This window comes from Marinicrinis sediminis (assembly GCF_042685085.1).
Taxonomy (GTDB): Bacteria; Bacillota; Bacilli; order Paenibacillales; family KCTC-33676; genus Marinicrinis; species Marinicrinis sediminis.
The window spans coordinates 230,687-287,078 of sequence record NZ_JBHUMM010000043.1 but is presented as its reverse complement, the minus strand read 5'-3'; the positions used below and the strand labels follow the sequence as shown (position 1 = coordinate 287,078).

65 protein-coding genes, 1 riboswitch and 1 other annotated feature (2 of these 67 cut by a window edge) are annotated in these 56,392 nt (G+C 48.7%); of the genes, 3 read left to right on the top strand and 62 right to left on the bottom strand.

Annotated elements, in window-relative coordinates:
• The 42 genes from trpC to ACFSUC_RS14945 all read right to left on the bottom strand — a co-directional run.
• On the bottom strand, window positions 1-530 hold the 5' portion of the coding sequence (gene trpC / locus ACFSUC_RS15150; protein ID WP_379930466.1) for an indole-3-glycerol phosphate synthase TrpC. 280 nt of this gene lie to the left of the window's left edge; 530 of the gene's 810 nt are visible here — the first part of the coding sequence; its start codon is at window positions 528-530; its stop codon lies beyond the left edge, outside the window.
• On the bottom strand, window positions 520-1,518 hold the full coding sequence (gene trpD / locus ACFSUC_RS15145) for an anthranilate phosphoribosyltransferase (RefSeq protein WP_379930975.1): 999 nt from the start codon (window positions 1,516-1,518) through the stop codon (window positions 520-522). Before trpD ends, trpC begins: the two co-directional genes overlap by 11 nt.
• Window positions 1,519-1,574: 56 nt before the next feature.
• Window positions 1,575-3,119, bottom strand: coding sequence for an anthranilate synthase component I (gene trpE / locus ACFSUC_RS15140; RefSeq protein ID WP_379930465.1), 1,545 nt, complete (start codon window positions 3,117-3,119; stop codon window positions 1,575-1,577).
• Between the two features lie 1,183 nt (window positions 3,120-4,302).
• Complete coding sequence (gene aroH / locus ACFSUC_RS15135; protein ID WP_379930464.1) at window positions 4,303-4,671, bottom strand: chorismate mutase; 369 nt, start codon at window positions 4,669-4,671, stop codon at window positions 4,303-4,305.
• Between the two features lie 4 nt (window positions 4,672-4,675).
• Window positions 4,676-5,770 carry a 3-dehydroquinate synthase gene (gene aroB / locus ACFSUC_RS15130; RefSeq protein WP_379930463.1) on the bottom strand — a complete coding sequence of 365 codons (1,095 nt, stop codon included), beginning with the start codon at window positions 5,768-5,770 and terminating at the stop codon, window positions 4,676-4,678.
• Window position 5,771: 1 nt separating this feature from the next.
• Window positions 5,772-6,950 carry a chorismate synthase gene (gene aroC / locus ACFSUC_RS15125; RefSeq protein ID WP_379930462.1) on the bottom strand — a complete coding sequence of 393 codons (1,179 nt, stop codon included), beginning with the start codon at window positions 6,948-6,950 and terminating at the stop codon, window positions 5,772-5,774.
• 217 nt (window positions 6,951-7,167) lie between these two features.
• On the bottom strand, window positions 7,168-7,407 hold the full coding sequence (locus tag ACFSUC_RS15120; protein WP_379930461.1) for a hypothetical protein: 240 nt from the start codon (window positions 7,405-7,407) through the stop codon (window positions 7,168-7,170).
• 63 nt (window positions 7,408-7,470) lie between these two features.
• A complete protein-coding gene (locus tag ACFSUC_RS15115) occupies window positions 7,471-8,289 on the bottom strand; it encodes a CheR family methyltransferase (RefSeq protein WP_379930460.1) in 819 nt (272 codons plus the stop codon).
• Between the two features lie 478 nt (window positions 8,290-8,767).
• Window positions 8,768-9,211: a nucleoside-diphosphate kinase gene (ndk, locus tag ACFSUC_RS15110; RefSeq protein WP_379930459.1), complete on the bottom strand. Its 444-nt coding sequence runs from the start codon at window positions 9,209-9,211 to the stop codon at window positions 8,768-8,770.
• Window positions 9,212-9,270: 59 nt separating this feature from the next.
• Window positions 9,271-10,245, bottom strand: coding sequence for a heptaprenyl diphosphate synthase component II (gene hepT / locus ACFSUC_RS15105; protein ID WP_379930458.1), 975 nt, complete (start codon window positions 10,243-10,245; stop codon window positions 9,271-9,273).
• A gap of 7 nt (window positions 10,246-10,252) precedes the next feature.
• Entirely contained in the window at window positions 10,253-11,104 is an 852-nt protein-coding gene (locus tag ACFSUC_RS15100; RefSeq protein ID WP_379930457.1) for a menaquinone biosynthesis protein, read from the bottom strand.
• Window positions 11,091-11,711: a UbiX family flavin prenyltransferase gene (locus tag ACFSUC_RS15095; RefSeq protein WP_379930456.1), complete on the bottom strand. Its 621-nt coding sequence runs from the start codon at window positions 11,709-11,711 to the stop codon at window positions 11,091-11,093. Before ACFSUC_RS15095 ends, ACFSUC_RS15100 begins: the two co-directional genes overlap by 14 nt.
• Complete coding sequence (locus ACFSUC_RS15090; RefSeq protein ID WP_379930455.1) at window positions 11,708-12,580, bottom strand: UbiA-like polyprenyltransferase; 873 nt, start codon at window positions 12,578-12,580, stop codon at window positions 11,708-11,710. The genes ACFSUC_RS15095 and ACFSUC_RS15090 overlap by 4 nt, the downstream gene beginning before the upstream one ends.
• Window positions 12,574-13,311, bottom strand: coding sequence for a demethylmenaquinone methyltransferase (locus ACFSUC_RS15085; RefSeq protein WP_379930454.1), 738 nt, complete (start codon window positions 13,309-13,311; stop codon window positions 12,574-12,576). Before ACFSUC_RS15085 ends, ACFSUC_RS15090 begins: the two co-directional genes overlap by 7 nt.
• 38 nt (window positions 13,312-13,349) lie before the next feature.
• The gene (locus ACFSUC_RS15080) at window positions 13,350-14,198 is read right to left on the bottom strand and encodes a heptaprenyl diphosphate synthase component 1 (RefSeq protein WP_379930453.1); all 849 of its coding nucleotides are present in this window, start codon (window positions 14,196-14,198) and stop codon (window positions 13,350-13,352) included.
• Between the two features lie 119 nt (window positions 14,199-14,317).
• A complete protein-coding gene (locus ACFSUC_RS15075) occupies window positions 14,318-14,830 on the bottom strand; it encodes a hypothetical protein (RefSeq protein ID WP_379930452.1) in 513 nt (170 codons plus the stop codon).
• A gap of 135 nt (window positions 14,831-14,965) precedes the next feature.
• A complete protein-coding gene (gene mtrB, locus ACFSUC_RS15070) occupies window positions 14,966-15,202 on the bottom strand; it encodes a trp RNA-binding attenuation protein MtrB (RefSeq protein ID WP_379930451.1) in 237 nt (78 codons plus the stop codon).
• 221 nt (window positions 15,203-15,423) lie between these two features.
• The gene (locus tag ACFSUC_RS15065) at window positions 15,424-15,696 is read right to left on the bottom strand and encodes an HU family DNA-binding protein (protein WP_379930450.1); all 273 of its coding nucleotides are present in this window, start codon (window positions 15,694-15,696) and stop codon (window positions 15,424-15,426) included.
• A gap of 175 nt (window positions 15,697-15,871) precedes the next feature.
• Window positions 15,872-17,350, bottom strand: a complete 1,479-nt coding sequence (gene spoIVA, locus ACFSUC_RS15060; protein WP_379930449.1) for a stage IV sporulation protein A — start codon at window positions 17,348-17,350, stop codon at window positions 15,872-15,874.
• A 314-nt stretch (window positions 17,351-17,664) separates the two neighbouring features.
• Window positions 17,665-18,405, bottom strand: coding sequence for a hypothetical protein (locus tag ACFSUC_RS15055; protein WP_379930448.1), 741 nt, complete (start codon window positions 18,403-18,405; stop codon window positions 17,665-17,667).
• On the bottom strand, window positions 18,402-18,758 hold the full coding sequence (locus tag ACFSUC_RS15050) for a 2Fe-2S iron-sulfur cluster-binding protein (protein WP_379930447.1): 357 nt from the start codon (window positions 18,756-18,758) through the stop codon (window positions 18,402-18,404). Before ACFSUC_RS15050 ends, ACFSUC_RS15055 begins: the two co-directional genes overlap by 4 nt.
• Before the next feature lie 17 nt (window positions 18,759-18,775).
• Window positions 18,776-19,387, bottom strand: a complete 612-nt coding sequence (locus ACFSUC_RS15045) for a hypothetical protein (RefSeq protein WP_379930446.1) — start codon at window positions 19,385-19,387, stop codon at window positions 18,776-18,778.
• A 20-nt stretch (window positions 19,388-19,407) separates the two neighbouring features.
• Entirely contained in the window at window positions 19,408-19,713 is a 306-nt protein-coding gene (locus tag ACFSUC_RS15040; protein WP_379930445.1) for a 2Fe-2S iron-sulfur cluster-binding protein, read from the bottom strand.
• Between the two features lie 81 nt (window positions 19,714-19,794).
• Window positions 19,795-19,977: a DUF2768 family protein gene (locus ACFSUC_RS15035; protein WP_379930444.1), complete on the bottom strand. Its 183-nt coding sequence runs from the start codon at window positions 19,975-19,977 to the stop codon at window positions 19,795-19,797.
• Window positions 19,978-20,186: 209 nt separating this feature from the next.
• On the bottom strand, window positions 20,187-20,474 hold the full coding sequence (locus ACFSUC_RS15030) for a stage VI sporulation protein F (RefSeq protein ID WP_379930443.1): 288 nt from the start codon (window positions 20,472-20,474) through the stop codon (window positions 20,187-20,189).
• Window positions 20,475-20,536: 62 nt separating this feature from the next.
• Window positions 20,537-21,577 (bottom strand): NAD(P)H-dependent glycerol-3-phosphate dehydrogenase, encoded by a 1,041-nt coding sequence (locus ACFSUC_RS15025; RefSeq protein WP_379930442.1) that lies wholly within the window; start codon window positions 21,575-21,577, stop codon window positions 20,537-20,539.
• Between the two features lie 45 nt (window positions 21,578-21,622).
• On the bottom strand, window positions 21,623-22,252 hold the full coding sequence (gene plsY, locus ACFSUC_RS15020) for a glycerol-3-phosphate 1-O-acyltransferase PlsY (protein ID WP_379930441.1): 630 nt from the start codon (window positions 22,250-22,252) through the stop codon (window positions 21,623-21,625).
• Window positions 22,253-22,261: 9 nt separating this feature from the next.
• Complete coding sequence (gene der / locus ACFSUC_RS15015) at window positions 22,262-23,581, bottom strand: ribosome biogenesis GTPase Der (RefSeq protein WP_379930440.1); 1,320 nt, start codon at window positions 23,579-23,581, stop codon at window positions 22,262-22,264.
• 57 nt (window positions 23,582-23,638) lie between these two features.
• Window positions 23,639-23,818: a capping complex subunit for YIEGIA gene (locus ACFSUC_RS15010; protein ID WP_379930439.1), complete on the bottom strand. Its 180-nt coding sequence runs from the start codon at window positions 23,816-23,818 to the stop codon at window positions 23,639-23,641.
• Window positions 23,815-24,735, bottom strand: coding sequence for a YIEGIA family protein (locus ACFSUC_RS15005; protein ID WP_379930438.1), 921 nt, complete (start codon window positions 24,733-24,735; stop codon window positions 23,815-23,817). The genes ACFSUC_RS15010 and ACFSUC_RS15005 overlap by 4 nt, the downstream gene beginning before the upstream one ends.
• Window position 24,736: 1 nt before the next feature.
• A complete protein-coding gene (locus tag ACFSUC_RS15000) occupies window positions 24,737-25,354 on the bottom strand; it encodes a YphA family membrane protein (protein WP_379930437.1) in 618 nt (205 codons plus the stop codon).
• 124 nt (window positions 25,355-25,478) lie between these two features.
• A complete protein-coding gene (rpsA, locus tag ACFSUC_RS14995; protein WP_379930436.1) occupies window positions 25,479-26,690 on the bottom strand; it encodes a 30S ribosomal protein S1 in 1,212 nt (403 codons plus the stop codon).
• 216 nt (window positions 26,691-26,906) lie between these two features.
• Window positions 26,907-27,584: a (d)CMP kinase gene (cmk, locus tag ACFSUC_RS14990; RefSeq protein ID WP_379930435.1), complete on the bottom strand. Its 678-nt coding sequence runs from the start codon at window positions 27,582-27,584 to the stop codon at window positions 26,907-26,909.
• 74 nt (window positions 27,585-27,658) lie between these two features.
• Window positions 27,659-27,892, bottom strand: coding sequence for a hypothetical protein (locus ACFSUC_RS14985; protein WP_379930434.1), 234 nt, complete (start codon window positions 27,890-27,892; stop codon window positions 27,659-27,661).
• Between the two features lie 64 nt (window positions 27,893-27,956).
• Window positions 27,957-28,610, bottom strand: a complete 654-nt coding sequence (locus tag ACFSUC_RS14980) for a flagellar brake protein (protein WP_379930433.1) — start codon at window positions 28,608-28,610, stop codon at window positions 27,957-27,959.
• A gap of 154 nt (window positions 28,611-28,764) precedes the next feature.
• Window positions 28,765-29,160: a DUF3221 domain-containing protein gene (locus ACFSUC_RS14975; protein WP_379930432.1), complete on the bottom strand. Its 396-nt coding sequence runs from the start codon at window positions 29,158-29,160 to the stop codon at window positions 28,765-28,767.
• 86 nt (window positions 29,161-29,246) lie between these two features.
• Complete coding sequence (locus ACFSUC_RS14970) at window positions 29,247-30,596, bottom strand: hypothetical protein (protein WP_379930431.1); 1,350 nt, start codon at window positions 30,594-30,596, stop codon at window positions 29,247-29,249.
• A gap of 168 nt (window positions 30,597-30,764) precedes the next feature.
• A complete protein-coding gene (gene ypeB, locus ACFSUC_RS14965; protein ID WP_379930430.1) occupies window positions 30,765-32,099 on the bottom strand; it encodes a germination protein YpeB in 1,335 nt (444 codons plus the stop codon).
• A 91-nt stretch (window positions 32,100-32,190) separates the two neighbouring features.
• Window positions 32,191-32,346, bottom strand: coding sequence for a hypothetical protein (locus tag ACFSUC_RS14960; RefSeq protein WP_379930429.1), 156 nt, complete (start codon window positions 32,344-32,346; stop codon window positions 32,191-32,193).
• Between the two features lie 57 nt (window positions 32,347-32,403).
• Window positions 32,404-33,111 carry a glutamic-type intramembrane protease PrsW gene (gene prsW / locus ACFSUC_RS14955; protein WP_379930427.1) on the bottom strand — a complete coding sequence of 236 codons (708 nt, stop codon included), beginning with the start codon at window positions 33,109-33,111 and terminating at the stop codon, window positions 32,404-32,406.
• A gap of 74 nt (window positions 33,112-33,185) precedes the next feature.
• Window positions 33,186-33,782, bottom strand: a complete 597-nt coding sequence (locus tag ACFSUC_RS14950) for a genetic competence negative regulator (RefSeq protein WP_379930426.1) — start codon at window positions 33,780-33,782, stop codon at window positions 33,186-33,188.
• Window positions 33,783-34,005: 223 nt separating this feature from the next.
• Entirely contained in the window at window positions 34,006-34,326 is a 321-nt protein-coding gene (locus ACFSUC_RS14945) for a hypothetical protein (protein ID WP_379930425.1), read from the bottom strand.
• Between the two features lie 188 nt (window positions 34,327-34,514).
• On the opposite strand from ACFSUC_RS14945, the gene ACFSUC_RS14940 reads away from it, so the two are divergent.
• On the top strand, window positions 34,515-35,444 hold the full coding sequence (locus tag ACFSUC_RS14940; RefSeq protein ID WP_379930424.1) for a polysaccharide deacetylase family protein: 930 nt from the start codon (window positions 34,515-34,517) through the stop codon (window positions 35,442-35,444).
• Window positions 35,445-35,605: 161 nt separating this feature from the next.
• On the opposite strand, the gene ACFSUC_RS14935 is transcribed toward ACFSUC_RS14940, so the two are convergent.
• Complete coding sequence (locus ACFSUC_RS14935) at window positions 35,606-35,800, bottom strand: hypothetical protein (RefSeq protein ID WP_379930423.1); 195 nt, start codon at window positions 35,798-35,800, stop codon at window positions 35,606-35,608.
• A complete protein-coding gene (locus tag ACFSUC_RS14930; protein WP_379930422.1) occupies window positions 35,793-36,395 on the bottom strand; it encodes a CPBP family intramembrane glutamic endopeptidase in 603 nt (200 codons plus the stop codon). The genes ACFSUC_RS14935 and ACFSUC_RS14930 overlap by 8 nt, the downstream gene beginning before the upstream one ends.
• A gap of 69 nt (window positions 36,396-36,464) precedes the next feature.
• Here ACFSUC_RS14930 and ACFSUC_RS14925 point away from each other — a divergent pair, with 69 nt between their 5' ends.
• Together ACFSUC_RS14925 and serA are read left to right on the top strand one after the other, a co-directional pair.
• Window positions 36,465-37,388 (top strand): hypothetical protein, encoded by a 924-nt coding sequence (locus ACFSUC_RS14925; protein ID WP_379930421.1) that lies wholly within the window; start codon window positions 36,465-36,467, stop codon window positions 37,386-37,388.
• Between the two features lie 244 nt (window positions 37,389-37,632).
• Window positions 37,633-37,881: a binding site (T-box leader), on the top strand.
• Between the two features lie 62 nt (window positions 37,882-37,943).
• A complete protein-coding gene (gene serA, locus ACFSUC_RS14920) occupies window positions 37,944-39,530 on the top strand; it encodes a phosphoglycerate dehydrogenase (protein ID WP_379930420.1) in 1,587 nt (528 codons plus the stop codon).
• 128 nt (window positions 39,531-39,658) lie between these two features.
• Here the strand turns inward: serA and ACFSUC_RS14915 are convergent, their stop codons facing one another.
• The 18 genes from ACFSUC_RS14915 to ACFSUC_RS14830 all read right to left on the bottom strand — a co-directional run.
• Window positions 39,659-41,173 (bottom strand): ATP-binding protein, encoded by a 1,515-nt coding sequence (locus tag ACFSUC_RS14915; protein ID WP_379930419.1) that lies wholly within the window; start codon window positions 41,171-41,173, stop codon window positions 39,659-39,661.
• Window positions 41,170-41,883 (bottom strand): response regulator transcription factor, encoded by a 714-nt coding sequence (locus ACFSUC_RS14910; protein WP_379930418.1) that lies wholly within the window; start codon window positions 41,881-41,883, stop codon window positions 41,170-41,172. The genes ACFSUC_RS14915 and ACFSUC_RS14910 overlap by 4 nt, the downstream gene beginning before the upstream one ends.
• Window positions 41,884-41,930: 47 nt before the next feature.
• The gene (gene ccsA, locus ACFSUC_RS14905; protein WP_379930417.1) at window positions 41,931-43,187 is read right to left on the bottom strand and encodes a cytochrome c biogenesis protein CcsA; all 1,257 of its coding nucleotides are present in this window, start codon (window positions 43,185-43,187) and stop codon (window positions 41,931-41,933) included.
• Window positions 43,184-45,034, bottom strand: a complete 1,851-nt coding sequence (gene resB / locus ACFSUC_RS14900; protein ID WP_379930415.1) for a cytochrome c biogenesis protein ResB — start codon at window positions 45,032-45,034, stop codon at window positions 43,184-43,186. The genes ccsA and resB overlap by 4 nt, the downstream gene beginning before the upstream one ends.
• Window positions 45,035-45,117: 83 nt before the next feature.
• Window positions 45,118-45,651 (bottom strand): thiol-disulfide oxidoreductase ResA, encoded by a 534-nt coding sequence (gene resA / locus ACFSUC_RS14895; protein WP_379930414.1) that lies wholly within the window; start codon window positions 45,649-45,651, stop codon window positions 45,118-45,120.
• Window positions 45,652-45,708: 57 nt separating this feature from the next.
• Window positions 45,709-46,479, bottom strand: a complete 771-nt coding sequence (locus ACFSUC_RS14890) for a pseudouridine synthase (RefSeq protein WP_379930413.1) — start codon at window positions 46,477-46,479, stop codon at window positions 45,709-45,711.
• A 100-nt stretch (window positions 46,480-46,579) separates the two neighbouring features.
• Window positions 46,580-47,113 (bottom strand): spore maturation protein, encoded by a 534-nt coding sequence (locus ACFSUC_RS14885; protein ID WP_379930412.1) that lies wholly within the window; start codon window positions 47,111-47,113, stop codon window positions 46,580-46,582.
• 21 nt (window positions 47,114-47,134) lie between these two features.
• Window positions 47,135-47,716, bottom strand: a complete 582-nt coding sequence (locus tag ACFSUC_RS14880) for a nucleoside recognition domain-containing protein (protein ID WP_379930411.1) — start codon at window positions 47,714-47,716, stop codon at window positions 47,135-47,137.
• 23 nt (window positions 47,717-47,739) lie between these two features.
• Complete coding sequence (locus tag ACFSUC_RS14875; protein ID WP_379930410.1) at window positions 47,740-48,897, bottom strand: D-alanyl-D-alanine carboxypeptidase family protein; 1,158 nt, start codon at window positions 48,895-48,897, stop codon at window positions 47,740-47,742.
• Between the two features lie 148 nt (window positions 48,898-49,045).
• A complete protein-coding gene (gene ytfJ / locus ACFSUC_RS14870; RefSeq protein WP_379930409.1) occupies window positions 49,046-49,495 on the bottom strand; it encodes a GerW family sporulation protein in 450 nt (149 codons plus the stop codon).
• 107 nt (window positions 49,496-49,602) lie between these two features.
• Window positions 49,603-50,280 carry a DUF2953 domain-containing protein gene (locus tag ACFSUC_RS14865; protein WP_379930408.1) on the bottom strand — a complete coding sequence of 226 codons (678 nt, stop codon included), beginning with the start codon at window positions 50,278-50,280 and terminating at the stop codon, window positions 49,603-49,605.
• Between the two features lie 162 nt (window positions 50,281-50,442).
• Window positions 50,443-51,048, bottom strand: coding sequence for an SMC-Scp complex subunit ScpB (gene scpB / locus ACFSUC_RS14860; protein WP_379930407.1), 606 nt, complete (start codon window positions 51,046-51,048; stop codon window positions 50,443-50,445).
• Window positions 51,017-51,802: a segregation and condensation protein A gene (locus tag ACFSUC_RS14855; RefSeq protein WP_379930406.1), complete on the bottom strand. Its 786-nt coding sequence runs from the start codon at window positions 51,800-51,802 to the stop codon at window positions 51,017-51,019. Before ACFSUC_RS14855 ends, scpB begins: the two co-directional genes overlap by 32 nt.
• Window positions 51,803-51,809: 7 nt before the next feature.
• The gene (ribH, locus tag ACFSUC_RS14850) at window positions 51,810-52,280 is read right to left on the bottom strand and encodes a 6,7-dimethyl-8-ribityllumazine synthase (protein ID WP_379930405.1); all 471 of its coding nucleotides are present in this window, start codon (window positions 52,278-52,280) and stop codon (window positions 51,810-51,812) included.
• Between the two features lie 66 nt (window positions 52,281-52,346).
• The gene (locus ACFSUC_RS14845; protein WP_379930404.1) at window positions 52,347-53,567 is read right to left on the bottom strand and encodes a bifunctional 3,4-dihydroxy-2-butanone-4-phosphate synthase/GTP cyclohydrolase II; all 1,221 of its coding nucleotides are present in this window, start codon (window positions 53,565-53,567) and stop codon (window positions 52,347-52,349) included.
• 86 nt (window positions 53,568-53,653) lie between these two features.
• A complete protein-coding gene (ribE, locus tag ACFSUC_RS14840) occupies window positions 53,654-54,331 on the bottom strand; it encodes a riboflavin synthase (RefSeq protein WP_379930403.1) in 678 nt (225 codons plus the stop codon).
• Window positions 54,298-55,446: a bifunctional diaminohydroxyphosphoribosylaminopyrimidine deaminase/5-amino-6-(5-phosphoribosylamino)uracil reductase RibD gene (gene ribD, locus ACFSUC_RS14835; protein ID WP_379930402.1), complete on the bottom strand. Its 1,149-nt coding sequence runs from the start codon at window positions 55,444-55,446 to the stop codon at window positions 54,298-54,300. Before ribD ends, ribE begins: the two co-directional genes overlap by 34 nt.
• A 289-nt stretch (window positions 55,447-55,735) precedes the next feature.
• Window positions 55,736-55,891: riboswitch (FMN riboswitch) on the bottom strand.
• Between the two features lie 119 nt (window positions 55,892-56,010).
• Window positions 56,011-56,392, bottom strand: partial view of a peptidylprolyl isomerase gene (locus tag ACFSUC_RS14830; protein WP_379930401.1) — the 3' portion only. The gene runs 56 nt beyond the window's last position; 382 of the gene's 438 nt are visible here — the last part of the coding sequence; its start codon lies off the right edge, out of view; the stop codon is at window positions 56,011-56,013.

Sequence of the window (56,392 nt, the reverse complement as noted above, 5' to 3'; positions counted from 1 at the left end):
ACGGTTTCCAGTTCGGCCTGGTTGTGTACCTCTACCAATACGTCCATCTTCATCGCTTCCGCCAGATCTTTCAATTCCTTCATCTCCTGCTTGCTCAGGATAGCCGCAATAAGGAGAATCGCGTCAGCCCCGATCGCCCGGGCTTCGTAAACCTGAACAGGATCAATGATAAAGTCCTTGCGCAAAAGTGGAAGCTGCACCGCTTCTCTGATTTCAGTCAGATAAGCATTCGCTCCCTGAAAAAAAGATACATCGGTCAGAACAGAAATGCAATCTGCGCCCGCTTTTTCATAAGCTTGGGCAAGCTGAACCGGATGAAAATCTTCCCGGATCAGTCCTTTGGACGGAGAAGCCTTCTTCACTTCAGCGATCAGACCCATCTGGCGATGGCGTGTTTCTGTCAGTGCGTGAATAAATCCTCTGGGCGCACTAACTGCTTCGCTTTGCGCCTCCAGTTGTGCGATGGTGTGCGTGGCTTTCAGATGTTCGACTTCTTGCAGTTTGTGTTGAACGATTCGATCAAGAAACATGGCCTAACTCCTTCGTACACGTAATAAGCTGCTCCAGCTTTTCCATCGCCTTCCCATCATCAATGGTTCGGGCTGCTTTCTTCACGCCTTCCTGCAACGTACCTGCATGACCTGATATATAGAAGCACGCTCCTGCATTGGCAAGCACCACATCGCGAGCTGCTCCTTCACTGCCCTGAAAGATGGCTCGAATGATCTCGGCATTGGCGGCGGCATCTCCGCCCGCAATATCCTTCAGGTCATGAGCCTTTAACCCGAGCGCATCCGGGTCAATATGATAGGTAGATATCGTCCCTTCGTCAAGCTCCGTCATTTGCGTTTGTCCGGAAATACTGATCTCATCCAGTCCGTCATGACTGGATACGACCAGCGCACGTTTCAGCCCCAGCTCACGCAGGACAAAAGCGGTTATTTCTGTTTTGCTGCGGTCATACACGCCCATTAACTGGCGATCTGCCCCAGCCGGATTGGTAAGAGGGCCAAGCAAATTGAAAACCGTTCGAAAACCGAGCTCTCTTCTTGGTCCCGCTGCGTGTCGCATGGACTGATGATAATTTTGGGCAAACATAAAGCAGATCCCTACCTGTTCCAGACACTGCTGGGCTTGCGCCTCGTTGATCTGAATATTGACGCCCAGTGCTTCCAGCACATCGGCACTTCCGCTTTTGCTGGACATGGCCCGATTGCCGTGCTTGGCGACACGCACGCCACCGGAGGCAGCTACAATCGCTGCAGCTGTGGAAATATTGAAAGTATCCGCTCCGTCTCCACCTGTCCCGCATGTATCGAGCAGCCCTTCCTGACTCGTTTGTACTCGTTTTGACTTTTCCCGCATGACTTCGGCAAATCCCGTAATCTCATCGATCGTCTCGCCCTTCATGCGCAGCAGTGTAAGCAAGCTGCCGATCTGAGCGGGTGTAGCCTCGCCCTCCATCAAGGCAGACATGACCTGTTGCGCTTCAGATCGGGTAAGGTTACGACCTTCCATTAACTGAGTCAATGATGCTTGAATCCCTTTCACTTTCCTTCATCCCCCTCTATTTTTTAATGGTAGTCCTGATTGACAGTGACAGCCTCACCAGGTGTTTCTGGCGCGGTTTGAAACCATTGCTCCGCCAGTCGAATGGAGGTGAGCAGTGCCTTCGCTTTGTTCACCGTCTCCTGATACTCGTTTTCCGGTACAGAATCCCATACGATGCCAGCACCCGCCTGGACATACGCCTTGCCATGTTTGAAAATGATCGTGCGAATGGTAATGCACGTATCCAGATTGCCATTGAATCCCAGATATCCGATTGCGCCTGCATAGGCGCCTCTAGCGTGTTCTTCCAGTTCTGCAATGATTTCCATCGCCCGAATCTTGGGCGCTCCGGAAACGGTTCCTGCAGGGAGACAGGAAATGAACGCATCGAAGAAATCTTTGTCTTCCCTCAGTTCTCCCGAAACATTAGACACAATGTGCATCACGTGGGAATAGCGCTCTACTTCCATGTACGTATCGCAGGATACCGTGCCATATTTGGAAACCCGGCCAATATCATTGCGTCCGAGATCCACCAGCATGAGATGCTCGGAAAGCTCCTTCTCGTCAGCGAGCAACTCTATTTCCAGCGCCGTGTCTTCTTCCGGCGTTTGTCCGCGAGGGCGCGTTCCGGCGATTGGGCGAGTCTGTACCTGGTGGTCTTCCACACGAACGAGCAGCTCCGGTGAAGATCCGACCAGCACCTCATCACCCATTTTCAAATAATACATATAGGGGGACGGATTGACCGTTCTCAGCACCCGGTATACTTGTAGCGGAGAAGCCGTTGTATCCATTTCAAACCGCTGGGAGAGCACAACCTGAAAGATATCTCCGGCCCGAATGTATTCCTTTGCCTGAATGACATTGTTCAGATATTGATCCTTCGACATATTGGAAGCCAGTTCACCCAGGTCTACTTCTTGCTGTGCATTCCGATTCATGGAGTCCACCCGTACCGGCTGCTGCAATTGATGGAGCGCCTGATCAATCTCTTCAAGCGTTTCATCGTAAGCCTTGCGCACCTGTTCCATGCTTGCTCCTTCGGGAACATGTACATTTGCGATCACCTTGATCTGCTGTTTGAGATGGTCAAAGACAACCACCTGATCACAAAACATAAACTGAATGTCATTCATCAGCAGATCGTCCTCGCGATGCTTTGGAAGCTGCTCATAATACTGCACGAGATCATAGCCGAAAAACCCGACCGCACCACCTGTAAACCTTGGCAAATCCGGCAAATCCGGACTGCGGTAGCGTGCAAGCATCTCCTTCAGTGCCGCAAGCGGCTTCTCCTTCAGCCGATGGGTCTTGTCGCCTTCAATGACTTCAAGCACCCCGTTTTTGCCCTGCACGCGCAGAAACGGCTTTGTACCAATGAACGAATACCTCGCCCAGTTGATTCCCCCTTCTACACTTTCCAGCAAAAAGCAATATTCCTCTTCATGCATATGATGAAACAAACGGATGGGCGTTTCTGTATCTGCCAAAATACTCTTGCTGACCGGGATCAGATTATGATGCTCTGACAAGGCCAACACGTCTTCAAATGCCAGGGATACCATACTTGTTTCTCTCCTTTCCATTCACAACCATTCACAAATGGGCGTACAGTTCATGCTTCTCTCATGCGACGCTCACATTAGAATCGATCACGGGTGAGCGTAGCGGTGTCATTTCTGTGCCAAAAAAAGCCCCTGCCGCAAATGGCAGAGGCTCGTTGAAGATATGAAAAATTGAACGTCAACAAAAGGGCATCCCTCATGTTCACAAGACTCATCGCTCATTTCTCATCTCTGCTCCGCTAATCTCTGCTCATCTCAAACGTTCTTATCCATCGTCTGCTCCCAGACCATGCGATAAAGTTCACTTCATTGAGGCTACTATACCGTATTTCCACCCCACCGTCAACATCCCTTTACCCAGAGCGGAGCAAAACCCCCTGACCGACATTTGCGTTTTTCGCAAGAGAAGGGAAGGGGCTTTTGCGCAGCTCCCTCACCAACCCTGAGCGAAGCAAAACCCCCTGACCGACATTTGCGTTTTCCGCAAGAGAAGGGAAGGGGGTTTTGCGGAGCTTCCCCCACCAACCCCTGAGCGGAGCAAAACCCCCTGACCGACATTTGCGTTTTTCGCAAGAGAAGGGAAGGGGGTTTTGCGGAGCTCCCCACAACCCCTGAGCGGAGCAAAACACCCTGACCGACATTTGCGTTTTCCGCAAAAGAAAGCGGGTTTTACGCAGTTCCCTACAACCCCAGAGCGGAGCAAAAAATCCCTGACCGAAATTTGCGTTTTCCGCAAGAGAAGCGAAGGGGCTTTTGCACAGCTCCCCCTACAACCCCAGAGCGGAGCAAAACACCTTGACCGACATTTGCGTTTTCCGCAAGAGAAGCGAAGGGGCTTTTTCGCAGCTCCCCCCACCAACCCTGAGCGAAGCAAAACACCCTGACCGACATTTGCGCTTTTCGCAAGAGAAGGGAAGGGGGTTTTGCGGAGCTCCCCACCAACCCTGAGCGAAGCAAAACACCCTGACCGACATTTGCGTTTTCCGCAAGAGAAGGGAAGGGGCTTTTGCACAGCTCCCCACCAACCCTGAGCGGAGCAAAACACCCTGACCGACATTTGCGTTTTTCGCAAGAGAAGGGAAGCGGCTTTTACGCAGCTCCCCACCAACCCTGAGCGGAGCAAAACCCCCTGACCGACATTTGCGCTTTTCGCAAGAGAAGGGAAGGGGGTTTTGCGGAGCTCCTATGAGCCAGCCAAATCCGGACGAAGCGCTCTCGCTCCATTCAAATATATATGTTGAACTTCATGCTGTTTTTTCTCCGTATTGACCTGCACCATCAGGCGAATGCAGTTTTTCAGACTGTTTTGTACCGGAATCTCCAAGGCACACATCAGCGGAACCATTTCCCATCCTGACATTTGTCTGATCGCTCTGGCTGGGAAAGTAGCCGTCAGCTCTTCCGTCACCGTAATCCATACACAGCTGATGTCTTCGGGTTCAAATTTGTTGGCATCTACAATCGCATGCAGCAATTCAATCGTCGCAGACAGGATCTGCTGCTCCTCGTTTTGTTCAACCGTCGTTGCTCCTCGTATCCCTCTCACATACATTCGGTTACACCTCTCCCTTCAAGTCATCCACGATGCTGCGTACTAAGGTCGGAGATATACCCGTCTGAATCTCAACCTTGCCAATCTCAACGGGAACGACAAAGTTCATTTGACCCGATTTGAATTTCTTGTCACGCATCATCGCTGCCATAATCGCATCCGTATCCAGATGCTTCGGAATCCGAACCGGAAGTCCGTAACGCTCAAGGATCGACTGCGTTCGTTCCACGATTGTTGCCGGATATCCGAGCTCTTCTGCAAGCCTTGCTGATCCCACCATGCCGATGGAAATCGCTTCTCCGTGCAGCAATTCGCCGTAGCCTGCCACAGCTTCAAGCGCATGACCGATCGTATGTCCAAGATTCAGAATGGCACGCAGTCCGGCTTCCTTCTCATCCTGCGAAACAACGCTTGCCTTCACTTCACACCCTCTGTAGAGGGCATAAGACAACGATTCTGCATCCAACTTCAGCAAGGCGTCTGCATGTTCATCGCACCAGTTTAGAAATGCTTCATCCCAGATGAGTCCATGCTTGATCACTTCGGCCAGCCCCGAGCGAATTTCACGGTCAGACAGCGTCAACAGCGTTGCCGTATCATAGAGCACCAGCTCAGGCTGATGAAAGGCGCCGATCATGTTTTTCGCCAATGGATGGTTGACCGCGACTTTCCCCCCTACACTGCTGTCATGGGCAAGAATCGTGGTCGGCACTTGCACAAATCGAACGCCGCGCATATACGTAGCAGCCACAAATCCGGCCAGATCACCCACTACACCACCACCTAGCGCGATGACTACAGACTTACGATCCAGTCCAAGCTGAATGGCCTCGGTCATGATGTTTTCATACCACTTTAGAGATTTTGAGCTTTCTCCACCCGGGACGACAAAGCTGTTCACGGTATACCCTTGTTCCTTCAAGGCCGCTTCCAGACCGGACAGATAGTGGGGGGCAATATTTTCATCGGTAATGATGAACAGATCGCCATCCGTTCCCATGCCTCTATCTGACAAAGCCTGAGGGAGACGATTCAGCAAACCGTCCCCAATGATAATCGGATATGAACGCTCTCCCAGTTCGATCCACAATTCTCTCATACTAATACTGCTCCACTTGAGCAAGGTAGCTTTCATAATTGCGGCGTGTTTCCTCCATGGAATCTCCGCCAAATTTCTCCAGGAATGCACAAGCAACCTCCCAGGCTACTACATGCTCTAACACGACGCTGGCAGCTGGAACCGCACAAGCATCAGAACGTTCAACCTGAGCCGTAAATGGTTCCTTCGTATCGATATCTACACTTCGCAGTGGTTTGTACAGAGTCGGGATTGGCTTCATCACACCGCGTACGACAATCGGCTCTCCCGTTGTCATCCCGCCTTCAAATCCTCCTGCATTATTCGAAGCACGATGATAGCCCTTTTCTTCGGTATGCAGAATTTCGTCATGTACTTTGGAGCCTCTCAGCTTGGAAGCCTCAAATCCGATGCCAATCTCACAGCCTTTGAATGCGTTAATGGAAACGACAGCCTGTGCAATCCGGCCATCCAGCTTGCGATCCCATTGTACGTGACTGCCAAGTCCAACCGGCGCACCTTCCACGATACATTCCACGATGCCACCGATGGAATCGCCCTCCTGCTTCATTTCGTCAATATGAGCGATCATCTTCGCTTCGGCATCTTTGTCTACGACCCGTACCGGAGAGGCTTCTGTCGTCTCGATCAATTCATCAATCGGCAACTCCACCCGCTTCGCTTCGACTTCTCCGATGCGCAATACCTGACCGGCCACCTTGATGCCGAACGCTGACAGCAGCTGTTTCGCCACGGCACCGACAGCCACTCTCGCAGCCGTTTCCCGAGCACTGGAACGCTCCAGAATATTACGAAGATCCGTCTGATTGTACTTGATTCCACCGTTCAGATCCGCATGGCCCGGACGAGGTCTGTGCACACGGCGACGCTCTTCATCCGTTCCTTCAATCGGCTCGATGTTCATAATCTTCGTCCAGTGGGTCCAGTCCTTGTTCTCCACAATCAGCGCAATTGGCGCACCCGTTGTCTTTCCGTGACGCACACCACCCACGATGTTGGCTGTATCCTGTTCTATCTGCATGCGCCGTCCTCTTCCATACCCCTTTTGTCTGCGACGCATCTGATGATTCAATTCTTCAAAGTTAATGGACACATTGCTTGGCATTCCTTCAATAATTGCAGTAAGCTGTGGTCCATGGGTTTCCCCGGCTGTTAAATATCTCAATGCCTTTCCCTCCATCCGTTTCCTCTGCCTCTGGGCAATCTAGCGCTGAACCTTAAGATTTTTACGCTTTAACGCTTTGGTGCGTTCTCATTCGATATGTGCTAATTATAGTATAGCTTTTCGCTTTTATCAAGAACCTGTAGCGAAGCCGATAGATTCGACCTGTTGTCCCTCACGCAAAAAAAGAGCTGCGTGATCAGCACCCGCAGCTCTTGCCTGCTCTCTATCCACCTCAGCTGTTCACAGATTGCTGACGCAGCTTTCTGTTCTCCCGTTGCCATTCCGCATCCAGGGAGCGTTCTTGGCTGACTGTGGATTCACCATCTGCCTGTTTCGCCGTCTTGTTCAGCATGGTCTGCCCATCCTCCATCATGCCATACAAATGAACCGGCTGCATGCCCAGTATTTGCGCGCATTCCTGAATGGTGATCAGACCCCGTTTATAAGCTTGTATCACCTGTCTTTTATCCATTGTCATGACCTCCACTTTTGCACCTATTCACAGTATTGCAAACAATGGTAGTCCATATACACATTACTTTTTGCGATAAAAGAAGGTTTCTACTGAATCCAGGTTATATTGTGCAGGAGAGAAGATTTGCTCGGTGCTGCCCACGAACAGGATGCCCCCGGGTTTGAGTGCTTTTGAAAAATTCATATACATCTTGTGCTTCGCTTCTTCTGTAAAGTAAATCATCACATTCCGACAAATAATCAGATCATACTGACTGCCGTATGCATCATGCAGCAGGTCCATCTTTTCAAACTTGATATGTTTCTTCAATTGATCGTCGACTTTGAAAAGCGGTATCTGTTCTTTAAAATATGTACGTTTGAATTCAGGCGGTACATCTCGTAAGGAACGCTCCGGATATAACCCCTGCATCGCCTTGTTCAAGACCATCTGATCCAGATCGGAAGCGATAATTTGCGAGGATTGAAGTCCTTTCAGCTCAGCGAGAATCATGGCCAGTGTATAAGGCTCTTCTCCAGTCGAACAAGCGGCACTCCAGCATTTCAGGCGAGGATTTTCCTTCAGCATAGCTGGCAAGAATACATCCTTCAATACCATCCAGCGGTTCGGATTGCGCCAAAATTCCGAAACATTGATCGTCATCCGGTCCAAAAATTCATTCAACAGCTCTGTATCCTGCTTGATGGCCTGAAAATAAGCCCCGAAGGTGTCATATCCTCTTTTTATACGCAATGTTGTCAATCTGCGCTTCATCTGCGCTTCCTTATACTGAGAAAGATCGATGGAAGTCAGTTTCTTCATTTGCTGTATAAACGTGAAAAAATCCTGATCCCTGACATCTTCACTTTGATGTTGACCTGCAAAACTTTGATTCCCCATAGCGTTCACTCCAGTCTGCTCGTCTTTCTTGGTCTCTAGCACTCTCTATTATTCGCCCGCTATATCGCATATTCCTGCTGAAATCGACAAGAGGAGACAACATTTCAGCAAACCGGCATGTTCAGCCACAACCCATACAGGAAAATGGAACAAGCATGTCGGATAAAGCGCGAGAAGCGTGTGCATCGTCTCATGAGCAGACTTCGTGAATGAAGAAAAATGAGTGATGAAAGTGAAGGGAGTGACAAACAAGCAGCGGACAAAAAAAGAGAAAAAAGAGAAGAAGTGAAGGGTTGTAAAGAGAAGGAAAGAAAAATGAAAGCATGAAAAATGAAAGCAGGATAAGTGAAAGCAGGATAAATAAAAGGCTGATGAGTAAGAGATCGAGAAAGAAAGAAGAAGTGGGAACCTATCATGAGAAAAGGAAAGCTTGCACAACGTACGTGCAAGCATCTCGCTTCCCATATCATCATTAACGCTACATCCAGGCGTGGATCAGCTTCTTGTAATTCGCCAGCTCCGCTTCACTAAAGAAATTGGAGATTTCTCTTTCGGCACTCTCGGCAGAGTCGGAACCATGAATCACATTTCGATTGGTATGCAGGGCGAAATCACCACGAATGGTACCAGGCATCGCCTCATGCACCTTTGTTTTCCCGATTACCGTTCGGGAAAGCTGGATGATGTCATCACCTTCCCATACCATGGCCAATACGGGGCCAGAGGTAATAAAGTCAACCAGTTCCTGAAAGAAAGGCTTCTCCTTGTGCTCGGCATAATGAAAGGCTGCCTGCTCCTCTGTCGCTTGCGCGAATTTACAGCCGATCATTTTGAATCCTTTCCGCTCAAAGCGAGCGATAACCTCTCCCATCAGTCCTCGTTGCACACCATCTGGCTTCACCATCAGAAATGTTCTCTCCACGGAAAAACGCCTCCTTGTATATCTATTGTCAGACACATCTTAGCACATGCGTGAAAACGTTAATGTGATCGATTTCCCACAAAGTATGCGATATCAATCAAATTCTTTTTCGCTTTACGTGCAGGCAGAGGGTCTAGTGCAGAGATGGCTTTTTGTATGTACCTGGATGAGAGCGCTTCCGCTCGTTCCACTCCGTCTGTCTGATTCAACAAATTCAGAAATGCGGTAATCTCTCGCTGATCCGGATTGGATTGAATGCGGGCGATTTCTTCAAGCAATTGTGGTCTTACCGCCTCGTCCTGCAAGGCATACAGAACGGGTAAGGTAATATTGCCTTGCCGGATATCGCTGCCCGGCGGCTTGCCGATTTCTTTCTCTGTTCCACACAGATCGAGAACATCATCACGAATCTGAAAGGCCATACCCACATTATAGCCAAATCTGTACATGCGACGCACGGTATCTCTTGGCGCGCCCGCTGCAATGGCACCGAGCTGACAGCTGATCGCGATCAGCAAGGCTGTTTTACGTCGAATCCGCAATAAATAATCATAAATGCTTTGTTCGGTATGGAAAAACAGTCGGATCTGCTCCATTTCGCCAATGCACATCTCGACGATCGCTTTGGAGAGAATCTGGTGGATCTCCACCTCTTCCAGTTCTGTCACCATGTGCAGAGCCTTGGCAAAAATGTAGTCTCCTGTATACATCGCAATGCGATTGTCCCATTTCGATTTTACAGTAAGCTTGCCGCGTCTCGTCTCTGCATCATCAATGACATCATCGTGGACGAGCGTAGCCATATGTATCAGTTCCAGGGGAACGGCCACATACTTCAGCCTCTCCATATCATAATCACCAAATTCAGCAGCCAGCAGCACAAATACAGGACGTATTCGTTTGCCGCCGGCCTTAAGCAAATGCAGCGAGGCGTCATTGAGCATTCTGTGCTCGTTTCGAATCTGGGCCTCCAGCTCTTTCTCAATATAATGGATATCCGATTTTAATCTGGCGTACATATCAATTAGTTTCATGCGTCACCTATACGAACGATTTATTGTTCCAAAATTTGGGGGAAACAGCATGTTGCAGATAGCCCATCTCTTTCGCCAAAGCGAAGTAATGCTGCAATCCGTCAAACTGCTCCTCCTGAAAATCATAACACAAATGTTGAAAGTATTGTTGCCAATACGTACGGGTACCGCCAATTTCTCGCATGGCGGCCGCGATGACATCTTCGGGAAAACGCGTGCTCATTTCCTTGCTCGACTGGAAGCCATGAAAAATCCGCGCCATCGTTTCCGGCATGCGGCTAGCAGCTTCCTTGCGAACAGCCCAGACGGCAAAGGTCATCCACTTGCCCGTATAACGGTGCCATTGCTCCGCTAGGTCCAGTACCTCGTAGCCCGTCTGCTTCCAGGAAGAGCGAATCGCATCATCCCCAATGAGCAAAGCTGCATCGGCTGTGTTCATCATTGTTTCCAAATCGGGCTGTGCGTAAAAGTAGGTCGGTTGAACGCCTACAAATCGCTCCAGGATCATTTTAAGCAAATGGACCGAGGTCGCTGACGTGGTAGGCAGAGCGACAGGACACCCGTCCAGCTGCTGTAAGGGCTTCTTGGTGAAAAGCAGGATGGAATGAACCCGATCATGGGCGGATACAGACAGGTCTGGAAACAGCACATACTGATCGGCGTGCTGAGCGAAGGAAAACGATGAAATAGGACCGACATCAATCGTTCCCCTCGCCATCGCCTCATTCAACTCGGTCGGAACCTGTTCCACCACTTCGATTTCATCCTCAAAAAACTCATAGGGAAAATGCTGAAATATCGGCCACACGTTGGTGTAATTGATTTTCCCGATACGCAAGGGTTGCTCACTCGTTGTCATGACTGTCTCCCCACCTACGGTATATTTCATGATGTATGCCCATCGCATCCATTATTTTTCCGACCAGAAAACGGACCAGTTCTTCTAAGGATTGCGGAAGATGATAATAACCAGGCATGGCTGGCAGAATAACGGCACCGGCCTGCGTACATTTCAACATATTTTCCAGATGTATGGCATGAAGCGGTGTTTCTCTCGGAACGAGAATCAGGGGTCTGCGTTCCTTGAGCATCACATCTGCACTGCGCTGCATCAGATTGGCAGAGATGCCATGACTAATATTGGCCAGGGTTCCCATGGAGCAGGGCGCAATGACCATTCCTTCCGTCCGGAACGAACCGCTTGCAATTCCCGCTCCAATATCCTGAATGGGATAATGGGTATAGGATGCGGGCAAGCCACCAAAATGACGCTCCAGACAACCCTTTCGATCATGGACGGGCCAGGCCAGCTCTTCCTTCAATACCCGCCATCCCGCTTCCGTAATCAAGAGATGTACCCGGATTCCTGCTTTCAGCAATTCCTGAACGAGCGTCACACCGTAGATTGCCCCGCTTGCTCCGGTCATCCCCACAATCCAGCCTTCTGAAACTTTCTGTGTATTCATCGCGTCCACACCACCAGGTCAATCAATGTAAAAACAAAAACGACAACGCTGAGGACACCGTTCATCGTGAAAAATGCGGTATTCAGCTTGGAAAGATCATAAGGCTTGACCAAACTGTGCTCATAATACAGCAGTGCCAGCGCAATCAAGGTCCCGATTAAATAAAACCAGCTCAACTGAGTGACAGCCAGCAAACTGATGAACCCTACTGCGGTCAGAATATGAAACACCTTGGCAATCCAGAGAGCCTTGGCAACTCCGAACCGACTCGGAATGGAATGCAGGCCTTCCTCCTGATCGAATTCCGTGTCCTGACAGGCATAGATAACGTCAAATCCCGCTGTCCAAAGGGATACGGAAAGATAAAAGATCAAGGCGATCCCATCGATGCTCCCGGTTACGGCTACCCAGCCGCCTAATGGAGCCAGTCCAATCGTCAATCCCAAAAAAACATGGCACAGCCACGTAAAGCGTTTCGTATAGGAATAGAAAACGAGAAAGAAAACGGCAACCGGAAGCAGTTGCATGGCAAGCAAGTTCAACTGGGAAGCCGCGGCAAACAATAAGATAAATGAAAGCACGATGAAGACAATGACTTCCTTGGCTGACAGCAGACCTGCCGGAATCGCACGCATCGCCGTTCGGGGATTCTTCCCGTCAAACACACGATCAATCAGCCGATTCAGACCCATGGCCGCACTTCTGGCACCGATCATCGCCAGCGTAATCCAGCCGATCTCGGGCCAGGAGGGCAGCGCATCATGCACGACAACCGAACCAAGCACCGCACCCATATACGCAAAGGGAAGCGCAAAGATCGTGTGTTCAAACTTGATCATTTCCAAAAAGATATTGATTTTTCTCAGCATTCTACTTCCCCTTTATCCGCCCGCTGTTTCTTGATGCCGATATGGAGGGCAGCAATGCCGCCAGTCAGCGGATAGACTTGAACGTCCTGCAGACCGATCTCCCGGAAGATATCAGCGAGTTGCTTGTGATCGGGAAAGGCTGCCAATGATTCAGGAAGCCATTTGTACTGCTCATAGCTTTTCGCAAAAAGCTTGCCGAGCAGCGGCAAAATCCGTTCAAAATAAAAATAATACAAGCCTTTGAATGGCTGCCAGGTCGGTTTGGATAACTCCAAGCAAACAACCATGCCACCCGGCTTTACGACGCGTGACATCTCCTGAAGCACCTGCTTCAGGTCCGGGACATTTCGCAGCCCGAAACCGATGGTCGCGTAATCAAACGCATGATCCTCATATGGCAGCTCCATGGCATTTCCCTGAATAAGCTGAACCTGATTGGAAAGGCCCAGCTTGTCCAGTTTTTTCTGACCCATATCCAGCATATTCTGACTGAAATCAAGGCCGATCACCTTGCCCGTTTGACTGGCCGTAGCCGTGCTGATGGTCCAGTCACAGGTGCCACAGCATAGATCGATACAGGTATCGCCAGGCTGAACATTCATCTTCTTCATTGTAAACTTGCGCCATGCTTTATGTCTTCGAAAGCTCAAAACAGAATTCATCAGGTCATATTTTGGAGCTATCTTCTGAAAGACAGAATGGACATGCTGCTCTTTCTGATTTGCGTCCATTGTTGGTCACCTCTCCCAGGTTCTCTTGATGAGTCACTTTATTGTGCTTGGGTATGTCTGCGTGGCTGGACTTGCAGCAACTGCTGCCCAAGCTTCTGAATATCGGATACCAGTGCACCCGGCTCCAGTTGTTTTACCTTCTCATTCACTTCATTCCAGTAATGCGTCACCTGATCCTGCAAGCAGGACAGCAACGGATATTTGTTCGTCAGTCTCAGCGCGGCCTGTGAAGGATCAGACTCTTCCTCTTCCGCTTGCCGCCAATCCTGCTCAGAAGCCATTTCCTTCAGCTTCCAATAGCCGTAGCTTCTCGTTTGCATCACATACGGTGTGTGCGTATGAATTTCATGCTGAAGGAGTTCCAGCCGCGACAGGCCCGTGACGATATCCTGCCAGCTGTTGCGCAACTTGGACGAGAAGCAGCCGGCAAATGATAAATACAGCTGACTTCGAATTTGAACAGAATGGTTCAAATAATCTTCAGCTGTAAGGGTGAGTTGCTTTAGTTTTTGGTAGAAATTGATTTTGAGGCGATTCACTTCACATATCGCAGAGGAGAGCTGCCGGACTGTCTCAATCTGCCCCGCCGAAGACAGTACCTGATAGAAGCGGCTGCTGAAGTAATCTCCTGCAAGCACCTTCAATTGCTTGGCTCTCATTTCCTGCATGTTTTTGCCTTGCTCCAGCTCCACCATATCGTGTGTATCCAATCCCATCTGAACGAGCGATGCAGCCAGTGTGAACAACTCTTCCCGCTCCGGCACCTCGTGCCGTAAACAGGTATAGAGCAATTGACTGCGGATATGGGGAAATTCGGGAAGCTCCGTGTGTTGTTCAATCATGTCATGCTTCATATATTTGTTGGCGGTGTTGATTACCGATTTCATTCTGTTCCTCCGATCTTCCCTGTGCGCCGATGCGAATCAGTATCTATATCCTTGCTATTATAACATATCCCCATCCAAAGCGCACAGACGGGCGATGATCGTCATGAAACCTTCAAATCCTAGGACTGCAACAGTTGATAGCGATCCACAGCTTGCCGGGTCATCGTCATTTTACTCTGTTGCTGCAATTGTTTAAGCCACAGCTGGGTGCTTGTCTGATTGCGATTCACTACCATCCAATTGCTGCGCTGTGCATCGATAGCGAGCAGCAGGTTCTTGGCAGAAGGCGCGGACAGCACCCTAACGAGAATCTGCTTGATGTTGTCCGTTTCGGAGAAAGCAAAATCGCCGATCTCGCCGATATCCTCCAGCACCGAAGCCATCGCTTGCTCGCTCTCCCCAATCTGGAAATCGATCGAGAGAATGTCATAATGCCAGCTGACACGATGAATCCGCTCATCCAGTCGCAGCGCGAGCAGTTGATCAACCAGCGTTTCCTCTGAGAACTGCCGGGAGGACAATTCCGGCTGCACATCCTGCTGGAACCAGCCTGTATACACAAGTGAGCACAAGATGAACAGGAGAGCAGGCAAGGCCCACCATATGAAAGGCTTTAATCTGATACTTCTCATTGCGATCACCTCACAGTTGTACCCAATCTGTTAATCACTCATTTCCCAATCTTCAACCTGCTTTTTCATCATCTCATTTGTAGGGTCTCTTCTATCATATGTACAAAAAAAACCGGCAAGCTATGCCTGCCGATTTTAAGAGGATTCGTCTTTTTCATTCGTTTCAATGACACCATATTTCGTGTAAATCGTCGCGTTGCCTCTTACTTTCACCGCTGACGTATGCTCCGTGAACTGGGCGAACATCACTTCATTTTTGTCCAGTTTTTCCGTATGATGAAATTTCGTATCATGCCCGCGCGTCAAGCCGATGACATGCACCCCGTTCTCTTTCGCCTTGACTACAAAATAATCATGTTGGGTTGAATCCATCCTGATCCCCTCTCTCTGCTTGCTTTGTTGGCTCTATTGTATACTGGATTGCCTTCGCAAGCAAACTAAAGCGAAATAGATCTTCCCCCCTGAGCGGCCCGCCGGGCGGGTAACAGCCGCTAAAAATCGCCGCTCAGTTCGATCACTGAACCGGAGCGGCGATTCCATCACAGGTGAAATGTCGTGTAGTGAATGTCGTGTATCCGTTTATGCAAAATAAATTAGTTAATGCCTTCTTTCAAGGCCTTCCCCGGTTTAAACGCAGGGACCTTGCTTGCGGCGATATCAATTTCCTCACCTGTTTGAGGATTGCGTCCTTTGCGTGCCGCACGTTCCCGCACCTCAAAATTGCCAAAACCTACGAGCTGGACTTTTTCGCCGTTGCGAAGCGCTTCTGCAATGGAGTCAAACACCGCATCGACTGCCCTGGTTGCCTCTTTCTTCTGCAATTCTGCCACTTCTGCCACATGATTGATCAAATCCGTCTTGTTCATGACCTCACCTCCTCCCGGCTTCACGCACCGTTATCATTCTTTGTGCCCAATTCCCGTCATTCTATACCTTTTCGCCTTGCATGACTCCTCATTCACACAGGAAACAGCCCTTCCTGGTGTCCGAAGACAGACCAAAAAGGGCTTGGGATGATGTAGATGGTATATACGTGTGAATCTACAAAATGATCGCGATCAGACCACCTGAGCCTTCGTTTATAATCCGGCCCAGTGTCTCCTGAAGCTTATATCTCGCATTGTCCGGCATCATCGCGATTTTTCCGGATATTCCTTCTCTCACGATGGCATGAAGGGAGCGACCGAAAATATCTGATTCCCAGATCTTTGTTGGGTTATCCTCGAAGTCTTGCATCAGATAGCGGACCAGTTCTTCACTTTGTTTCTCGGTACCGATAATCGGCGCAAATTCGGACTCCACATCCACACGAATCATATGAATGGACGGGGCCGTCGCTTTGAGTCTAACTCCGAATCGGGAGCCTTGACGAATCAGTTGCGGCTCATCCAAGCTCATGTCTTCCAGAGGCGGAGCTGCAATTCCGTATCCGGTTTGCTTCACCATTTCAAGCGCATCCGCGAATCGGTCATATTCCCGTTTGGCAATACTGAATTCCTGCATAAGCTGTAGCAGATGGTCTTTGCCCCGAATCTCTACCCCGACCACTTCCATCAGGATCTGATCATACAGCTCGTCGGGTGCATACAGATCAATCTCCGCTACCCCTTGACCCATGTCCATGCCGGCCAGTGCGGCCCGTTGGATAAACTCGTATTCCAGGAAGCCATCCACCAGTCCGTTGACATCCCGCAATCTGCGAATGTCCTGCACCGTATCGCGAACAGAATATTCAAATTCCTGACGTAGCCAGTGTTTCTCTTCCAGGACCATGACCCAGCTCGGAAGGTTTACATTGACCTCATGAACCGGGAACTCATACAGCACTTCGCGCAGCACGGACATCATATCATTTTCATTCATATCGGCGACACTCATCGCCACGACCGGAATATCATACTTCTCTGCCAGTTCAGCGCGCAGCTGCTGGGCCTGAGATCCTCTAGGCTCCAGGGAATTGACGATCAGAATAAATGGCTTTCCGACTTCCTTCAGCTCTGCAATAACCCGTTCTTCCGATTCTACATAAGAGTAGCGCGGAATCTCTGCAATGGAACCGTCCGTGGTAACGACGACACCCAATGTGGAATGCTCCTGGATTACTTTTCGGGTGCCAATTTCAGCGGCTTCCTGAAAGGGAATCGGCTCATCAAACCAAGGGGTATTGATCATTCTCGGTCCGTTCTCATCTTCGTATCCCTTTGCTCCCTCAACTGCATAGCCCACACAATCAACCATCCGGACATTGACTTCCAGTCCTTCGGACACACTGATCTTCACCGCATGATTCGGTACAAATTTGGGCTCCGTTGTCATAATCGTCTTGCCTGCTGCACTTTGAGGCAGCTCATCCTTTGCGCGCTGGCGGTCCGCCTCATTCACAATATTCGGGAGGACAACGGTCTCCATGAATCGTTTAATAAATGTGGATTTACCAGTACGTACCGCTCCCACTACGCCGAGATAGATATCACCGCCTGTACGTTCTGCAATATCCTTGAAAATATCTACTTTTTCCAAGAGAAACCCTCCTAACTCGTACATTCATTTGGACTAGTAACAATATATGTACAGATACCGTGATTATGACTGCTCCTGATCAATTGAATAGAAAACAGGACTTACCTCCTTGTCGTTCATTGTTTTTACCAATATATGCAGTCCATCCTCATTTATGAGCACCATCCGAAGCGTTTCATCCTTCCTGTTCATACATGCTCGCAACATGATTAAATCAATAGAAACAAAAAAAGGCTGCTCCCCGTTCAATGACAGGAAACAGCCTGGCAGGCCATGCAGTTCATGCAACTATGATGTTGCACGAATGGCGCTCATTATCTTTCTTTCAACAGCACGGGTTGCTGATCGTTCCATTCATACGGAAACGACTTGACCGGTACATACGGGTGATCCTCAATCAACAACGCTCTGATATCTCCTTCGGCTTCAAAGGTTTCGATGCCTTTTTTCTGAATGATAGCCATCAGGTCCGAAGCATAGTCGATCACGACATGACCCTGCTCTTCATGAATCAGAAGTTGAAGCGATTGAGGGGAATAGAAGCTGGGAATGTCCGGTTCCTTCACGGACAGTTTGCCATAATCCAGGGTGAACCATCCTTGGGAATGAGCCGGATTCAGCAATGGCCATTCACCTGGATGGGACAGAGCGTAATCATCAACCGCTCGCTGCACATCATTCACTTTTTGAATGGCCACGAGGCTCATCAGCTTAACGGTAGGGTCCTTTTCCACATCCACGAGAACATAATAATCAGAACCACCATTTTCAAAAGCGTTGGACGGCGGTTCGCTCAAGTACGGTCCGATCAACTTCTTGAAATCAATGATATATTTTTCATAAAACGGCGTGTCTGACTCGCTGTTTTTAATGGGAAGCACACCGGTTCTCTCCTGAAATTGATCCACTGCAATCTGTACGATGGCAATCGATTCAAGGCTGGGCCTGTACGGCTGTTTTCGCTGACTGTCCGGATACATGCATCCGGTAGTGAGAACCCCTATCAGGAAAAGGCATGCTAGCATCGCGATGCTTTTTCTTACGGAACGACTCACCACAAATCCTCTCCTTCTTGCTTGCGTTTCAAAGCTTCCAGCTTGGCTCTGACAGCCGCTTTCAACGGATCTTCAGGCAAAGAAACGACGGCATCTCCGTTCACCACGGCCTGACAAGCCAGGCGTATCCCCTGCTCGATCGCGCCATCCAGCTTTCGTTTTTCTTTTTCATTCGGCTGCACCAGACCTGACGGGTCATCGGCTTTCACCTTGCACATCAAGCACGCAGCGTTTCCCTCACAACGTGTCTTAATGGGAACCTTTGCTTTTCGAGCAGCTTGCAACAGGTTCGTGCCTGGCTTAACCTCAACGGATGATCTTCGATCTCCGTCCTGAAACACAACCTTAACCATTTTCTCGCTCCTTCCCCCTATAGCTGGAAGTCGGGCTGCAGGCAGCTGCGCATGGTTCGCATATGCAGCTCACTCCATTGATTGCGGCTCAGTATGGTATTTAGAACAGACGCATGCTTGTCTGGCCGAGCTTTCATCGTCTCGGCTATGCTGGTATATCGATCGGCACGGTCTCTCAGGATGTTAAATACAAATTCATGAGCCAGCGGCATAAGCGGAATCAGGGTTTGATCGACATAAACCTCTTCCCGCACCTGCATCAAACAGCTATCAATATCCACTTGATAGCAGGAGTCGCCTTTGCTCACCTTGAAACCCGCAACCAGCTCAATCGTAATCTCTTCCAGCTCATAATGGCTTAAATAGGACTGATACATCTCTGTCACATTCCACTCCGGCTGGTCAGTCGCCAGCGGAGCCAATTTTTCATAAATCGGGATGCGATGAATCGCATCGACATAAATATCCAGATCGCGCGGAGGCGTCTCCAGACTCACTCCTTGCAGCAGCAGGCCGCAGCTGCCACCAATCAGACAATGGCGCTGCTGATCCCCCATTTGTTGCATGACGTTCAATAATGCCTTTTTCAACGCATGTGAAAGGGCTGAAGCATGCATGCTTCCTGTCATGTCTCCTGTCACCCTTTCAGCTAGAAATAAGTTTTGTTGACGGCCTTGATGGTTCCTTCTCGAACCGGTTCAGCCTGGCAAGCCAGCCGATATCCTTCCTGAATTTCCTCGCTTCCCAGTCGATCCAGTTCAGCATCTGTTGGCTCATTCAAATGTTCGCTGCCTTCCTCTATCAGACAGCGGCACCGGGCACACGTTCCTCTGGTGCAGGCAAAGCCCCAATCCAGATTGTTGGCCAAAGCCAGGTCCAGCAATGTTTTTTCCGTATCCAATTCGATATCTGCAGCCTTTGTTTTGGCTTGCAGATGAATCAGGTTAGATGTCATCTCGCTCACCTCTTCCATTTTGTTCGTTCAGGTCCCCTGTTCAGGTGATCAGGTTTGTATTTGTCAGGTTTTGTCGTCCCTTTACACGATGGAAATAAATCCGAGAATAACGGCATAGAACAACAGGATAAATGCAACGATTCGAAAGACCCAGCGCATGATGATTCCTTTTACTTTATATCGGGCGATGGTAATGCATACCGATGCACCCACCATCAACAGTATTGCGACTAATGACAACCACATTTTGTCCATTGCACTCATATGTAATGCCCCATTCTTGTATAATCAGTTTCAATCCGGGCATGAATCACACATTCATCCCCGTTCATTTCGGTTCTTCCTTGTCGCCTCATGTTAAGCGGCAACAACGAATATTATATCACAATCCGAGCCCGTTACCGATGAAAAACAAAAAAACCGGGTTCGCCCCGGCTTTATTGCCATTCATGCAATTGGATGATTCACAGCGCTTAGCCCTTTTTCTTGCCCATCATCATCTTCATCAAGGACTCCATATTGCTCGTGTTGGCCCCGCTTTTCTGCACCGCGTTCACAATTTCCTTGATCGTGGACTCGGAGACTGGAATGTTAACGAGACTTGAGACTTGTTTGATGAGCTGACGCAGCTGCTTTTCGCTCTGAAATGTGGATGGTTTCACATTGCTGGCAATTTTGTGAATATCCTGTGAAGTCACTTTTTTGCCGGTCTTTTTGTTGACTGTATTCAAAACGTCCTTGGACAGATTCCGATCGACCATCTTCATCCTCCTTCAGCCTGATTTCATACCATTCTATGAAGGAGGCAGGCAGATGGTTCGGGCTATTCCATCCAGGTTACATTCGGATTGTGGGCGACTTCTTCCATTTCATGTGTCTTCATTCTTCCCATCAGATCTTCTACTGCGGTTTTGGGATTTTTGCCATTCCACAGCACTTCATACAGCTGGTCTGTGATCGGCATTTCTACCTTGTACAGGCGGGACAGCTGATAAGCGGCCTGAGTGGTCTTCACACCCTCGACGACCATGCCCATGCTGCTGAGTACGTCCTGCAGAGCCTTGCCCTGACCCAGCATGTAACCCGCTCGCCAATTTCGGCTATGCTGACTCGTACACGTCACGATCAAGTCGCCGACACCGGCCAGTCCGGCAAAGGTAAGCGGATGAGCTCCCATCGCCATACCGAGTCTGCCCATTTCTGCCAGACCTCTGGTCATGAGCGCCGCCTTGGCATTATCTCCGAGACCCAATCCGTTGGCCAGACCTGTACAGACCGCGATGATATTTTTGAGCGCTCCCCCTACCTCTACACCCGTCATGTCGGGATTCGTGTAGACGCGAAAATAAGGGGTAATGAATGCATCCTGTGTTCGCTCTGCGGATGCTTTGTTGTATGAAGCGATGACGATCGTGGTCGGACTTTTCTGAATGACTTCTTCTGCATGACTCGGTCCAGACAGGACAGACAGCTCACTGCGACAGTCTGGCAATTCCTCAATAATGACCTCACTCATTCGCTTCAACGTTCCCGGTTCGAAGCCTTTGGTCGCATGCACGATCAGCATCCCTTTGCGATAATAAGGCTTGCACTGTTTCACCACTTCACGCATGGCATGAGAGGGAGCTGCAACTAGCACAAGCTCAGCGTCTTGCATGGCTTCCTCCATATCTGTGGTGGCAGAGATAGCCGAAGAAAGAACGACATCAGGCAAGAAACGGGGATTCGTATGATTGCAATTTATTTCGTTCGCCTGCTGCTCGTTGCGTGTCCACATCTGGACGGCATATTGATTGTCTGCCAATACCGAGGCAAGGGCGGTTCCCCAGCTCCCCGCCACCAGGACGGCTGCTTTCTTTGTCATGTACATCCCTCCCAAGTATTCCTCGTTGCGCGCGCAAGCCAGTCATTACGGTTCAAGCGTCTTTTTCTTGCTTCCCTTGGTTCCCTTGCTTCCGAGCTTGTTTTCCTGTCCTTTGACCAGTTTGACCAGGTTGCTGCGATGACGGGTAAACGCAAAGCAAGCAATGACCAAGGTGAGCCAGAAAAAGGCGTGAATGCCATGCTGCCAGAAAACAAACAATGGCAGCAATCCGGTAAAGATCAGCGAACCGAGCGATACATAGCGGGTCCATACAATCGACAGGATGGCGATGATACCGGCATACAGCGCAGAGAAAAAGAAAAGACTGGCCGTTACGCCGATGGTCGTCGCAATTCCCTTTCCACCCTTGAATCCAAAGAATACAGGCCAATTATGTCCGAGAATGACGGACAGACCGGTTAAAGCGTGCAGCCATTGCTCCTCCGGGAACGCCCAGATGCTGATCCATACCGCAAGAATGCCCTTGACAACGTCCATCGCCAAAACGGAAATGGCCGGGCCCACACCAAGCACGCGAAGTGTATTGGTGGCACCTGCATTTCCGCTTCCATGATGACGGATATCAATCCCTTTTACCCATTTTCCAATTAGATAACTGAAGCTGATTGACCCTAACAGGTAACCGGCAATCAATGGCAAGATGTAAAGCAACAAACCTCTCCCCTATTCTTGTTCGCTTTTTCTTCTCATCCAAATGCGGATTGGTGTACCGTTGAAGGTAAACGCATTGCGAATTTTATTGTCCAGGTATCTTTCATACGAGAAATGCATCAGCTCCGGTGCATTTACAAACAGTACGAACGTCGGAGGCTTGACCGATACCTGTGTCGCATAGTTGATCTTCAGCCTGCGGCCTTTGTCTCTCGGCGGCGGATTGAGCACAACCGCATCCGAAATGACATCATTCAGTACATGAGTCGGAATCCGCATGGCATGCGATTCGGACACTTCATTGACGAGCGGAAGCAGCTTATGTAATCGCTGTCCGGATTTGGCAGAAACAAACAAGATCGGCGCATAACTCATAAACAGAAAATGATCGCGGATTTTTTGCGTAAATTGCTGCAAAGTTTTCTCATCTTTCTCTACAGCATCCCACTTGTTCACGACAAACAGGGAGGCTTTTCCTGCCTCATGGGCGTATCCGGCAATGTGCTTATCCTGCTCGATGATGCCTTCCTCCGCGTTGATGACGACGAGCACCACATCTGCGCGCTCAATCGCTTTCATCGCTCTGAGTACGCTGTATTTCTCTACATTTTCATACACTTTTCCACGCTTGCGCATCCCTGCGGTATCAATAATCACGTATTTCTGTCCATCTCGCTCAAACGGGGTGTCAATCGCATCCCGTGTCGTACCCGCTACATCACTGACGATCACGCGATCTTCGCCCAGCATGGCATTCACGAGGGAGGATTTGCCGACATTCGGACGTCCGATCAGGGCAACCCGAATCACATCGTCCTCATATTCATCCTCAACCTCTGGAGGCAGCTTCTCCACGACAGCATCTAACAGATCGCCAAATCCAAGGCCGTGAGCGCCTGAAATGCCAATCGGCTCACCAAAGCCGAGACTGTAAAATTCATACGTATCTTCAATACGCTTCAGATTGTCTACCTTGTTGACCGCCAATACAATCGGCTTGTTTGATCGAAACAGGATGTTCGCGACCTCAGAGTCCGCCGGAGTCAGCCCCGCTTTTGCATCCACCATGAAGATGATGACATCTGCCTCTTCGATGGCAAGCTCAGCCTGCGCGCGAATAGACTTCAGGATCTCATCATCACTGATTTCTATGCCCCCGGTATCAATCATATGAAAGCCTTGATCATTCCATTCGGATTGTCCGTAAATTCGATCTCGTGTAATACCTGGTTTATCTTCTACAATGGCAAGCCTGTCTCCAATGATGCGATTGAAAATGGTGGATTTCCCCACATTGGGACGACCTACGATTGCTACAACTGGTTTTGCCATTCCCTTCACTCCTACAAGAATTCATTATTACATCATAGCAGAAAATTTGAAGATTGGCTAATGCTGGACAAGGAGCATGGTGCCATTTCCGAGATCATGCGCGGTTGCATCGAGAATTTTCTCCAAGCGAAAGGAAAGCTGGTGAAGCTCCGCCTCGTCCTTTGCATAAAAGGTATACTCGGCCTCTGCTTTAATATGATCTGACTGCAACATTACCACCGCCAGGATTACGGTCATGACTTGGTCGCCTCCCTGGATGTTTGATTGGCTGAAGCTTCTGAGGGCATGCGTACGGCGCTTTCGAGCAAGGGAACGCTCCGGGCAGCCTCAACCGCTTTTTCCGGGTTCACTTCACAGACGAGCAGCAACACCCCAAGCCTGCCGTCCTTCATGTCCAGCTTTGCCAGGGGAAGAAGGGAAGGCTCGCTAGAATCCCGATAAGCACCAAAAATGGTGGACATGTCATGCAAAATGGCTTGCCGCTGCCCGAGATTGGCAAGCGACACTCTGCTATTGCGGTTTTTCGGTGTGAAGATCAGTCCGATCCCTTGCTGGGCGATGATATCCTGACTTTCTTTCAGTCCGACGTTCATGATATAGATATCCCCGACATAGATGTTGAAATCATCGGCTTTCACTGGTGCGATCTCAATGTCTGCAATTTCGGAGACGGATTTGCCGGATTTGAAATACCTCGCCACAAACAGCGACAGCACCCCCCCGACGATCCCCGCATAGGGACTGAGCAAAATCGTAAACAGGGAAGCCAGAAAAGCAGACAGAATGACGAGATAATTGCGCCCTTCGAAGACCATCGCGATACCTTCGATATATACCGCTCCGCGAGGTACAAGCTCCATCTCATCCAGATTGGTGAGCGTTTCCCGCTCCATATTGCGCACGTCCCGGAACTGCTGGGCCGCCAGTGCCAGAAATGTAATGGCGGTGTAGTCCTCCTCGAACAGAGCCGGCACAGCTACCGCTCCGAGCCCTGCTGCAATGATGCCGAGAGAAACATGAATGATTCGGCCATGAGGATAGGTTGGATATTGACGATAATCCGTTTGCAGCATATAGAATCGGGCAATAATGCCAAACAAAGTCCCCAGCACAACGCCAAGTGTATACCGATCACTGAACATATAGTCAAACATGCTATTCCCTCTCCTTCTGGGGCTGCAACAGCCCTTTCAAGATTCCATGCCCTCGCTCCATCAGAATGCTCACGGTTCTGCAAAGGATAAATACGAGCAGCCATTGATCAAAGAACACGGTGTCTCCAATCGGTACAGGAGGTGATTCAATTGGATGAAAAGCGGTTTGAGCGAATTGAAATACCGTCAGGCTGAGGGTCACAATCGTCAGTTGCTGCATGGGGGATCGCGTGAAGAGAAGAATGCACATTCCCAGCAGCAGCGAAGCATCATAACGGGGATGCAGGAGAAAGAACCTCGGCTCCAGATACACAAGCTGATCATATAAGAGCAGTACCGCTGCAATGATGAGAGAGATAAGCAAGCCGTGACCACGCCGTTCAAAAATGCGCTGTTTGCTTCTATATATCATCAAGCCTGCAACGAGCAAGAACCAGGCCAAAGAACAGGCATATTTGCCCAGCGGCACATGGACATGCACCAAAGCAACCCATAGAGCCAGTCCCAGCATGAGCCAGCTTCGTCTGAGTGTACGGCCGAAAAGCTCCTCTTTCCAGCCCGTCGCTAACAGAATGCCCATGATCAAAACCAATAGATGAGACATATAGCCAGCCAACATGATGATCACCTCTTGTATAAGGCTTATCATTTGAATGAGACCCTGTTTTTAAACAAAAAAAAGCTGCCTGTACGTTTCTGCGTACAAACAGCTTTTGGTGATGACGAAATTAAGACGAATGATCTTACTTGAACTTGCTTAATTTATCTCCGAAACGCTCGCCGAGTGTCAGGGAAAGTCCTTGGGAAGAAGAAACTTTTTCCTGAACTTCTTTGTCAGAAGCGTTGCTTGTTGCTTGTTCTTCTCTAGCCGGTGCTTCTTCTGTAGCTTTGATGGAAAGGGAAATACGCTTCTCTTCCAGATTGATATCCAGAATTTTGACGTTCACTTCCTGACCCACTTTCAAAGCTTCATGCGGGGTTGTCACATGACGGTGTGCAATCTGGGAGATATGAACCAGACCTTCCACGCCAGCCGCAATTTCAACAAACGCACCGAAATCCACGATCCGCTTCACAGTTCCCTGAACCGTGTCACCAGGGTTGAATTTACCGTCAGCCTGCTCCCATGGACCTGGCTGTGCAGCCTTCATGCTCAGGCTGATGCGCTCATTCTCAGGATCAACTTTCAGAATTTTCACCTGAACTTGATCGCCTTCCTTCACGACATCAGACGGTTTGTCTACATGTGTCCAGGACATCTCGGAAATATGAACCAATCCATCCACGCCGCCTACATCGACAAACGCACCGAATTGAGTCAGACGCTGAACCGTTCCTTCAAGCTCCTGACCTGCTTCAAGACCGGCGATGATTTCTTTTTTCTTCGCTTCGAATTCTTCATCCAGCACGTCTTTTTGGGAAAGAATGACTTTGTTTGCTTCCTTGTCAAGTTCTTTCACTTTCAAGCGAACTGTGCGTCCCTTGTAATCGCTGAAATCTTCAACGAAGTGACGCTCAACCATGGAAGCCGGGATGAAACCGCGAGCACCCACATCTACGACAAGTCCGCCTTTGACAACGTCAGCGACGGTTGCTTCGAATACTTCACCAGATTCCAGACGCTCAGCAAGGGTATCCCAAGCTTTTTCGCTTTCAACAGCACGTTTGGAAAGAATACATTTTTCATTTTCATCATCGATGCTGATGACCTTTACTTGAATATCTTGGCCTTCCTCAGCAACGTCGGATGCTTTCTCCAAATGAACAGCAGATAATTCACGGATTGGAATAATTCCGTCATATTTGTAACCAAAGTCAACCAGGACCTGGTTATCTTCTACTTTTACGATTTTCCCTGTGACGACATCCCCATTTTTGATGGTAGTCACATCTTCCATTTGGGATTGTTCAGCCTCAGTCTGCTGATTTTCATTCACATTGATTTCTTCAGTCATTGATTACCCTCCTCAATCTCTCCTACAGCATATCGATCATCGTTACAGTATTCGCAGCACATCACGTAACTGTGTCCACCATAACCATGATACTATCTAAATTTATGCAGGGCATAAATTTATAACGTTTTTTGTGTTCATCCTTACTTATCTTAACATACCCAAATTTAGAATGCCATGTATGTGCACCAGCATCTATAAATTCAGCCTGCAGCACTAGGACTTGAAGCGCTCGGCAATCTCCAGAATTCGAGCCGTTACATCAGAAAGCGACATACCTGTCGTATCGACCTCTATCGCATCCTGTGCCTGGGTCAGTGGTGATTCCTTACGCGTTTCATCCGTATGATCGCGCTGGGCAATTTCTTCTTTCAATTTTTCGAGTGTGAGATCCGGATATTTAGTTCGAAGCTCTTCGAAACGGCGACGAGCCCTTTCTTCTACCGAGGCTGTCAAGAAGATTTTGATTTCTGCGTCGGGCAGCACCTTGGTGCCGATATCTCTTCCATCCATGATTACGCCCTTTCCGGACGCCATTTGCTGCTGAAGAAGGGTAAGCTGTTCCCTTACGGCAGCATGCTGGGCGATGGTGGAAACCTGCTGATTGATGGCAGGTTCACGAATGAGCGAAGTAATGTCTTGATCGTCCGCGAATACTTTCTGCCCCTGCTCGGAAGGTTCGAGCCGAATGCGAAGCTCTCTGGCAATCCGGGCTACTTGCCCATCATCTTCCGCTTGCCGGCCTTCCTGCAACACCTTCCACGTAATCGCGCGATACATCGCGCCCGTATCGATGTATACCATGCCCAGTTTCTCGGCTACAAGGCGCGCCACTGTGCTCTTCCCTGCTCCGGCCGGACCATCGATCGCGATGTTGATTCCGTTGTGCGACAAAGAAGCTCCTCCTATCAACAAAATACATAAAAAGCAGGCTTTGCCTGCGAATGAAGAAAATTATACCACACGTATTATAGGGATGCAAAAGTCAGCGGCTGTCCCTCCAACTGATCCACCTTGGTGAGAAAAGTACGAACAGGCTCCCAGTAGAGGCCGGCCTGGGCAAGGAGAAACAGAATCAAAAGAAGGCAAGCCAGACGCAGCAGCCACTTCTCAACCCAGTCTGAAAAAAAGGCAAACCGGCGTTCATATGTATCCGTTTCAATCTTCTCTGTATCGCGTTCAGCTCTCCCTTGCTCTCTCATTCGCAATTGCACACTCCCGCACATAGATAGGAGTAGCATGTGCAGGCATTCAGGGCACTATGCACTACCCTTTCCGATTCTCGATCTGCCGCTCGAAGCAATATCGGATTACTTTTTGTCGGTCTTTATCCTGGATCTCCGTAAACTGGACCATGATGATCTGCTCGTGGTTCTCCAGTGGTTTCACGCGAACGACTTCTCCCTTGTAAGGGACGTGTTCCAGGCCACCGTTGCGGTAATGGATCAGCAACCAGCCTGACAGCGTCTGATGCTCTTTGATCGGAATTTTTTTGGCGCACAAAAACGATAGTCCCCCACCGCTGAGGTCTTCTGTTAGGGCTGTAATTCGGATTTCATCACTTACTTTGACAGCGGTTTCCAATCTCGCTCCGACCCGCAGAAAATTCCGGCGCTGAACCTGGGTGATGGAGCCCGGGTCCGGCTTGGCAATCAACACCTGCCGGATCTGTTCTTCCAGATATCCGATCACCGCTGTCTGGAAAAAATTTTTCACTCCGCCGTCTGTAATGAAATGCACCGACAAGTTATCGCCGGGGTACAAGCGCTTCCATTTGCCCGTATGATCATCTATCGGAATTTCAATCCCAATATAATCCTCGGCGATGTCGGCAATTCTCGATTTATAAATTTTCTGCTCTTCCTCCACATCGATCGAGGCTACCTGTAAATAAATCATTTGATTGATACGGAATTGCACGTGTATGCACCTCTATCAGCTTGATTTTACTATTGGTGTGATGCTAATTTCATTATAGCATACCTCCTTTACAACACACGGACAAATATGAAAGAAGCTATCCATCGGATGACTAGATGGACAGCTTCTTCAGTACGGGAAAAATGATAAATTATTATGAATCAAGCTTAATAATTTTTATGGCCTTCCCAGACATAGGATCAGATGTTTCAAGTTGGCCTGTCGTCCAAAAACCAACCTCATCCCCCTTTTGGAATTCTTTTACCGACATATCTTCTGGAAGGAAAATCCATACATCTCCTTCCTCTAAGCTAGAACTGTCATTCGTTCCCGTTTCAATGAGAAGTCGATCATGATCAATCGCTACAATATAACCTGTCATCTCGGGTTCCTCTTTATGATCAACAGCTTCAACACTGACTTTCTTGTTAACATGGTTTTCTTCGTTACCCATTCCACAGCCTGTTAAAATCAAATAGACAAGTAAAAAAAGAATGAATCCTCCTGCTTTTTTGAAGGTTTGTCGTTTATCTTTATGAATCCCTATCATTCATACCTACTCCTTTCTTCAAATGATTGTTTCTTCTAATAGTTACAAAACGAAAGAAGCGTGTAAAATGTTTCAATCATTTTGGGCTACCATGTGACAGGATTTAGCCCCAATCTATTCGTTACATTGCCTACATGGCTATATGTTCCGTAAGTGACGCCATCTTCAGTAACCCTTCCCTTGTTAATACCCTTTAAAGTCTCATCATAAAAAACAGTCCCTCCACTGTCTCCATTAGTTGATTCATATGTGGCTAAACGAATACTGTTGAACCAAACCTCTTCTCCATTTTTATTCGTCCAGAAACGGCTGTTATTTTTCCCTTGTAGGGTTCCACAAGAATTGTTTGCTCCTCTATTTCTTCCAGACATGCATACCATTTCTCCTAATACATCGTTACCAGGTACTTGAGGTACGGTTAAGCCAACACTCTCGGAATATACATCATTACTTAAAAGATCAGTTGAAGTTACTCGAATTCCTTTTGCATCCACATTATTGCCATAATGTTCTTTACTGCTTATATGACCTACATACCCCTCTCCTTGGAAGATTCCTGTTCCTGGCGACTCAAACCAACAATGTGATGCAGTAATGATATATCCTTCATTCGTCGAAGGATCAATCGCTGAATAACCGAGTGTACATTCTCCTAAAGTTGTCTGGTTCGTATCGTCGTCTATCACAATCCCACCCTTCATGGGTCTATACTTTGCATTTCGATTATGATCTTGCTCTGATGAATAAGGATCATAGACAATCTCAAATATTTTAGAATCAGCGTTTGTAATTTTACTGAGTTGCTGAACTGTCTCTTGTTTCACATCAGATGAATTTGTAACTCCAACCTTTATTTTTTGATTAATAAAATCAAGGTTGAGATATTCCATACTGGGAATTGATTGCTGAAGGTCATATATACTTTGATTTAGAATATTCATATACTGATTCATCTCTGATTCAGAATATTCAGCTTCATAAACATGAATGGGAATAAAACTTTGAATTGAAGCATTTACTGTATTCACAATCTGCTGAATAGACATTTTTCCTGATTTAAACCCGATGTAAATATCTCCACCTTCGTATTGATTTATATACATTCCAAGATGTTGATTTTTCAAGTAATAAGTAGAATCAATAAGGAATTTTATTTTTTTGAATACTATATCCTGTTCAATAATTCTTTCTTTTAGAGCCATTTCTTCTTCTGATGTAAGGTAAAATCCAAACATTTCTGAAAATTCATCCTCGGATATAAGCTTCTCAACCTTTTCTTCATCTTCTGGAAATCCAAATTCCTTCCTCTTTTCTTTTGCATCATTCACAATATTTCCTTTCACTTTGTCAACTGCTTTTGTCGGCTCTTCAGTTACTGATAATAATGTGATGAGTGTAAATAGTCCAATCATACAAATGGAAATACTTTTCTTCACATAAACACATCCTTTGAAAACAAGTAATTATTTTGATTTAGCATACAAATAACCCAAAATATACATAAAACATTTATTTATTCGTGAATCATATCAACAAAAAAAAGGGAATTCAACCTACAATCTCATGGTTGAATTCCCTTTTTTTTCGCTCTTGCCGTTCACATGTTATGCTTCCGTCATTTTCACATTCTCGATGCTGACTTCTTCACCGGTATGACTGTCAATGTAGATACGGTAAGTGCTGCCATTGATCTTGCCGAAAAACTGATAGCACAGTCGATCGGTTTTCAGCTCATCCTCGATCAACACCAACGTCGCATCCAGTACCTTGAATTGTTCATTCAGCTTCTTCTCTGCTTGTTCCCGGGTTAAATCAGGCGGTTCCCAGGTTCGATCCTTGCGTTCATACACAAATTCAGAAGCATTCAGACCTGTCACTTCTCCGTTGTCAAGTGCGACCCTGACCGACAGCTTCTCGGGCATCATCAGTACGTTGTTCTTTTTGGAGACAAATGTGATCGTAGAAACATTCTCATACTGATCGAAGTTGACAGGCTCCATTTGCTTGTAATCATGCTGCTCCAGAAATTCAGTCGCCTTCGCCTTGGCTTGTTCCATGTTCAGTCTCGCATCGCCAATCTCCCGATTATTCATAAAATAAATGAGATAGGCTCCCTTCGTCGTATAGTCCATTTGTATCAGAGACCCGTTCTTTTCGGTTGTCAGACTATAGGACTGGTATTCGGTGCCCTTGCCATTCTCCACCACTTGCACATCATTATCATTCAATCGGAAGAACTGTCTGGCCTTTTTCACCACATCCTCCCTGGAAGCATGCTTGCCTGACAACTGTTTGACGGTGTGCTGATTGTACAGATCCGTAGAGGAAGGGCCAAAGTCCACGTCCTCATATTCACTGACCTGCTCATCGACGAGTTTGAAGCCGTCTATAATGGCGTTATCCCGAACGGAATCTTCGGAAGCCATGGCGACTTCGACATCCATCCAGCGCAGGTGGTTATCAATGACTTTGTCCTGTACCCCGCGAATCTCTGAGGCAATCTGTTCGGAATGCTTGTACAGCGCCTTCAGCGTTTTCATTTCCTCCGGTGTCATCGGTTCCTGGGTCATATCACGAATCGCGGTCTGATAAGAAAAGCTTGCGATGTTCGCCAGAAATTTTTCGGTCTTGTGAAACGGCATTAGGGTCAGGGGAAGCTGGTTGATTTCACTCTGTGCCTCACTGGTGATCCGCCATACATTGACGAGACATTTGCGATGGAAATTCTGGGAGGTCGAATTAACCGCAAGCGTGTTTCCCAGCTCATTATGTAACTGATCCAGGTGATAGGAAAGATTGTGAAATGAGCGCTGATACGTATTTTCCGCCTTGATCAGGATCGAGTTCTTTTCCTGATTCTCCTGATAGCCCCAGTACAGGGCGCCAATCAAAACGATGGTCACGATGGGAAAAAGGATGCTGCTGAGTCTCTTATACATCGAAAAAAACTCCTTTCATCTGCTCACGATCTTAGCGATAGTGTGTTTCAGTGAAAGGAGCTTTATGCATTTCGATGAAAGAGATGCCGATTCAACATTGTATTTCCACATCAAACTGATCTTCATTATTGCAAATGCAACGTTTGAAGCCACTGTTCCACTTTCCTTTTTGCTCTGAAGCGCGCAGGATGAACCGTTCTCCGCATTGCCTGCAATAAATGGCAATCTTTCTTCTTGCATTGGACATCGACAAGGTGCCTCCTCACATTCCCTTTGATTCCCATTCCGTTTCCGTTCATTCACATTATGTGCTTTTCGAAGGAATTTCAACCTCTTCTTCCATAAAGACGGACCGAAAAGGGGAGTGTGAATTGGCCATGCTTACTTTCTTCAGGCTGTATAGCCACAGCGTCAGCATGAATGGCACAATGAACCAGAACCATTCACTTTCGGAACGAAGAATAATCCAGTCAAATGTCCCGTGCCAGAGGATGGGAAGCAGGAGTGAATAGAGGAGGAAACGCTTCTCCTGCCGTGGATAGAATCTGGCCTTTCCCAGGTAATAGCCCATGACGACCCCGAACAGGGCATGTCCGGATACAGGCAGAATCGCTCTGAACAGCAGCATGCCGAAATTCGCATCATAAGCCCACGCGTAGATGATATTCTCCATCGTCGCAAATCCAAGCGAAATGGACACCCCATACACAATGCCGTCATACGGCTCATCGAACAGTCGATGGGAATAAAATGTGAAGAACAACACAAACCATTTCACAAACTGCTCAATTCCCGCAGAGGTAACAAAAGAAAAAAGCAGTTCCTGATCACCAAGCCCCAGCAACAGCCCGCGCTGAATGACCATGATCGGAAATACGAGCAGAACGCCAAACAGGAAGTATTTCAAGACCATGGACAGCGGTTCCGATACGTATCTGTCCTTGAGATAAAAATAAGTAAGCAGCGCAAGGCCTGGCGCAGCCGCGGCTGTCAGCATGGGAAACATCGCCAATTACACACCCCCCTTCTATTCCATACTCAGCTGGATGCAGAAAAAGCACCTCACGGTGCTTTTCCTTTACCTGCCTAAAAATGCTCGCACAGTGTCTGAATCGCGTGTTCGGTCATGACCGTTTTTCCATACTCACTAAGAACTGCTGGTGTGACCGCGGAACTATCGCCGAATTCAGACAGCATTGCGATAATGGTTTTTAATGGACCTTCCTCAAATGCCTTCGGATCAAATTGCAAAAAGTAATGATTCTTGTATGCATATAAACTGCCTCCGTTTGACTCAGGCAGATGATTGACTACTTTTTTGGCCGCTCCGATGACATCTTCGAAATCCTTGAAAGCGAAGATCACCCACTCACTTTGATCGAGGGTAACCTCTACTTCATACAGATCATCGTCATCATCGAGGTCATCCTCCGCATGGTATCCCTTGCTGCGTGTTACAATCACAACCATGCCCTGGGCCGGCAATGAAAACACTTCAACGGCCAATGTACCGGTTGCATCGAAACCAAGCTCAGAATAGGCCTGATCCATCATTTCGCTAAAGAGCTCATGTACTTTCGGGATTTCCTTCCACATGTCCTCTTTCTGAATGCCTCTCTCCGACAAGTCTTCAAATGTGAGGAAAATCCTTATTTTATCTTGACTTAATCGCTCTATTTTCATAGAAGGATCCTCCCTTGCTGCAACAGATATATTAAATTATGTGAGTACGAATCTTTCGGTGAGTACAACAGCTAGTCTTAATTCATATGTTATCACTAAATGAAAGAGAATGCACTAGTAAAGTTCCATCTGTATAAAGGGGTTTCAGGCAAAAACACACAAAAAAATTCCTGCTGGCAATCAGCAGGAATCACGATCATGATGGAATGGAATTTAATGCGTTTTAATGCGTTTGGATAGAGCTTTGATCATTTTCATCGAGAATCTTGTTTACTTCCGACATGACACCCGCGTCCTGTGCTGCAATCTCTGCAACCTGGTCGATTCCGCCGCTTTGCTCATGCTGTGCATGCTCGGAGTGAGACGTTGAATTCGTTTGTGTTGAAGTGGAGCGTTCTTTCGTAATCTCGTTCTTCATGGATTCGGCCAAATTCGGCATGCCCATGTTTTTCATCATACTGCCCATACCCATATTCCGTCTCGAGAAATAGACAGCAGCGGCAGCACCTACTACGCCACCCATCAGAAAACTGTTGAAACGCATGACACAATCCCTCCTCATTAAGGATGTACCCCTATTGTGCACGGACCAGCACGGTTTCATTCGCGGATTCAGGGTGGTAATGATTGGATGCTGCATCTCTGCAACAGGATTACCAGACCTTTCGTCTAAATAGTATGGTGATAAGAAAAGATTCCGATAAGGAACGCAACCGGAGAGGAGAACCAACATTGACCAAGCCCAACCGATTTTTGCTTCAATTCGTTATCTTAACCGCTCTGCTGCTGGCAGCAGGCTGCGCCAATCAGAATGCCGCAGACCCAGCCGACCTGCCTGCGAACGAATCCACGCCAACAGAAAACGCAGAGGATACGAGTGTGAACAACGACCAACAAGCGGACAACGAACAACCGGCAGATCCAACATCTGACGCGCAGTCCGACGATGCAGATGCTGATCCAGACAAGGATACAGAAGCGGACCATGAGGTGGTAGAGCCTGCACCCGTGAAGAAAATGTATTATGTCAATGGCATCTATGACATCAAGCCGATGGATGACCAGACTGACGGGAAAGTAGTGCTGCTCACCTTTGATGATGGACCGAAGGAACAGGAAATGATCACCTCCATGCTTGAAACTCTGGACAAACATGAGGCCAAAGCCATTTTCTTCGTTAACGGTTTCCGTGTTGAACAAAACCCCGACCTGCTCAAACAACTGCACGAAGCCGGTCACGCGATCGGCAATCATGCCTGGGATCATATTAATCTGTCCAAGGAAGACCAGGCGACCATTTACCAGCAGATTGAGGATGTCCAGACCATCGTGAAGGACGTAACGGGAGAAGCGCCTCAATTCTTCCGAGCCCCTCATGGCGCGAAAAACGAGATCGTTTTGCAAAAAGTCAGGGAAGAACAAATGGGATACATGAACTGGTCTAACGGTTCTCTCGATTGGGACCGCAATCATCAGACTGCACCTGCTGTCATACAGAACGTGATGGAACAGCTGCGTTCGGGAAGCAACATTTTGATGCATGAGCTTCCATGGACAGTTGAAGCACTGGATGAACTGCTCCAGCAAATCAAGGCCGAAGGGTACAGCTTTGTAGATCCTTTTGCCATTGATCCCCTATATGAGCAGCCTGATCCTGCCTGATGGCATAACCTGACACAACGATCACTTCTTTATACAAACAAAATCCTCCATTTCGCGATCCTGCCAAGATACATGCCGGATTGGGAGTGGAGGTTTTTCGTGAGTGAATCAAACCTGTGCAAAGATAGTTTGATCCGCATATGAATCGGATTCACATAGGGTCAGGTGCTTAGGTGCTGGCCCCACAGCATTAGCGAGAAGGTCAGCAGGACGAATATGAGCAGCAGCAGCAAATAGAACAAGCGGACTCTTTTTCCTTTTTGGGAAGGATGTTTGACACTTCGCGGCGGCAACTCTTCCTGCGACGCGTTCCTCTCTTGCTGCCATTCCTTCTCCTTATCGAGTTCCTTACGCATGCTCGTCTTCACGCCCCTTTCCAAAACGAATCACCATTCCGAGAACGAAATCAATAATGAAGTGAGCCAGAATCGGGGTCCACAGCGTTCCCGTATAGGTATAGATCCATCCCAGGGTGTAGCTGATGCCAAAGACCATTCCGGTCATTAACCAATGCTTCAGATAGCGAAAATGGATCGCTGCAAACAGTATACTCGTCCAGTAAGGACCCCAGGCATGCTGAATTGCCCCTCTGAATAGCACTTCTTCGCAAATGGACACAACCAGGGCGATGACCAGGATGTGCCAAACAGCTCTCGCTTTGAACAATTTCTCATTCACGCCACCGTCGTCGGTAACGTCATCCGGCACCCAATTAGAGATCACGAGGTCCAGTATTAACACCCCGACTGCAACCGCTCCGCCCCAAATCAGCACATTGACGTTCCATACCGGGGCAAATAGCGTAAATACGTTCCGACCCTGAAACAGCATGATCAGGGCACCGAGCAACAGGGTGAACAGTTGCGTGATATATAAATTGATCAGCAGCAGACGATCATCAATCTGATTCATATCGAGTGGTTCAAATCGGAATTTGAATTTTTTTGTCATCGTTCTCATCCTCTAAGTAAAAAATGAATCCATTCCTGTCGATATATATGAGATAAAGGAGATGGACTTATGGAAAAAAGACTGACACTCAGCGACTACATCATTATTTTAGGCTTTATCTTTATGCTGATTTGCGCGATCGGGGCCTTCTTCTACGGCTTCCAGATCGGAAAGGAGAAGACAGAAGAAAAATACGAACTCATTTTATCCGAATTGCAGGGAGAGCCGGAGGAAACATTATCCAACATCTCCTATGACCAGCAGCATCTGATTTCATTTTATCATACCGTTTTTCAACCATATCGGGAATTTCAAAATAAATGGCATGCATACATAGAATCATTTAATCAACGTGAATCGAGCGACCATGTGAACAGCCTGAATGAACTGACCAAGCTGGCGGCGTCTGCCTATACGGAGATTCAGAATGCGAGCATTCCAAAAGCCTCCCCTTTGCTTGTGGACGCGCAAAAAAATCTGATGCGAAGCTTGAAACAAGCTGAGTCAGGTTTCAAGGAGGTCAAACAGGGCCCAACGGATGCTTTTACCGCCTCTATCCTGACTGATCATCCCGTTTTGCAGCAATCGATCGGGTACGCGCTGGATGCCCAGCAGCAATATTACCATGCTATCACAAAATGGCATGAACAGTATGAATATCGTGTGAAGGATATTCAGTTGATGAGCAAAAAAGAACTAACCTTCGAGGAATGGCAGTCTCTTGCTCTCAACTATAAAAACTTGTATATTGCAACGCAAGTCCAAGAAACAAGCGAGTGGAACCCTTATTTCGTTCAGGACATTACGGCACAAATTGATTTACTGCTGCAAAAACGGGGCGCAGAAACGCTGAAATGGGCGGACACCTTTGAAGCCTATCAGACGGTTGTGCATACCGATGGGGTCAGACAAGGGGACTTTATTCGGATGAAATCCAAGTTTTACGGACAGGAACGCCTTCCTCAGCTTCCTTTCTATCTGGCCGCATATTGAACGCATCGATCTGACGGCATATTGCTCCTCAGAATAAGATTGCAATTTCTCGGGTATCCCATTACAATAAAGAACAGAGAGTTGCTTTAAACCGCTAAAACCTAGTGAAATAGTTGGTGTTAAGTTTATCCTCGTTTTTGTTCGTTTTTTGAACAAAATGTGACACTAAACAAACCGCTGGATGTACGTGTTGACAGTTTTTGTCCATGCATGGTACATTCTTATCAATCCAACGAAATACGCCATATCAACGCAGATGGAGCCAAGCATGACCATTGATTCCCAGAGAGCCGGTGGCTGGTGAGAACCGGTGTTTCAATGATGCGGAGCACTCCGGAGTTTTTGTGCTGAATGATCGACAGATGATTGCGTCTGCCGCAGTAAGCGCAAACGGTTTAAAACCGTTATCATTTGGTCTTCGACCATAAAGGCATGATCAGTTTGATCATGCGAAATAGGGTGGCACCACGATAGGAATACTCTCGTCCCTAACATGCGCTAGACGTATGGGGATTGAGAGTTTTTTCATAGAAAAAATGAGGGAGGAAATCATTTATGTTCAAGATTCTTATTTCTGATCCGATCAGCGATCAGGGGATTCAAAAACTGCATGATGCCACGGATGTCCAAGTAGACAAGAAAACCGGATTGTCCGAGGATGAGCTCGTCGCCATCATCGGGGAGTATGATGCACTGCTTGTACGCAGCCAGACCAAGGTAACACCTCGCATCATGGAAGCGGGTACGCGCCTAAAAGCGATTGGACGTGCTGGTGTCGGTGTAGACAACATCAATCTCGAAGCCGCTACCCAAAAAGGGATCGTGGTTATCAATGCGCCAGACGGAAATACCATCTCTACCTGTGAACATACCTTTGCGATGATGATGGCCTTGTCGCGCAACATTCCGCAAGCTTACAAGAAAACAGTCGGCGGCGAATGGGACCGCAAGTCCTTCCTCGGAGTCGAGCTTCGCAACAAAACACTCGGCGTAATGGGAATGGGACGCATTGGTAGCGAGGTTGCCAAGAGAGCCAAGGCATTTGGCATGGAAGTGATCGGCTTCGATCCGTTTCTAACTGAAGAGCGCGCAGAGAAATTGGGCGTAGGGATCGGTACCGTCGATGAAATCGTGCAGGTAGCGGATTTCATTACCGTACATACCCCATTAACCAAAGAAACCAAGCATATGATTGCCAAACCTCAGTTTGACATCATGAAAAAAGGTGCTCGCATTATCAACTGCGCGCGCGGAGGTATTATTGACGAAGCTGCACTTATGGAAGCCATCGAGAACGGCACGGTTGCCGGAGCAGCCTTTGATGTATTTGAAGTGGAACCGCCACAGGCAGATCATCCTTTCCTGAATCATCCGAAAGTGGTTGTAACGCCACATTTGGGCGCTTCCACAATTGAAGCTCAGGAAAATGTCGCGATTGATGTATCCGAAGAAATTTTGCACATTCTGCGCAATGAACCGTTCAAAAACGCGGTGAACATGCCTCCCGTACCTGCAAGCGTGCTGAACCGTCTTCAGCCATACTTCATACTGGGTGAAAAAATGGGCAGCTTCCTGGTTCAAATCAGCGAAGGCGCTGTACACGAAATCCACATTAATTTCTCCGGCGAACTGGCAGACGTAGATACAGCTCCACTCGTTCGGTATATTCTAAAAGGCGTACTCAGCCACCATCTTGGATCAGATGTCAACTTGGTTAATGCCAATCATCTTGCCAAATCCAGAGATGTTGAAATTGTTCGACAAAAGTCCAGCGCAACCAAGGGCTTTACAAACCTCATTACGCTGACACTGAAAACGAATCGCGGCTCTCATACGATCGCAGGTACGTTGCTGAACGGGTATGGCGTACGCATCGTAGAAATCGATCAATATCCGGTAGACATCGAGCCGGAAGGCAATCTTATTCTCGTCTCCCATAATGACAAGCCGGGCATGATCGGTCGCCTCGGAACGTCCCTCGGTGACAAAGACGTCAACATTGCCACGATGCAGGTTGGTCGGAAAATTATCGGTGGCGCTGCGTTGATGGCACTGAGCATCGATAAGCCGATCTCGGATGAAATTATCGAAGAGCTCTGCCAATTGCCTGAAATGGTATCTGTACAGAGCATTACGCTTTAATTCATACGCTTAGATGCGATAAACTTCATCATGATGATCAAACATCCTCCAGTTCCGGTGACCGGTGCTGGAGGATGTTTCACGTAGAACAAGATTTTGTTGGCGTATTCATCAAAAAAGGCGAAAACCTAGGTTTTCGCCTTTTCACGTTTCGAAGAAACGAGTGGAATCATAAAGGAAAATGTCGTTCCTTTACCTAATGTGCTGTGCACCTGAATTGTACCCTCGTGGGCTTCGACAATATTTTTCACGATCGAAAGTCCCAGCCCTGTTCCAACATTGCCTTCTCTGGTACGGGCCTTGTCTGCCTTGTAGAACCGCTCGAACACATAGGGCAGATCTTCCTTCGGAATCCCCTCTCCCTGGTCCTCCACTTCGATCAGGATGCCTTGCTCGTCATTGATAAGCGAGGGATTGGCCCGAACAAATATGAATCGCTGGTCCTCTTCTCCTGTTTCACGAGGAGAGTGCCGAATGGCATTGTCAATGAGATTGGTCAGAACTTGTTCCAGACGGTCCTCATCCGCACAAGAGAGCTTCAGCTCCTGCGAAGACTGAGAAGACTGAGAGGCCTGCGTGCCTGGCGTGGCCTGCGTACCTGGCGAGGCTTGCGAGGAATAAAGTTGTTGCTGGATCGTGATGCCTTCCTCCTTGGCCATTGCCGTAAATTTGCGGATCGTTCGCAGTACGAGAGAGGATACATCTACCTCCGTGCAATTCATCTGCATATGACCCGCTTCCATGCGGGCCAGATCAAGCAGATTCTGAACAAGTCTGCCCATTCTCATCGTTTCGTCATTGATGACCTGCGCCAGTTCACGCCGTTCCTCATAGGAGCCGGCAATATCATCCAGCAAAGCCTCGCTGTAACCCTGAAGCATCGCAAGCGGCGTTCGCAGCTCATGCGAAACATTGGCCACAAAGTCTTTTCTCAGCTTGTCCAGCTTGACTTCTTCCGTCACATCACGCAGCACGGCAACGGCACCACGGATCATATTATTGGAATACAATGGCGTCATCACGACAGAAAACACGTCTTGCCGGACGTGAATCTTGGTCGTCATCTCCTTGCTTTCCTTCAGCACATCATTGAAAATGCCTTCCAGCGGTTCCGGCACATGCTCGGTTCGGTCATCTTCCCAAGACAGCTCGTTCCATTCCCGGACCAGTTTCTCGCCATGCGGATTAGCCAGCATAACGTTTCCGGTTGCGTGCAACGTAATTACTGCATCGGACATACTGCGCAAGATGGAACCTAGATGCTCCTTCTCATGCTGGAGATCCTTGATCGTCTCTTCCAGACGTCCTGTCATATGATTGAAGGTTTTGGCCAGCTCCCCGATCTCATCCGAGGATCGAATCAGAACCCGGGTATGATAGTTCCCTTCGGTAATCTGGTCAGCCGCTTTTTTTAGTTCAATGAGAGGCTGCGTAATCTTGGTAGACAGAAAGAATGCAAAGAAAGTCGTCATGAAGAAGCCCATAATGGAGATGTAAATAAACAGCTTCTTCACGTCACCGGAATTGGTGAAAGTAATATCGATATATTCAAGCAGGAAAATACCGAGAATCATCAGCACGACCGCCACCAATACGATGATGGTCATCCAGAGCTTGCCGACGACGCTTTTCCACAGCTTCACTTCGGTACCTCAAGCTTGTAGCCGACACCCCAGACGGTCGTGATCATGGCTGCGGCATCCGGCGAGACTCGGTTCAATTTCTCTCTTAGACGCTTCACATGTGTATCGACCGTTCTCAGGTCTCCGAAAAACTCATAGTTCCATACATCCTTCAGCAGTTCTTCCCGGGAGAAGACCTTATCCGGCGAGATCGCCAAATAGTGAAGCAGCTCATACTCCTTCGGTGTCAAGCTGATGTCCACACCTCCTGCTGTCACACGGTGGGCGTCATGCTCAATCACCAGATGAGGGAACACGATATTGTTGCTGGAACGTCCTTCCTTGGACAGATAGGCGGTTGCAGAAGAACGGCGGAGTATCGCTTTCACACGATAAATCACCTCTCTCGGGCTGAAGGGCTTGACCACATAATCATCTGCCCCCACTTCAAAACCCTGAACGCGGTTGACTTCCTCTCCCTTGGCCGTCAGCATAATAATTGGAGTGGCTTTCTCCTGACGAAGCTTCATGCATACTTCGATTCCATCGATACCCGGCAGCATCACATCCAGGATGACTAGACCGTAATCCCGTTCCATCCCTTTGCGAAGTGCGGTCTCTCCGTCTTCGGCTTCATCAATCATAAATCCTTCTTTCTCCAAATACATACGCAGCAATCTGCGAATCCGTTCTTCATCATCCACCACAAGGATAGTAAAATTGTCAGACATTCCAGCATCCTTCCTTCCGTCATCCATTTTCGATCATTATATCATGATTATACACCCGCATAGGAATGCAATCCGGCCAATAGCAGATTGACGCCTACCAGTGTGAAAAAGACGATTACAAATCCGAGTACAGCAAGCCAGGATGACTTCGTACCCTGCCAGCCTCTGGACAACCGGAAATGCAGATAGGCACTGTAGAAGAGCCACGTTACAAGCGCCCAGGTTTCCTTGGGATCAAAGTTCCAGAATCGGCCCCAGGCGATATGCGCCCAGATCATGGCAAAAATAAGGGCGCCGAGCGTAAAGATCGGGAAGCCGAGGGCAATCGCCCGATAGCTGATTTCATCCAGGTCATCCGGGTCCAGTTCCTTTAGAATCGGTTGAATGACTGCGCCGAGCGGCTTGCGAACAATCAATCGGGCCAGCCCGTACAACAGCAGTCCGAACAAGACTGACCAGATCACTGTGTTCAGTTTCCGACCTGCGTTAATGCCTTTCATCCAGCTTGGGGCTTCGAAGAGCGGTTCCGTCATACCGAGAAACGAATCCATTTTATCCAGTTCGGCATCACTTGGCGCAGAAATCGGAGGCAGCGTATAGCGTACCTGCTGTTCCAGCACTTGCTCTCCGCTCATCTCCTGCTTTTTGAATACGGCTTCATATCCCGTCATGGAGAACAGCAAGTTGCTCACAATAAAGCCAATAAGGACCAGCAGCGAGAATAGCGTAAATTCCATCAATCGCTTCTGATTTTTGTCCTTCTTCTCCGTAGATGCGTAGTTAATTGTTCGTAGCAAATACATGAGTCCGCCTGCAAAACCAATCGCGAAAAATGCTTCGCCCGCGGCTGCCAGCGACACGTGAATACGGAGCAGCCACAGCTTGTCCCCACCATCAAGTGCTGGTTCAAGCGGTGAAGGGTCCCAAGGGAAAACAGCGGCATAGCCCAGGATGATGATGGCAAGCGGCATCATGATCACCCCGGTAAGCGGTGTGCGGTACAGGGCATAAATGACGAAAAAGGAAGCCACAATCATCATCGACAGAAACGTCATATATTCAAATAAATTGGACAGCGGCGTATGGGAAATGTAGATCCAGCGGGCAATAAAATAGGTCAGCTGGGCGACGAATCCGATAATCCCTACTGTCAGGGCGATTTTGCTCCATTTGCGCTGTCTGCGTGCTGGATGATCGCTCCGGAATGACTTGCCGAGCGCTGCAAACACAAACAGGAAAAAGGAGGAGATATAGAGCAGCATGGAAGCAACCAGCGCTCCATTACTTAGTTCCAGTGCATTCATTTCGATTTCACCTCATTCGATAGCGATCGAGGGTCTACCTCGATCCCCGTACGTTTCAATGTGTCAGCCAGTTCTTTGCGCAGTGCGAACCAGTTTTTATTTGTATGCGCACCGAGTTGAATCTGTCCCTTGTCCACTCTCAGCCAGATTCTGCGATGCTGCCAGTAAAAGCCCATGATAAGACCAATCATGCTGATCGCACCACCAATCCAGATATACATAATGGCGACATCCTTGCGAATATTCAGGAAGGAACGGAATTCTGACATGACCACATCGTCCTCAGACTGGATCGTGAATTCCATTTCTCCCTGCTGCTGCGCCGTCAGGTCAAATCCATCCTCCCCAATCAGCGTCATAACCCCCATCATCGGGATGAACAAGTAACGCTCTCCTTGCGGAGCTATATCCGGACCGGTGACCTGCATGATAAAGGCCGGATTGATCGGGTCCCTGGAATTCGTGGCTGGTGCCCCTTCTCTCATAATCAGTTCCGGGTAATAATCCTCAATCATGACCGTATACGCATCAATCTGATATTCTTTTTGCGGATCTCTCATATCCAGTTCAAACTGTCCCAGCACGTTCTCCTCCGCCGATTTCTTGAGCGTCAGGTTCATGGACAGCAGTTGACGGGTCGGCTCGTAATCCACGAGATAAATCCACAAATCCTTGTATTTCAGCGGGTAGTTCACTTCTATATCATGTGCATGTACTTGTTCCAATACCGGTTCCTGACTGTCGCAGTTGTCGGTGCATTCGTACAGCACGGCGTCAAGACGATACGTTTTGGCAATTGTTTTGCCCTGATCCTGGATGGCTTCTGGGATTTCGTCCTCATCATAGAAATCGAGCGTAAACTTTTCATTCTTCACGTAGTACGGGGTATTCTCCAGCTTCACTATGTCCTGTTCCAGTACCCAGATATGCTCATCCAGATGCCAGCCAGGAATGCCTCTGGCCAAAACGGCCAGCAAGAACAAGATAAGACCAATATGATTGATATAAGGTCCCCAGCGACTGAACCGCCCTTTCTCGGCCAGCAGTGCGCCATCCTCTACATGTACCCGATAACGCTTCTTCTTGAGCGCAGCTTGCATTTGCGCCATCCAGTCTCCCTCTGTCTGCTGCGTCTGCTGCAACTCTGCGGTTTGGGATGACGCTGAAACAGCACCTTCGGTAAGATTCGTTTGATCCTGTATATCGTTCGCATGAGCAGCTTGATCCGTTTGATCCGAAAAACTGGCTTGATCCGAATGACCGGTTTGGTCCGAAAGAGCAGTTAGTTCTGATTGAACGGCATGATTGGCGCCAGACTGTGGAACCATTCCCTTGAAAGCTACTTTTTGCCGCATCAGGAATTGCGGATGCTTGCGTAGCTTTTGCTTGCTTAGCGCCCGGTACAAAGGCAACACCCGGTCCAGACTGCAAACGACCAGCGAGGTGCCGATCATCACTAGCAGCGCCTTGAACCACCAAGACTCATAGACCGTTGACAAGCCCAGATAGTAGTAAAGTTTGCCGGTCCAGCCGTAATTGTCTGCATACCACTTTGCAAAGTCTACCCGTCCGATAAAAGTGCTTTGCTGTGGATAGATCGTACCTAGCGAAGCCACAATCAATGTAATCACGATCAGGTATACGGCTATTTTTACGGAAGAGAAGAAACTCCATATGTGGTCGATCCACGATTTATTGGCACGCTGGGACCGTCGCGCCATTCCGTCATAACGCATTTCCAGCAATTCCTGCTCATCCATTTCCTGCAGCGGCTTGCCGCATGACTCACACAGCAGGGTCCCAACGGGGTTCTGATGCCCGCATTCACATTTCGTATTTTCCATCATTTCAGCCTGTCCCCCCTTCTGCCCTGTTGACTTTCTATCCGCTTGCGACTCTCCCATTTAACAGGCAAGCAATTGGAATGAGCTTATTTCAAGGGCTGTGACATGATTTTGGACAAGTGTATGCGCATGGTTGATTCCGTCATTTCACCGATGACTTCACTGGCGAGTTCTCCCTGCTCATTGACAAAAAACGTGGTCGGGAAAGAAGAAACCCCGTAATCTTTTCTTGTCTTGCTGCCCGGGTCCATTAATATAGGAAAAGAGACACCCATATCCTCAATGAATGTCTGTACGCGCAACTTGGGCTCAGCCAGATTGACTCCGAGTACAACGAGTCCGTCTTCCTGATAGGTTTGATAATAGTCTTCAATTAACGGCATTTCCCGCACACAAGGCTCACAGAAGGTGCCCCAAAAGTTAATGATGACAGGCTGTCCCTCGAACATGCTCAAGGAGACCTGGTTTCCTTCCAGATCGGTTAATTCAAAGGCCGGCACTTCCTTCCCTTCCTGCGGGAGCGGATTGCTCTCCTTAAATAATCCACTTGTGATCGTATAGCCGCCCACGATGACAAACAGGGCCAGAATGACGATTTGCATCGTTTTTTTATTTTTCATTTCGCTAACCACCTATAACAGAAGAATAAAATCAGATGCTATGTGCATCAACTCCTATTATAACGAACTTCCCTCTTCGTTCGGTGTTTCTTTTTGAATATTATGTGACCTGAGCGCCAGATCCTTCATTTCCTTGACCTCTGATTTTGTCAAATATCGAAACTTTCCACGCCGCACTCCCTGCAAAGTCAAAAAGCCAAACTTGACTCTTTTCAGCTTGGAAAGCGGATAGTGGATCGCATCGAACATTCTCCGCACCTGACGATTCCGGCCTTCATGAATGGTGACGGATATCACAGATTTGTTCATCTCCGGATTGACATCGTAATACTCGACTTCCGCAGGAGCTGTCATTCCGTCCTCCAGCTTGATCCCCTTGCGCAATTTGTCCAATACATTGCCATGCGGAATTCCCTTCACCGTGGCATGGTACGTTTTGTCGATGCCATGCTTCGGATGAAGCAGCATGTTTGCAAATTCTCCATCATTTGTCAGTAGGAGCAGTCCTTCCGTGTCATAGTCCAGGCGACCCACCGGATAGACCCGCTGCTTGATCCCTTTCAAATAATCGGTTACAACCTGTCTGCCTGCCGGGTCTGTGACACTGCTGATGACGGCTTTCGGTTTGTTCAGCAAAATGTATACCTTTTCTTCTTTGCGGATCGGGCGACCGTTTACCTTTATCTCATCCACGTCCGGGTCTACTTTCACACCCAGCTCTGTAACCACTTCTTCATTCACTTCCACCTTGCCGGCGGTAATCAATTCTTCGCATTTTCTTCGCGAGGCTACGCCCGCATGTGCCAACACTTTCTGTAATCGTTCCATTTATGTTTCACCTCAAACCTTATCATAGCGATTGTGACGACAAATCACAACATGAAAAAAACCATTAGCGCAAAATCTCTAATGGTTCCTTCTCCTTATCCTATCCAAATACGAGTAAACATAGTAAAACCGATGCGGCAAATCCGATAAAATCAGCGAACAAGCCAACTTTGAGCGCATAGCGACTTTTGCGTATTCCCACTGCACCAAAATAGACAGTCAACACATACAACGTCGTATCTGAGCTCCCCTGAATCGTGGACGCAATTTGTCCGATCAGCGAATCCGGTCCATGCTCTTTCATCAGATCGGTAGCAAAAGCAAGCGAGCCAGCGCCTGTAATCGAACGAAGGATCGACAGCGGCAATACTTCGCTCGGAATGCCCAGTCCTTCCATCACCGGGCGTACCCCTGCGAGCAATACATCCATCGCTCCTGAGGCCCGAAACACACTGATGGCGACCATCATCCCCACGAGATGAGGGACAATCTTTATTGCCGTGTCAAAGCCGCCTTTTGCCCCGTCCACGAAAGATTCATATACGGGAATCTTGCGATAGAAAGCATACAACGGGATGAGTGCTACGATGACCGGTATTGCCCAGATCGATATGGTATTAATGAAGGCATACAACGCAACTCCTCTCCCTTCCCGCTATACATTCTGTTTTCTCTGCAACAGACGATCCAGCCAGATGGCTGCCAAGGTCGAACAGATCGTCGCCATAATGGTCGTCCCGACGATTTCCGCAGGCTGTACAGAACCAAAATTCATGCGAATAGCGATGATCGTCGTCGGAATAAGGGTAATGCTTGACGTATTAATCGCTAGCAGTGTGCACATGGCCGGGGAGGCCGTACTCTTGTCCGGATTGAGCTTCTGCAATTCCTCCATTGCCTTGATGCCCATCGGGGTCGCGGCGTTGCCTAGTCCGAGTAAATTGGCGCTCATATTGGACATGATATAGCCAAGAGCCGGATGATCTTTCGGAACAGACGGGAACAGCCAGCTCACGAGCGGCCTGAGGAGCCGTGTCAGCCCTTTCAGCAGCCCTGAATCTTCTGCCAACCGCATCATCCCCAGCCAGAAGACGAGGATGCTGATCAACCCGAAACAGACCGTCACCCCCGTTTTGGCGCCATCAAAGATCGCAGCGGTTACCTCATCCATTCGGCCTGTAAAGGCAGCTACGACAAATCCCGCCACGATAAAAAACAGCCAGATTACATTCACCATCGCAATTCCCCCTCCTTACCTGATCAAGAGGATTTCCCCGTCAGCACACATTCCAGCGTCGCCAAAAAGGAAGCAAGGAATCCCTTGTCATCGGCTGTAGCCGCGACAGTCGGTGAATGACTCTCTCTAACACGGACATCATTTTCCTCATAAATGGGAACCGTGGCCATGGTCTCATTCCCGAGCGTGAATACCAGTGTCCCCATCAAGCCCAGGCGGGCATCCAAACTCGATGGGTGTGTGGTCTGAATGCGGAACTGTACCTCCTGCTTTTCCTGGTCTTGCAGCGGATAGCGAATCGTACGACCCGCTACCCAGTCTGTATGTCCGGGTATACCTTGACCTGACTTGACCAGCTCATGAAGCGGATATGTGGTAAATCCGTATTCAAGCAGTTGCCGATGATCATGCCAATCGTTCGGATCATTGAGCGTAACGACAGCCAGCTGCTGTCCTTTCCTTGTGGCGGAAGAGACGAGACATCTGCCCGCTGCTTTGGTGTATCCGGTTTTCACCCCGTCCGCACCCTCAAACATATGAAGCATTTTGTTTTTGTTGCGCCAGGTGTAATCCCAGCTTTCATTCGGATTGGGCACTTTCTTGTCGGTCGTTTTGACAATTTCACGAAAGGTCTCGTTGCGCAAGGCATATGCGCTCAGTTTCGCCATGTCCACCGCTGTTGAATAATGACCGTCCTCATCCAGACCATGCGGATTCCGAAACTGGCTGTGCGTCATGCCAATCGCTTCGGCCTTCTGATTCATCAGCAAGGCAAAGCCTTCGACAGATCCGCCCACATGCTCGGCAATCGCCGTCGCAGCATCATTTCCTGAGCGCAGCATCAGACCGTACAGCATATGCTCCAGTGTCATTTCCTCTCCCAGCTTGAGATAGATGGAAGAACCTTCTTTGCCATAAGCCTGTCGGCTAACCTTGACCCTCGAAGATAAATCGCTGTGTTCAATCGCCACGATGGCCGTCATGATTTTGGTCAGGCTTGCAATCCGCATTTGCTGATTTCCCTGATGACTGTACAGAACTCGGCCAGATTCTACATCGATCAGGGCCGCTGATTGCGCACTCGTGTCCACCTGATGATGATTGGCTGTCACTGTACCTCCTGTCAGGGTCCACAGCATCGATAGCAGTACGATCATAATCCAAACTCGGGATGCTTTCATACCATTTTCTCCTCCATACAACCTGTCTTATATCATGGTACATGTATATGCTTTTCCAGTCCGGTTATGAAGAAGCACAAAATAAAAACTGCACCTTCCCGCCTGTTTACTGGCGAGAAAGGTGCAGTTTCCTGCTGGTGCCTGACGGCTACACAATATAATTGTGCTCCTGCTTGTCTGTGTCGTGCTTATTTTTCTTCATCACAGATTGCAGCTTCTCGATGACCCCCGGAGCTGAATCAATGATTTTCTCCAGAATGTGCGTCTGATTATCAAGCGGTACGACCCGAACCCCTTCTTTGCCTACCACGAGAAACGCAATCGGTGTAATGGAGACGCCACCGCCGCTTCCGCCGCCAAACGGATGCCTTCGTGACGATGAAGCGCTGTCTTCACCCGAAGACGAGTTGTTGCTGTCCGTATCCAGCACGAAGTCGCTTCCACCGGCTGCGAATCCGAATCCAACCTTTGAGATAGGCAGAATCACGCTGCCATCAGGGGTTTCCACAGCATCTCCTACGATCGTGTTCACATCGACCATCGCTTTAATGTTTTCCATGGCTGTTTGCATCAAGCCTTGTATGGGATGATCATTCATTCGAGCTCCTCCTTCAGTCAGTGGCTTTGCTGATTATCCGTTTTCCTGCATCGAGTTTGATGTGCGATTCAGCTAATAGTATGCCCCGTATTTCATACCGATATGACTTACATAGACTGCATTCTCTCTGAAATAACCGTTCGCCAGGCTTTCAGACCCTTGCGAGTTTTGATGATTCGCTTGAGCAGCTTCAACGCTGCGAGTACAGCATGAAGCGTACGGATACGCACATAGACATCTACATGCATTTGCAGGTTCTTGTGAGCATACACAGGCTCCACATGCAGCTGAGGGTAGACATGCATGCGGACATGACTGCAAAACAGACCGAGCAGCCAGCTTTTCAACGCCCAAATCATGCCGGTGCAGACTGCCGTTTGAGGTGCATCTCCCACTCCAATCTCGGTCCGCCAGCGAAATCGGTAGCAATGTACTTTCCACAACGTCTGATTGACCCATTTCAACAATCCGACCGCATGCTCCACAAGCACCTTTGTCTTTTGAATGAAATGCTGAATACTGCGGGGCGTCACTTCGGTGTCATTTTCCTTCACCGTCTTTTTTCGCGAAGACGTTTTGGTCTCTACCCTGATCGCGGATAAACCCTCTGCCTGGATGACTGGCATCTCATAGTTGTACCGAACGAGACCTCCGACCGCTTTTAATCTTGCAGTGAGGCGGTCATTGGCTTGAACACGCTTGTATTCCAATTCAATATGAATCGGCAGCAACAAGACGATGCACCCAATTACAGCCAGTATGCCTCCTATCCAAAGCCAGACCAAAACTGCCCATCTCCTTCTTCCCTTGCAGGACTCTTTTTACAGGTCAAGACTGTCGTATGTCCTTGCCAGAACCAACCGATTAAGATCTTCTATTCAGAATCAGAAAACAAAAAAACTCCAGGCACGAAAGCCTGAAGTTAGCATGCATCCAAATCCTGCTAATTATTCATTCACATCATCAATACTTAACTGCTTTGCATCAAGTTTCTCGAACAACAGCTTGGCCTCTTCTTCCAGATTGAGTTCGCCACTACTAAAGTCCTCCATGTTCGGAAGCTCTTCTATCTGACCAAGTCCGAAGTAATCGAGAAACTGGCGGGTCGTTCCATACAGAATGGGGCGTCCGATCGCTTCCGCCCGGGCGACTTCTGTAATGAGCTCTTTGGCAGCGAGTGTCTGAATGGCCCGATCCGATTTGACGCCGCGAATTTCCTCAATCTCTACACGGGTAATCGGTTGTCTGTAGGCCACAATAGACAAGGTTTCGAGAGCGGCCTGGGACAAGGTGCCCCGCGTTGGGGTGTAGGCCAGTTTTTGAAAATAAGGCGCATGAGCCGGCAAGGTCGTCAGCTGATAGGCTCCGGCAATTTCCACGATCTGAATGCCTCTTTGCTCGGTGCGATACGCTTCCTTCATTTCCTGAAGCAGCTTCGTGATCATTTTGGGACTCTGTTCCAGTACGTCCGCGATATGTCCGGCATCCAGACCTTCATCTCCGACTGCAAACAGCAATCCTTCAATCACGGATTTCATTTCCTGCTGATTCATTCATTTCCTCTCCGTCCTGCTTGAACTCAATGACGATTTCTTCAAACAGCCGATGCTGAAAACATCTGATTTTCTTCATCTTCATCAGCTCGAGCAAGGCCAGAAAAGAAACGACCAAATCCTCTCTGGTACGATCCTCTTCAAAAAGACGAGAAAACAGCATGCGTTTTTCCGGCTGGTTCACCAGTACCTGCATGATTTCACCGATCCGGTCCTTGACCGAAATTTCGTCCTTGCGAATTTTGGTAACCGTATTGCGTCCTGCTGCTTTTTTCAATGCTTTCTGGAAAGCCACCACGATATCCGCAAGATGCAGACCCTTGACCGGGTTTTGCTCTACTTCCGGCAGAAACGGGGTCAGATCCAGCGGTTCCTTGGAATAAACAAGAGAGCGGGCTAACTCCTTGTCTCGCAGATGCTCGGCGATGCTTTTATACTTCTTGTATTCAATCAGCTTCTCCACCAGCTCGGTACGGGGATCGATATCTTCCTCGTAATCGTCCATACCCAGGTCGATGACCGGTGGCTTCGGCAACAGCATTTTGCTCTTGATCTGCAGCAAGGTGGCAGCCATCACCAGAAATTCACTAGTCGGGTCCAGCTCCAGCTGTGGCAATTGCCGTATATAGATGAGATATTGCTCGGTAATCGATACAATGGGAATATCATAGATATCGACTTCCGCTTTATCAATCAAATGAAGGAGAAGATCGAGGGGACCCTCGAATCCCTCCAGTTTGTAATGAATGGCCATAGCAAGATTAAGCGTCGAGTTGACGATTCAGGTTCGCCATCTCAATCGCTGTAGCGGCAGCCTCCCAGCCTTTGTTTCCGGCTTTGGTTCCCGCTCTTTCGATCGCCTGTTCGATACTGTCAACGGTCAATACGCCAAATATGCAAGGTACGCCCGTTTGCAGGCTAATAGTCGCTACACCTTTGGCGGCTTCATTGCATACGTAGTCAAAATGAGGAGTAGAGCCGCGAATAACAGCGCCAAGCGTAATGACCGCATCATATTTACCGGATTTGGCCATTTTCTGGGCAGTCATCGGAATTTCAAATGCGCCTGGCACCCATGCGACTTCAATGTCCTCTTCGGCTGCGCCGTGACGCTTCAATGCATCGATCGCACCGGACAGGAGCTTGGAAGAAATAAACTCATTAAAACGTCCCACTACGATGCCGTATTTGCTGTCCTTGGATACCAAATGTCCTTCATATACTTTTACCATTCTGATCGTCTCCTTCTGTGCAATGCTGCATGTTATATTGGAAAGCAGGCCACCTGTGGCAGACCTTTATTTCTGGTTGTGACTGAAATTGAGCAAATGACCGAGCTTGGACTGTTTCGTATGCAGGTAGCGTGTGTTGTTGTCGTTTTCCGGCATTTGCAAAGGTATTCTTTCTACAACTTCCAGCCCATATCCTTCTAATCCTTTGATTTTTCTTGGATTATTCGTCAGCAAACCAATCTTTCTCACGCCCAGATCCTTGAGAATCTGTGCACCGATGCCATAATCACGCAAGTCCGGGGCGAAGCCGAGCTGCTGGTTGGCTTCAACGGTATCCATCCCCTGCTCCTGCAGGACATAAGCCTTCAGCTTGTTGATCAGTCCGATCCCTCTGCCTTCCTGACGCATATAAAGCAGCACACCCTTGCCTGCTTCCTCGATTTGGGTCAATGCAGCTGCAAGCTGGGGACCACAATCGCAGCGCTGGGAGTGAAAGACATCGCCAGTGAGACATTCGGAGTGGACCCGAACGAGCGTCGGTTTCTCGCCGTCAATCTTCCCTTTAACGAGAGCCACGTGCTCCTTGTGATCGACTTCATTCGTATAGGCGACAGCCTGGAAGGTACCAAAATCAGTCGGCAGTTTCACTTCCACTTCCCGCTTGACCAGCTTCTCCTTCTCATTGCGATACTGGATCAGATCACGGATCGAAATCAGCTTCAGCTGGTGCTGTTTGGCGATTTCTTTCAAATCAGGGAGTCTGGCCATTGAGCCGTCTTCCTTAATAATCTCGCAAATCACCGCCGCCGGGTAGGAGCCGCACATTCTGGCGAGATCCACCGCCGCTTCTGTATGTCCGGCTCGTCGCAACACGCCGCCTTTTTTGGCGATAAGCGGAAACACATGGCCCGGTCTGCGGAAATCCTGAGGCTTCGTATCATCCGCAATCAGTGCCTGGATGGTCAGAGAACGTTCGTGGGCAGATATGCCTGTCGTCGTCTGGGTATGATCAATCGAGACGGTAAATGCCGTGCCATGATAATCGGTATTTTGCATCACCATCGGCGGCAGATCGAGCTGTCTGGCCCGCTCCTCTGTAATAGGCGTACAAACCAGTCCGCGACCTTCCTTGATCATAAAATTGATCACTTCCGGTGTGGCTTTATCGGCCAGCGCAATGAAATCCCCTTCATTTTCTCGGTCGTCATCATCCACCACGATGACAACCTTTCCAAGCATCAAATCGTATATGGCGTCCTCGATCGGATCCAGATGTATATTTTGCATGGGATCGTTCCTCCTCGTTCCTTTGTCTGTTTACGCACACATCCGTCTACCTGTCATTTCTGTTATGGATGTTGATCTTGATCTTCTTACATAAACCCGTGTTTCTTGAGCATATCTTCTGTCACGCTGGAAGCTTTCGAGGCAGGTGGAGAGACCGAGGTATCCGAGCCGCGATGCAGCAGATGACGAACATATTTGCCAATGATGTCGCACTCGATGTTGACCGGGTCCCCGATTTTCTTCTTCGCCAGCGAGGTCATCTGCAGCGTGTGCGGAATGATCGATATGCGCAAGCTTCGACTTGTCTGGTTGGCGTCCACGACAGTGAGGCTAATGCCGTCTACTGCGATGGAGCCGCTCGGCAGGATCAACTCCATCAATCCCGCTTCAGGAAGTACGATATCATACACGACGGCATTTTCCATCGGTGAGATGTGCTCGATGATGCCTACCCCATCGACATGCCCTTGAACGATATGCCCCCCGTACCGGCCACCGGCTGCCATCGCACGTTCCAGATTGACCGGTGAACCTGCTTGCAGATTTCTGAGGCTGGTTTTTTTGAACGTTTCCGGCATCACATCCGCCTGAAACGATTGATCCGTAAACGTCGTGACCGTCAGGCATACGCCGTTCACCGATATGCTGTCCCCAAGCTGGACATCCTGCAACACCTGCTTGCCCTTCACATCCAGCACCAGGGTCTGTCCCTTTCTGTGAATGGATTGAATCAGTCCAACTTCTTCGATAATCCCTGTGAACATAAATCTCCACCTCCTTTTTTTGGATAACCGGTTATACGTATATTATCGCCCACCATCTCAACCTGCATGTCATGGATTTGCCAGGCGTCTCTCATGTAGTCCAGGCCCTCCCCTGCAAAAAGGCCAGGTGCTCCCGATCCTCCGACCAGTTTGGGCGCGACGTACACGATCATGTTGTCAATCAGCCCTTCCTTCAGCAATTGACCCGCCAATGTGGCTCCGCCTTCGACCAGGATGGATGAAATCTCGATCTCACCGAGTCGCTGCATGGCTTGCGTCAGATCGACCCGCTTGCCTTTGCCGCTGCGGATCACCCGGATACCGAGCGCTTCAAACCGACGAACGGCCTGCGGGTCCGCTTCTTCAGCGCAAATGAGGATGGTGTCGGCTTCCCTGTTCGTGATTACATTGGCTTCGATCGGAGTACGCAGCAAGGAATCGACCACAATGCGAACCGGATGCAGACCTGGCACACTTAATCGGGTTGTGAGAAGCGGATCATCTGCCAATATCGTCCCCACCCCGACCATAATCGCCTGTACCTGATGTCGCAGCGTATGCACTTCCTGTCTGGCTGCCTCATTGGAAATCCACTTGCTGTCTCCGAGTCGTGTGGCAACCTTGCCATCCAATGTCATGGCGGATTTCAGTGTCACAAATGGCAGACGGCTTACGATAAATTTGTTGAACCTTTCATTAAGTCGTCTGGAAGACGCGCCGAGTATCCCTGTCGTGACATCGATGCCATGCTCGCGCAGTCTTGCAATCCCTCGGCCTGCGACCTGGGGATTCGGATCTTCAGTGGCGACAACAACCCGTTTGACGCCAGCCTCAATGAGCCGATCCGCACATGGCGGGGTTTTGCCAAAATGGCTGCACGGCTCAAGCGTGACATAGGCGGTTGCCCCCTCTGCTTCACTTCCCGCCATTTGCAGGGCGAGCACTTCGGCATGCCCTTCTCCCCGTTTCAGATGTGCACCCATCCCGATGATCCGACCCTGCTTCACAATTACACAGCCTACCACCGGATTGATATCGGTCTGTCCTTGCGCTGCAGCGGCCAGTTGCAACGCCGTCTGCATGTACCATTGATCATCCATCACATCATTGCTCATTGTGGTCACTCCCTGCTCAACACTCGCTCATTTCTCACTGTTTTTTCCCGAACCTATGCAAAAAGCCCTCCTAAGCATCACATGCTTCGAGGGCTGATTTTCTATATGAATCATGAATCACAAATCGCAACACAAATAAAAGCACCCACACGAATCTTCTTCGGCTCTCACAGACAAGCCAAACACTGGCAAATGGCATACAGCATACACGTAGGCATGTGAAAAAAAGTGCAAGCGCTACGGCATGAACGTCATGTGCAGATGAATTCGTGAAATGAGTATGCGATTGTGATCCCTTCTCCCATCCAGACTGTTACTGTCGGCTTCGGAGTTGCACCGAATCCACCGGCTATGCCAGGCACAGCACGGGTCACGGACTGAGTCAGGCATCTTCATGCCTGCCATCACCGCCGGTAGGGATTTCCACCCTGCCCCGAAAGGATCTCACTTACATTTATTTAGTTGAGGATAAGTATACCAACAACCCTTTCTTTTGTCTAGCGAGAAAAGGCGGCTTTAAGCGCGAACCGCTCAAACCGCCTTTTTTCCTGTCTTCGCTATCACTTATGCTGCGTATACTTTCACTTCTTTCATTTTGTCGCCTTGCTGAATGTCGTCCACAATATTCATGCCGTCAACAATTTTACCGAACACCGTGTGGATGCCATCCAGATGCGGGAATGCATCATATGTGAGATAGAACTGGCTGCCGCCTGTATCTTTCCCTGCATGTGCCATGGCAAGTACACCTCGCTCATGCTTGTGAGGGTTGCCTGCGGTTTCACACTTGATGGTATAGCCTGGGCCGCCAGTGCCCGTACCGTTCGGACATCCACCCTGAGCCACAAATCCCGGAATGACGCGATGAAAGGTCAAGCCATTGTAGAATCCTTCATTCGCCAGTTTTTCGAAGTTCGCCACCGTGCCAGGCGCCTCATTTTCATGA

Excerpts from the sequence above, each read along its gene's own strand:
- ACFSUC_RS15120 (WP_379930461.1), bottom strand. The coding sequence starts at position 7,407 with ATGGATAAAAGACAGGTGATACAAGCTTATAAACGGGGTCTGATCACC.
- scpB (WP_379930407.1), bottom strand. The coding sequence starts at position 51,048 with ATGAATCAGCAGGAAATGAAATCCGTGATTGAAGGATTGCTGTTTGCA.
- ACFSUC_RS14910 (WP_379930418.1), bottom strand. The coding sequence starts at position 41,883 with ATGTCTGACAATTTTACTATCCTTGTGGTGGATGATGAAGAACGGATT.
- ACFSUC_RS14925 (WP_379930421.1), top strand. The coding sequence starts at position 36,465 with ATGGAAAAAAGACTGACACTCAGCGACTACATCATTATTTTAGGCTTT.
- aroH (WP_379930464.1), bottom strand. The coding sequence starts at position 4,671 with ATGTATGTGAGAGGGATACGAGGAGCAACGACGGTTGAACAAAACGAG.
- ACFSUC_RS15040 (WP_379930445.1), bottom strand. The coding sequence starts at position 19,713 with ATGACATCTAACCTGATTCATCTGCAAGCCAAAACAAAGGCTGCAGAT.
- ACFSUC_RS15100 (WP_379930457.1), bottom strand. The coding sequence starts at position 11,104 with ATGACAACGAGTGAGCAACCCTTGCGTATCGGGAAAATCAATTACACC.
- ACFSUC_RS14880 (WP_379930411.1), bottom strand. The coding sequence starts at position 47,716 with ATGGTGAATGTAATCTGGCTGTTTTTTATCGTGGCGGGATTTGTCGTA.
- ACFSUC_RS14845 (WP_379930404.1), bottom strand. The coding sequence starts at position 53,567 with ATGCAAAATATACATCTGGATCCGATCGAGGACGCCATATACGATTTG.
- ACFSUC_RS15090 (WP_379930455.1), bottom strand. The coding sequence starts at position 12,580 with ATGCTGAGAAAAATCAATATCTTTTTGGAAATGATCAAGTTTGAACAC.
- ribE (WP_379930403.1), bottom strand. The coding sequence starts at position 54,331 with ATGTTCACAGGGATTATCGAAGAAGTTGGACTGATTCAATCCATTCAC.
- hepT (WP_379930458.1), bottom strand. The coding sequence starts at position 10,245 with ATGAAACTAATTGATATGTACGCCAGATTAAAATCGGATATCCATTAT.
- ytfJ (WP_379930409.1), bottom strand. The coding sequence starts at position 49,495 with ATGAATGATCATCCCATACAAGGCTTGATGCAAACAGCCATGGAAAAC.
- ACFSUC_RS15025 (WP_379930442.1), bottom strand. The coding sequence starts at position 21,577 with ATGACAAAGAAAGCAGCCGTCCTGGTGGCGGGGAGCTGGGGAACCGCC.
- ACFSUC_RS15080 (WP_379930453.1), bottom strand. The coding sequence starts at position 14,198 with ATGAAATCGGTAATCAACACCGCCAACAAATATATGAAGCATGACATG.
- ccsA (WP_379930417.1), bottom strand. The coding sequence starts at position 43,187 with ATGAATGCACTGGAACTAAGTAATGGAGCGCTGGTTGCTTCCATGCTG.
- ribD (WP_379930402.1), bottom strand. The coding sequence starts at position 55,446 with ATGAGCAATGATGTGATGGATGATCAATGGTACATGCAGACGGCGTTG.
- ACFSUC_RS15030 (WP_379930443.1), bottom strand. The coding sequence starts at position 20,474 with ATGGTCGATCGGAATCTGTCCAAGGACGTTTTGAATACAGTCAACAAA.
- ACFSUC_RS14855 (WP_379930406.1), bottom strand. The coding sequence starts at position 51,802 with ATGGCCATTCATTACAAACTGGAGGGATTCGAGGGTCCCCTCGATCTT.
- ACFSUC_RS14945 (WP_379930425.1), bottom strand. The coding sequence starts at position 34,326 with ATGCGTTTCAACAGTTTTCTGATGGGTGGCGTAGTAGGTGCTGCCGCT.
- der (WP_379930440.1), bottom strand. The coding sequence starts at position 23,581 with ATGGCAAAACCAGTTGTAGCAATCGTAGGTCGTCCCAATGTGGGGAAA.
- ACFSUC_RS15045 (WP_379930446.1), bottom strand. The coding sequence starts at position 19,387 with ATGACAGGAAGCATGCATGCTTCAGCCCTTTCACATGCGTTGAAAAAG.
- ACFSUC_RS14960 (WP_379930429.1), bottom strand. The coding sequence starts at position 32,346 with ATGTCCAATGCAAGAAGAAAGATTGCCATTTATTGCAGGCAATGCGGA.
- aroC (WP_379930462.1), bottom strand. The coding sequence starts at position 6,950 with ATGGAGGGAAAGGCATTGAGATATTTAACAGCCGGGGAAACCCATGGA.
- ACFSUC_RS15065 (WP_379930450.1), bottom strand. The coding sequence starts at position 15,696 with ATGAACAAGACGGATTTGATCAATCATGTGGCAGAAGTGGCAGAATTG.
- rpsA (WP_379930436.1), bottom strand. The coding sequence starts at position 26,690 with ATGACTGAAGAAATCAATGTGAATGAAAATCAGCAGACTGAGGCTGAA.
- serA (WP_379930420.1), top strand. The coding sequence starts at position 37,944 with ATGTTCAAGATTCTTATTTCTGATCCGATCAGCGATCAGGGGATTCAA.
- ACFSUC_RS15075 (WP_379930452.1), bottom strand. The coding sequence starts at position 14,830 with ATGAGAAGTATCAGATTAAAGCCTTTCATATGGTGGGCCTTGCCTGCT.
- ACFSUC_RS14950 (WP_379930426.1), bottom strand. The coding sequence starts at position 33,782 with ATGAAAATAGAGCGATTAAGTCAAGATAAAATAAGGATTTTCCTCACA.
- ACFSUC_RS14985 (WP_379930434.1), bottom strand. The coding sequence starts at position 27,892 with ATGAGAGAGCAAGGGAGAGCTGAACGCGATACAGAGAAGATTGAAACG.
- ACFSUC_RS15115 (WP_379930460.1), bottom strand. The coding sequence starts at position 8,289 with ATGGGGAATCAAAGTTTTGCAGGTCAACATCAAAGTGAAGATGTCAGG.
- aroB (WP_379930463.1), bottom strand. The coding sequence starts at position 5,770 with ATGAGAGAATTGTGGATCGAACTGGGAGAGCGTTCATATCCGATTATC.
- ACFSUC_RS14935 (WP_379930423.1), bottom strand. The coding sequence starts at position 35,800 with ATGCGTAAGGAACTCGATAAGGAGAAGGAATGGCAGCAAGAGAGGAAC.
- ACFSUC_RS15010 (WP_379930439.1), bottom strand. The coding sequence starts at position 23,818 with ATGACCGTAATCCTGGCGGTGGTAATGTTGCAGTCAGATCATATTAAA.
- resB (WP_379930415.1), bottom strand. The coding sequence starts at position 45,034 with ATGATGGAAAATACGAAATGTGAATGCGGGCATCAGAACCCCGTTGGG.
- resA (WP_379930414.1), bottom strand. The coding sequence starts at position 45,651 with ATGAAAAATAAAAAAACGATGCAAATCGTCATTCTGGCCCTGTTTGTC.
- ACFSUC_RS14890 (WP_379930413.1), bottom strand. The coding sequence starts at position 46,479 with ATGGAACGATTACAGAAAGTGTTGGCACATGCGGGCGTAGCCTCGCGA.
- trpE (WP_379930465.1), bottom strand. The coding sequence starts at position 3,119 with ATGGTATCCCTGGCATTTGAAGACGTGTTGGCCTTGTCAGAGCATCAT.
- ribH (WP_379930405.1), bottom strand. The coding sequence starts at position 52,280 with ATGGTAAAAGTATATGAAGGACATTTGGTATCCAAGGACAGCAAATAC.
- ACFSUC_RS14930 (WP_379930422.1), bottom strand. The coding sequence starts at position 36,395 with ATGACAAAAAAATTCAAATTCCGATTTGAACCACTCGATATGAATCAG.
- trpD (WP_379930975.1), bottom strand. The coding sequence starts at position 1,518 with ATGGAAGGTCGTAACCTTACCCGATCTGAAGCGCAACAGGTCATGTCT.
- mtrB (WP_379930451.1), bottom strand. The coding sequence starts at position 15,202 with ATGGATTCAACCCAACATGATTATTTTGTAGTCAAGGCGAAAGAGAAC.
- ypeB (WP_379930430.1), bottom strand. The coding sequence starts at position 32,099 with ATGTATAAGAGACTCAGCAGCATCCTTTTTCCCATCGTGACCATCGTT.
- ACFSUC_RS15095 (WP_379930456.1), bottom strand. The coding sequence starts at position 11,711 with ATGAATACACAGAAAGTTTCAGAAGGCTGGATTGTGGGGATGACCGGA.
- ACFSUC_RS15085 (WP_379930454.1), bottom strand. The coding sequence starts at position 13,311 with ATGGACGCAAATCAGAAAGAGCAGCATGTCCATTCTGTCTTTCAGAAG.
- ACFSUC_RS15050 (WP_379930447.1), bottom strand. The coding sequence starts at position 18,758 with ATGGTTAAGGTTGTGTTTCAGGACGGAGATCGAAGATCATCCGTTGAG.
- ACFSUC_RS14875 (WP_379930410.1), bottom strand. The coding sequence starts at position 48,897 with ATGAAAGCATCCCGAGTTTGGATTATGATCGTACTGCTATCGATGCTG.
- ACFSUC_RS15035 (WP_379930444.1), bottom strand. The coding sequence starts at position 19,977 with ATGAGTGCAATGGACAAAATGTGGTTGTCATTAGTCGCAATACTGTTG.
- ACFSUC_RS15005 (WP_379930438.1), bottom strand. The coding sequence starts at position 24,735 with ATGTTTGACTATATGTTCAGTGATCGGTATACACTTGGCGTTGTGCTG.
- ACFSUC_RS15000 (WP_379930437.1), bottom strand. The coding sequence starts at position 25,354 with ATGTTGGCTGGCTATATGTCTCATCTATTGGTTTTGATCATGGGCATT.
- ACFSUC_RS14975 (WP_379930432.1), bottom strand. The coding sequence starts at position 29,160 with ATGATAGGGATTCATAAAGATAAACGACAAACCTTCAAAAAAGCAGGA.